56 protein-coding genes and 1 pseudogene (2 of these 57 cut by a window edge) are annotated in these 56,491 nt (G+C 65.8%); 27 read left to right on the top strand and 30 right to left on the bottom strand.

The window, feature by feature from the left end; all coding sequences use genetic code 11:
• The 11 genes from ACFU5V_RS03860 to ACFU5V_RS03910 all read left to right on the top strand — a co-directional run.
• Nucleotides 1–623, top strand: partial view of a maleylacetate reductase gene (locus ACFU5V_RS03860; RefSeq protein ID WP_378696995.1) — the 3' portion only. It extends 454 nt beyond the left edge of the window; only the last 623 of its 1,077 coding nucleotides appear in the window; the start codon falls outside the window, past its left edge; the stop codon is at nt 621–623.
• Between the two features lie 50 nt (nt 624–673).
• The gene (locus ACFU5V_RS03865; protein WP_378696997.1) at nt 674–1,060 is read left to right on the top strand and encodes a nuclear transport factor 2 family protein; all 387 of its coding nucleotides are present in this window, start codon (nt 674–676) and stop codon (nt 1,058–1,060) included.
• 78 nt (nt 1,061–1,138) lie between these two features.
• A complete protein-coding gene (locus tag ACFU5V_RS03870; RefSeq protein ID WP_378696999.1) occupies nt 1,139–1,921 on the top strand; it encodes an SDR family NAD(P)-dependent oxidoreductase in 783 nt (260 codons plus the stop codon).
• Nucleotides 1,922–2,027: 106 nt separating this feature from the next.
• The gene (locus ACFU5V_RS03875; protein ID WP_378697001.1) at nt 2,028–3,581 is read left to right on the top strand and encodes a sugar ABC transporter ATP-binding protein; all 1,554 of its coding nucleotides are present in this window, start codon (nt 2,028–2,030) and stop codon (nt 3,579–3,581) included.
• The gene (locus tag ACFU5V_RS03880) at nt 3,574–4,572 is read left to right on the top strand and encodes an ABC transporter permease (RefSeq protein ID WP_378697003.1); all 999 of its coding nucleotides are present in this window, start codon (nt 3,574–3,576) and stop codon (nt 4,570–4,572) included. The genes ACFU5V_RS03875 and ACFU5V_RS03880 overlap by 8 nt, the downstream gene beginning before the upstream one ends.
• Nucleotides 4,569–5,582: an ABC transporter permease gene (locus ACFU5V_RS03885; protein WP_378697005.1), complete on the top strand. Its 1,014-nt coding sequence runs from the start codon at nt 4,569–4,571 to the stop codon at nt 5,580–5,582. The genes ACFU5V_RS03880 and ACFU5V_RS03885 overlap by 4 nt, the downstream gene beginning before the upstream one ends.
• On the top strand, nt 5,579–6,601 hold the full coding sequence (locus tag ACFU5V_RS03890; RefSeq protein WP_378697007.1) for a sugar ABC transporter substrate-binding protein: 1,023 nt from the start codon (nt 5,579–5,581) through the stop codon (nt 6,599–6,601). Before ACFU5V_RS03885 ends, ACFU5V_RS03890 begins: the two co-directional genes overlap by 4 nt.
• A 25-nt stretch (nt 6,602–6,626) precedes the next feature.
• Complete coding sequence (locus tag ACFU5V_RS03895; protein ID WP_378697009.1) at nt 6,627–7,427, top strand: SDR family NAD(P)-dependent oxidoreductase; 801 nt, start codon at nt 6,627–6,629, stop codon at nt 7,425–7,427.
• Nucleotides 7,428–7,466: 39 nt separating this feature from the next.
• Nucleotides 7,467–7,685, top strand: coding sequence for an SDR family oxidoreductase (locus ACFU5V_RS03900; RefSeq protein WP_378697011.1), 219 nt, complete (start codon nt 7,467–7,469; stop codon nt 7,683–7,685).
• Between the two features lie 278 nt (nt 7,686–7,963).
• Complete coding sequence (locus tag ACFU5V_RS03905; protein ID WP_378697569.1) at nt 7,964–8,785, top strand: sugar phosphate isomerase/epimerase family protein; 822 nt, start codon at nt 7,964–7,966, stop codon at nt 8,783–8,785.
• Nucleotides 8,786–8,891: 106 nt separating this feature from the next.
• Nucleotides 8,892–9,698 (top strand): SDR family NAD(P)-dependent oxidoreductase, encoded by an 807-nt coding sequence (locus tag ACFU5V_RS03910; protein ID WP_378697013.1) that lies wholly within the window; start codon nt 8,892–8,894, stop codon nt 9,696–9,698.
• A gap of 142 nt (nt 9,699–9,840) precedes the next feature.
• Here the strand turns inward: ACFU5V_RS03910 and ACFU5V_RS03915 are convergent, their stop codons facing one another.
• The 6 genes from ACFU5V_RS03915 to ACFU5V_RS03940 all read right to left on the bottom strand — a co-directional run bounded on the left by ACFU5V_RS03915 (nt 9,841) and on the right by ACFU5V_RS03940 (nt 14,997).
• Nucleotides 9,841–10,293 (bottom strand): MarR family winged helix-turn-helix transcriptional regulator, encoded by a 453-nt coding sequence (locus ACFU5V_RS03915; RefSeq protein WP_378697015.1) that lies wholly within the window; start codon nt 10,291–10,293, stop codon nt 9,841–9,843.
• Nucleotides 10,294–10,362: 69 nt separating this feature from the next.
• Entirely contained in the window at nt 10,363–11,421 is a 1,059-nt protein-coding gene (locus ACFU5V_RS03920; RefSeq protein WP_378697017.1) for an alkene reductase, read from the bottom strand.
• A 153-nt stretch (nt 11,422–11,574) separates the two neighbouring features.
• Nucleotides 11,575–12,654, bottom strand: coding sequence for a zinc-binding dehydrogenase (locus tag ACFU5V_RS03925; protein WP_378697019.1), 1,080 nt, complete (start codon nt 12,652–12,654; stop codon nt 11,575–11,577).
• A complete protein-coding gene (locus ACFU5V_RS03930; RefSeq protein ID WP_378697020.1) occupies nt 12,651–13,721 on the bottom strand; it encodes a maleylacetate reductase in 1,071 nt (356 codons plus the stop codon). The genes ACFU5V_RS03925 and ACFU5V_RS03930 overlap by 4 nt, the downstream gene beginning before the upstream one ends.
• Nucleotides 13,721–14,602, bottom strand: a complete 882-nt coding sequence (locus ACFU5V_RS03935; protein ID WP_378697022.1) for a dioxygenase — start codon at nt 14,600–14,602, stop codon at nt 13,721–13,723. Before ACFU5V_RS03935 ends, ACFU5V_RS03930 begins: the two co-directional genes overlap by 1 nt.
• Nucleotides 14,599–14,997 (bottom strand): nuclear transport factor 2 family protein, encoded by a 399-nt coding sequence (locus ACFU5V_RS03940; RefSeq protein ID WP_378697024.1) that lies wholly within the window; start codon nt 14,995–14,997, stop codon nt 14,599–14,601. Before ACFU5V_RS03940 ends, ACFU5V_RS03935 begins: the two co-directional genes overlap by 4 nt.
• A gap of 863 nt (nt 14,998–15,860) precedes the next feature.
• Here ACFU5V_RS03940 and ACFU5V_RS03945 point away from each other — a divergent pair.
• The 6 genes from ACFU5V_RS03945 (at nt 15,861) to ACFU5V_RS03970 (ending at nt 21,344) form a co-directional block, all read left to right on the top strand.
• Complete coding sequence (locus ACFU5V_RS03945) at nt 15,861–16,862, top strand: sugar ABC transporter substrate-binding protein (protein WP_378697026.1); 1,002 nt, start codon at nt 15,861–15,863, stop codon at nt 16,860–16,862.
• Entirely contained in the window at nt 16,859–18,427 is a 1,569-nt protein-coding gene (locus tag ACFU5V_RS03950) for a sugar ABC transporter ATP-binding protein (RefSeq protein ID WP_378697028.1), read from the top strand. The genes ACFU5V_RS03945 and ACFU5V_RS03950 overlap by 4 nt, the downstream gene beginning before the upstream one ends.
• Nucleotides 18,424–19,476 (top strand): ABC transporter permease, encoded by a 1,053-nt coding sequence (locus tag ACFU5V_RS03955; RefSeq protein ID WP_378697030.1) that lies wholly within the window; start codon nt 18,424–18,426, stop codon nt 19,474–19,476. The genes ACFU5V_RS03950 and ACFU5V_RS03955 overlap by 4 nt, the downstream gene beginning before the upstream one ends.
• Nucleotides 19,477–19,510: 34 nt before the next feature.
• A complete protein-coding gene (locus ACFU5V_RS03960; protein ID WP_218271209.1) occupies nt 19,511–19,918 on the top strand; it encodes a cupin domain-containing protein in 408 nt (135 codons plus the stop codon).
• A 16-nt stretch (nt 19,919–19,934) separates the two neighbouring features.
• The gene (locus tag ACFU5V_RS03965; RefSeq protein WP_378697032.1) at nt 19,935–20,252 is read left to right on the top strand and encodes a hypothetical protein; all 318 of its coding nucleotides are present in this window, start codon (nt 19,935–19,937) and stop codon (nt 20,250–20,252) included.
• Nucleotides 20,253–20,558: 306 nt separating this feature from the next.
• Complete coding sequence (locus ACFU5V_RS03970) at nt 20,559–21,344, top strand: acetoin reductase (protein WP_378697034.1); 786 nt, start codon at nt 20,559–20,561, stop codon at nt 21,342–21,344.
• 198 nt (nt 21,345–21,542) lie between these two features.
• Here ACFU5V_RS03970 and ACFU5V_RS03975 read toward each other — a convergent pair whose 3' ends face one another.
• Nucleotides 21,543–22,568: a LacI family DNA-binding transcriptional regulator gene (locus ACFU5V_RS03975; RefSeq protein WP_378697036.1), complete on the bottom strand. Its 1,026-nt coding sequence runs from the start codon at nt 22,566–22,568 to the stop codon at nt 21,543–21,545.
• Between the two features lie 304 nt (nt 22,569–22,872).
• Nucleotides 22,873–23,571: a GntR family transcriptional regulator gene (locus ACFU5V_RS03980; RefSeq protein ID WP_378697038.1), complete on the bottom strand. Its 699-nt coding sequence runs from the start codon at nt 23,569–23,571 to the stop codon at nt 22,873–22,875.
• Between the two features lie 87 nt (nt 23,572–23,658).
• On the opposite strand from ACFU5V_RS03980, the gene ACFU5V_RS03985 reads away from it, so the two are divergent.
• Nucleotides 23,659–25,071, top strand: a complete 1,413-nt coding sequence (locus ACFU5V_RS03985) for a CitMHS family transporter (protein ID WP_378697040.1) — start codon at nt 23,659–23,661, stop codon at nt 25,069–25,071.
• A gap of 14 nt (nt 25,072–25,085) precedes the next feature.
• Nucleotides 25,086–25,490: a universal stress protein gene (locus tag ACFU5V_RS03990; RefSeq protein WP_378697042.1), complete on the top strand. Its 405-nt coding sequence runs from the start codon at nt 25,086–25,088 to the stop codon at nt 25,488–25,490.
• Nucleotides 25,491–25,737: 247 nt separating this feature from the next.
• On the opposite strand, the gene ACFU5V_RS03995 is transcribed toward ACFU5V_RS03990, so the two are convergent.
• The 7 genes and pseudogenes from ACFU5V_RS03995 to ACFU5V_RS04025 form a co-directional block, all read right to left on the bottom strand.
• Entirely contained in the window at nt 25,738–25,929 is a 192-nt protein-coding gene (locus ACFU5V_RS03995; RefSeq protein WP_378697044.1) for a hypothetical protein, read from the bottom strand.
• Between the two features lie 100 nt (nt 25,930–26,029).
• Nucleotides 26,030–26,970, bottom strand: a pseudogene (locus tag ACFU5V_RS04000) (lactonase family protein).
• Nucleotides 26,910–27,074: a hypothetical protein gene (locus ACFU5V_RS04005; RefSeq protein ID WP_378697046.1), complete on the bottom strand. Its 165-nt coding sequence runs from the start codon at nt 27,072–27,074 to the stop codon at nt 26,910–26,912. The pseudogene ACFU5V_RS04000 and the gene ACFU5V_RS04005 overlap by 61 nt, the downstream one beginning before the upstream one ends.
• Nucleotides 27,071–27,388 (bottom strand): antibiotic biosynthesis monooxygenase family protein, encoded by a 318-nt coding sequence (locus ACFU5V_RS04010; RefSeq protein WP_378697048.1) that lies wholly within the window; start codon nt 27,386–27,388, stop codon nt 27,071–27,073. The genes ACFU5V_RS04005 and ACFU5V_RS04010 overlap by 4 nt, the downstream gene beginning before the upstream one ends.
• A gap of 36 nt (nt 27,389–27,424) precedes the next feature.
• Nucleotides 27,425–27,889 (bottom strand): cupin domain-containing protein, encoded by a 465-nt coding sequence (locus ACFU5V_RS04015; protein WP_378697050.1) that lies wholly within the window; start codon nt 27,887–27,889, stop codon nt 27,425–27,427.
• Nucleotides 27,890–27,934: 45 nt separating this feature from the next.
• Entirely contained in the window at nt 27,935–29,353 is a 1,419-nt protein-coding gene (locus ACFU5V_RS04020) for an NAD-dependent succinate-semialdehyde dehydrogenase (RefSeq protein ID WP_378697052.1), read from the bottom strand.
• A gap of 42 nt (nt 29,354–29,395) precedes the next feature.
• A complete protein-coding gene (locus tag ACFU5V_RS04025) occupies nt 29,396–29,716 on the bottom strand; it encodes a putative quinol monooxygenase (RefSeq protein WP_378697054.1) in 321 nt (106 codons plus the stop codon).
• Between the two features lie 85 nt (nt 29,717–29,801).
• Between ACFU5V_RS04025 and ACFU5V_RS04030 the strand changes: the two genes are divergently transcribed.
• Entirely contained in the window at nt 29,802–30,854 is a 1,053-nt protein-coding gene (locus tag ACFU5V_RS04030; RefSeq protein ID WP_378697056.1) for an Ldh family oxidoreductase, read from the top strand.
• A 51-nt stretch (nt 30,855–30,905) separates the two neighbouring features.
• Here ACFU5V_RS04030 and ACFU5V_RS04035 read toward each other — a convergent pair whose 3' ends face one another.
• Genes ACFU5V_RS04035 through ACFU5V_RS04050 form a run of 4 tightly spaced genes read right to left on the bottom strand, consistent with a single transcriptional unit; the run spans nt 30,906 to nt 35,572 of the window.
• The gene (locus ACFU5V_RS04035; protein WP_378697058.1) at nt 30,906–32,036 is read right to left on the bottom strand and encodes an amidohydrolase family protein; all 1,131 of its coding nucleotides are present in this window, start codon (nt 32,034–32,036) and stop codon (nt 30,906–30,908) included.
• A 53-nt stretch (nt 32,037–32,089) separates the two neighbouring features.
• A complete protein-coding gene (locus ACFU5V_RS04040; RefSeq protein ID WP_378697060.1) occupies nt 32,090–33,106 on the bottom strand; it encodes a VOC family protein in 1,017 nt (338 codons plus the stop codon).
• Nucleotides 33,107–33,131: 25 nt separating this feature from the next.
• Nucleotides 33,132–33,971: an alpha/beta fold hydrolase gene (locus tag ACFU5V_RS04045; protein WP_378697571.1), complete on the bottom strand. Its 840-nt coding sequence runs from the start codon at nt 33,969–33,971 to the stop codon at nt 33,132–33,134.
• An 11-nt stretch (nt 33,972–33,982) separates the two neighbouring features.
• Complete coding sequence (locus tag ACFU5V_RS04050) at nt 33,983–35,572, bottom strand: bifunctional 3-(3-hydroxy-phenyl)propionate/3-hydroxycinnamic acid hydroxylase (protein WP_378697062.1); 1,590 nt, start codon at nt 35,570–35,572, stop codon at nt 33,983–33,985.
• A 139-nt stretch (nt 35,573–35,711) separates the two neighbouring features.
• Here ACFU5V_RS04050 and ACFU5V_RS04055 point away from each other — a divergent pair, with 139 nt between their 5' ends.
• The 5 genes from ACFU5V_RS04055 to ACFU5V_RS04075 all read left to right on the top strand — a co-directional run bounded on the left by ACFU5V_RS04055 (nt 35,712) and on the right by ACFU5V_RS04075 (nt 39,971).
• Nucleotides 35,712–36,341 carry a TetR/AcrR family transcriptional regulator gene (locus ACFU5V_RS04055; RefSeq protein WP_378697064.1) on the top strand — a complete coding sequence of 210 codons (630 nt, stop codon included), beginning with the start codon at nt 35,712–35,714 and terminating at the stop codon, nt 36,339–36,341.
• Between the two features lie 118 nt (nt 36,342–36,459).
• A complete protein-coding gene (locus ACFU5V_RS04060) occupies nt 36,460–37,410 on the top strand; it encodes an amidohydrolase family protein (protein ID WP_378697066.1) in 951 nt (316 codons plus the stop codon).
• Between the two features lie 801 nt (nt 37,411–38,211).
• Nucleotides 38,212–38,808 (top strand): short chain dehydrogenase, encoded by a 597-nt coding sequence (locus ACFU5V_RS04065; RefSeq protein WP_378697068.1) that lies wholly within the window; start codon nt 38,212–38,214, stop codon nt 38,806–38,808.
• The gene (locus ACFU5V_RS04070) at nt 38,795–39,229 is read left to right on the top strand and encodes a WhiB family transcriptional regulator (protein ID WP_378697069.1); all 435 of its coding nucleotides are present in this window, start codon (nt 38,795–38,797) and stop codon (nt 39,227–39,229) included. Before ACFU5V_RS04065 ends, ACFU5V_RS04070 begins: the two co-directional genes overlap by 14 nt.
• Nucleotides 39,230–39,314: 85 nt before the next feature.
• Nucleotides 39,315–39,971: a GntR family transcriptional regulator gene (locus tag ACFU5V_RS04075; protein WP_378697070.1), complete on the top strand. Its 657-nt coding sequence runs from the start codon at nt 39,315–39,317 to the stop codon at nt 39,969–39,971.
• Nucleotides 39,972–40,003: 32 nt separating this feature from the next.
• Here the strand turns inward: ACFU5V_RS04075 and ACFU5V_RS04080 are convergent, their stop codons facing one another.
• Nucleotides 40,004–40,699 carry a response regulator transcription factor gene (locus tag ACFU5V_RS04080; RefSeq protein WP_378697072.1) on the bottom strand — a complete coding sequence of 232 codons (696 nt, stop codon included), beginning with the start codon at nt 40,697–40,699 and terminating at the stop codon, nt 40,004–40,006.
• A gap of 301 nt (nt 40,700–41,000) precedes the next feature.
• Between ACFU5V_RS04080 and ACFU5V_RS04085 the strand changes: the two genes are divergently transcribed.
• Complete coding sequence (locus ACFU5V_RS04085; protein ID WP_378697074.1) at nt 41,001–41,879, top strand: dihydrodipicolinate synthase family protein; 879 nt, start codon at nt 41,001–41,003, stop codon at nt 41,877–41,879.
• 297 nt (nt 41,880–42,176) lie between these two features.
• Here the strand turns inward: ACFU5V_RS04085 and ACFU5V_RS04090 are convergent, their stop codons facing one another.
• The 8 genes from ACFU5V_RS04090 to ACFU5V_RS04125 all read right to left on the bottom strand — a co-directional run bounded on the left by ACFU5V_RS04090 (nt 42,177) and on the right by ACFU5V_RS04125 (nt 52,303).
• Nucleotides 42,177–43,712: an APC family permease gene (locus ACFU5V_RS04090; RefSeq protein WP_378697076.1), complete on the bottom strand. Its 1,536-nt coding sequence runs from the start codon at nt 43,710–43,712 to the stop codon at nt 42,177–42,179.
• Between the two features lie 242 nt (nt 43,713–43,954).
• Nucleotides 43,955–45,001 (bottom strand): proline racemase family protein, encoded by a 1,047-nt coding sequence (locus ACFU5V_RS04095; RefSeq protein WP_378697078.1) that lies wholly within the window; start codon nt 44,999–45,001, stop codon nt 43,955–43,957.
• A gap of 75 nt (nt 45,002–45,076) precedes the next feature.
• On the bottom strand, nt 45,077–46,573 hold the full coding sequence (locus ACFU5V_RS04100) for a gamma-aminobutyraldehyde dehydrogenase (RefSeq protein ID WP_378697080.1): 1,497 nt from the start codon (nt 46,571–46,573) through the stop codon (nt 45,077–45,079).
• Between the two features lie 62 nt (nt 46,574–46,635).
• Nucleotides 46,636–48,117 (bottom strand): aldehyde dehydrogenase family protein, encoded by a 1,482-nt coding sequence (locus tag ACFU5V_RS04105; RefSeq protein ID WP_378697082.1) that lies wholly within the window; start codon nt 48,115–48,117, stop codon nt 46,636–46,638.
• A gap of 46 nt (nt 48,118–48,163) precedes the next feature.
• Entirely contained in the window at nt 48,164–48,589 is a 426-nt protein-coding gene (locus ACFU5V_RS04110; RefSeq protein ID WP_378697084.1) for a hypothetical protein, read from the bottom strand.
• A complete protein-coding gene (locus ACFU5V_RS04115) occupies nt 48,586–50,226 on the bottom strand; it encodes a GMC family oxidoreductase (RefSeq protein WP_378697086.1) in 1,641 nt (546 codons plus the stop codon). Before ACFU5V_RS04115 ends, ACFU5V_RS04110 begins: the two co-directional genes overlap by 4 nt.
• Before the next feature lie 212 nt (nt 50,227–50,438).
• Nucleotides 50,439–51,143: a FadR/GntR family transcriptional regulator gene (locus ACFU5V_RS04120; RefSeq protein WP_378697088.1), complete on the bottom strand. Its 705-nt coding sequence runs from the start codon at nt 51,141–51,143 to the stop codon at nt 50,439–50,441.
• A gap of 374 nt (nt 51,144–51,517) precedes the next feature.
• The gene (locus ACFU5V_RS04125; protein WP_378697090.1) at nt 51,518–52,303 is read right to left on the bottom strand and encodes an SDR family NAD(P)-dependent oxidoreductase; all 786 of its coding nucleotides are present in this window, start codon (nt 52,301–52,303) and stop codon (nt 51,518–51,520) included.
• A 639-nt stretch (nt 52,304–52,942) separates the two neighbouring features.
• Here ACFU5V_RS04125 and ACFU5V_RS04130 point away from each other — a divergent pair.
• Entirely contained in the window at nt 52,943–53,980 is a 1,038-nt protein-coding gene (locus tag ACFU5V_RS04130) for a hypothetical protein (protein ID WP_378697092.1), read from the top strand.
• Nucleotides 53,981–54,912: 932 nt separating this feature from the next.
• Here ACFU5V_RS04130 and ACFU5V_RS04135 read toward each other — a convergent pair.
• Together ACFU5V_RS04135 and ACFU5V_RS04140 are read right to left on the bottom strand one after the other, a co-directional pair.
• A complete protein-coding gene (locus ACFU5V_RS04135) occupies nt 54,913–55,086 on the bottom strand; it encodes a PAS domain-containing protein (RefSeq protein WP_378697573.1) in 174 nt (57 codons plus the stop codon).
• Nucleotides 55,087–55,370: 284 nt separating this feature from the next.
• A protein-coding gene (locus tag ACFU5V_RS04140; RefSeq protein WP_378697094.1) for a Fic family protein crosses the window boundary here: on the bottom strand, nt 55,371–56,491 show its 3' portion. 79 nt of this gene lie beyond the right edge of the window; the window shows 1,121 of its 1,200 coding nt (coding positions 80–1,200); the start codon falls outside the window, past its right edge; its stop codon occupies nt 55,371–55,373.

A 56,491-nucleotide genomic window follows, 5' to 3' on the forward strand; every position in this document is an offset into this window, starting at 1 on the left:
TGATCTACGATCCGCAGCTGACCACCACGCTGCCGGCAGAGCTCTCCGCGGCTAGCGGGCTCAATGCGGTCGCACACGCCGTCGAGGCGCTCTACGCCCCGGACGACTCGCCGATCATCTCGCTGATGGCCGAAGAAGGGATACGCGCCTTCGCCGATTCGCTGGCCGCGGTGGTCGCCGACGGCGACGATCTGGACGCCCGCTCGAAGGCCCTGTACGGCGCCTGGCTGTGCGGGGCCTGCCTGGGGGCGACCACGATGTCGCTGCACCACAAGCTCTGCCACGTGCTCGGCGGATCCCTCGACCTGCCGCACGCCCAGACCCACGCCATCGTGCTGCCGTACGTACTGGCCTACAACGAAACCCACACCCCCGCCGCGCGGGCCGCACTCCAGCGTGCGCTCGGCACCGACGCGGATCCGTCCGTGGCGTTGTGGGAACTCGCCCAGGAATTGAAGATCCCGCACTCACTCGAAGAGCTGGGTGTGCGCGAGGCGCAGCTCCCCGCCGTCGTCGACGAGGTCCTGTCCAACCCGTATTCCAATCCCACTCCGGTCACCGAGGACGGACTGCGCCATCTCCTGCGCGGTGCACTGCGCGGCGATCGGCCCACCCACCGATGACCCGGCACGACGTCCACCCCCGCCCACCCGTGAACAGCACAGGAGCCGACGTGACAGCACTCCACGACGCCACGACTACCATCCGGGACCTCGAGAACGCCCGATATCGGGCGATCATTGACCAGGATCTGACCCGGTTCGCCGAGCTCAGTCACCCCGACCTGGCTTACTCGCATTCCTCGGGCGAGACCGACAGCCTCGAGTCCTACCTCGACAAGGTGCGGTCCGGGTTCTACGTCTATCACGACATCGACCACCCCATCGACTTCATCCGCATCGTCGACGACGTCGCGCTCGTCGTCGGTGAGATGAATGCCGAGATCACCGCCGGCGGGCGCGAGAAGAAGCTACGCAACCGGTGCCTGGCGGTATGGAAGTACACCGACGAGGGGTGGCGCTTCCTGGCCTACCAGCCCACCCCCGTGCCCGCCGCGTAAGTCCCTCACTCGAACTCCTCGCCCCGAGTACCTGGCTCACCGAGGAATTCCCACCTAAACACCAGATTGGATTCTCCAATGTCCACCCTCGAAAACAAGATCGCCATCGTCACCGGTGCCAGCCGCGGACTCGGTGAGGGCATCGCCGTCGAACTCGCCCGGCGCGGCGCCACCGTCGTCTGCGCCGACCTGCACAGCGCCGAGGAGACCGCCGCGAAGCTGCAGTCCGCCGGCAGCCCGAAGAGTAGCTCCGCCAAAGTCGACGTCTCCAGCGCGGCATCGGTGGACGAGTTGGTCGGTTCCACCGTCGAGACGCACGGGCGCCTGGACATCATGGTCAACAACGCCGGCATTTACACCTACGGTGCAATCGCGGACGTCAGCGACGAAGACTTCCGCCGCACTATCGACGTCAACATCGGCGGCGTCTTCAACGGCTCCCGTGCCGCCGCACGGGTGATGAAGGAGCAAAAGTCGGGGCGGATCATCAATACCGCCTCCCAGCTCGGCAAACTCGCCCGCCCCAACGAGGGGGTCTACTCCGCGTCGAAGGCGGCCGTCATCTTGATGACGCAGGCGCTCGGGCTGGAGCTGGCGCCCTACAACATCACTGTCAACGCCATCTGCCCCGGCTGCATGCACACCGAGATGATGGAGAAGTCGTTCGCGGAAATCGCTCAGAGCGAGGGAATTACGCTCGAGCAGAAGATGCAGGACTACCTCGACGCCCGGATCCCCACCGGACGTTTCGGCACTCTCGAGGACATGGGCCGGATGGTCGCCTGGCTCGCATCCGACGACGCCTCGTTCACCACCGGTTCCGCTCTCAACCTCACCGGCGGCGAGCAGGTCTTCTTCTAGACCTCGACCCCTTCGACGCGGACGCCGCGGTGGTAACCGATCGGCTACCGCCGCCTTCCCCTCACCCGTAGTACCACGTTTCCCCAGCCTGTATCAGGAGACCCCCGTGACCTCTCAGATCTCCGTCCCGTCACCCGCTGCCATCGAGGCGACCGGGGTCAGCAAGCAATTCGGTGGTGTGCACGCGCTCGAGGACGTGAGCATCCGCATCGACGCCGGTACCTGCCACGCCATCGTCGGCGCGAACGGCGCCGGCAAGTCCACGCTGATGAAGGTGCTCGCCGGCCTCTACCTCCCCAACGAGGGTCGGGTGCTCGTCTCCGGGCAGCCGCTGTCCGGGGGAACCGTAGCGGCCAAGGCCGCCGGCATCGCGCTGGTCCATCAGGAACTGAGCCTGTGCCCGGACCTGACCGTCGCCGAGAACATCTGCGTCGGTACCACTCCCACCAAACGCGGGCTCGTCGACCGCGCAGCCATGCGCTCGATCGCCGCCGCACTGTGCGCGCGGCTCGGTGTGAACATCGACCCCGACACCCTCGTCGGTCAACTGCCGGCGACCCTGCAGCAGTTCGTCGAGATCGCCAAGGCGTTGCGCCTGGACCCGCAGATCCTCATCCTCGACGAGCCCACCGCCTCCCTGACACCCCAGGAAACCGACCAGCTGCTCGACCTGCTGAAGTCTCTGCGCGACCAGGGCGTGACCATCGTGTACATCTCGCACCGGCTGCGGGAAATCTTCGAGCTGTGCAGCCGCGCCACCGTGCTCCGCGACGGCCGCCTGGTCGAACACCTCGACCTCGGCGAGACCACCTCGGATCGACTGGTGGAAAGCATGGTCGGGCAGAAGCTGCTCGACCAGGAACAGCACGAGCGGGAAGAGAAGGCGGACTCATTCGGTGAGGTTGTCCTTTCCGTCGACAACCTCTGGGCGCCAGGAGTATTCGGCACCAGCCTGCACGTTCGTGCGGGCGAGGTACTCGGTCTCGGTGGCCTGATGGGCTCGGGCCGCAGCGAACTGGTCCGGGCCATCCTCGGCCTCGAACCCCGCTCCCGCGGATCGGTCACCCTCAGCTACGACGGCAAGCGCCGCACCATCGGTTCCTACCGCTCCGCGGTCCGGTCCGGCGTCGCCTTCGTCCCGGAAGACCGCCGCACCGAAGGGGTGCTGCTGGCCCGTTCGGTGCGCGAAAACCTGGCGCTGCCCTCGCTGAACGCGCTGAGCCGGTTCGGGCAGATCCGCACCAAGGCGCTGAAGAAGATGGCCACCGGCCTCGCCGACGAGGTCAACCTGCGCCCCGCCAACACCTCCGCCACCGTGAAACTGCTCAGTGGCGGCAACCAGCAGAAGGTGGCCTTCGGCCGGTGGCTGCCGACCAACCCGCGACTGTTCGTCCTGGACGAGCCGACCGCCGGCGTCGACGTCGGCGCCAAGGCCGAGATACACGAATTGGTCCGCAACCTGACCGCGCAGGGCACCGCCGTCATCGTCGTCTCCTCCGACCTCGAGGAGCTGCTGTCGTTGTCGGACCGGATCGCGGTCCTACGCGACGGCACGATCACCGGCGAACTGTCCGCCGTCGAGGCCGACCAACAGGCCATCGTCCGGCTCGGCACCCATCACGACACCACGCACCAACGCAAGGAAACCGCACATGTCTGACACCCAGATCGCCCCGGCGGGGCGGGTCGCACCGTACGTGCCGCCCCTGCGGCGCAAATTCGACGAGAACCCCACCGTCATCGTCGTCACCGGTGCGCTGATCGCGCTACTGCTGTTCGCGGCCGTCGGGCTCGACGGCTTCTGGTCCGCACAGAACCTCGGCACACTGCTGCGTAACAGCGCGTTCCTCGGATTCGTCGCACTCGGGATGACGTTCGTGGTCGTCTCGGGCCTGATCATCGACCTGTCCGTGGTGCCGCAGATCGCCCTCGCCGCCATCGTCGTGATCGCGTTGAGCCCGCACGGCATCGCCGTGGCCGCACCGGCCGCGATCCTGGCGTGCCTGGTGTTCGCGATCATCAACGGTATCGGCGCCGGCCTGATGCGCGGCAATGGAGTCATCGTCACCCTGGCCACCGCCACCGCCGGGATGGGCGTGCTCAACTACCTCACCGGCGGCGCCCAGTACTCGGGGAACACCTCGCTGCTGTCGTGGATCGGCAACGCCTCCGTCGCCGGTATTCCGGTGGTGTTCCTGATCTTCGCCGTCGTGGCCGTCCTCGCCCACAATCTGCTCTCCTCCACCAACTTCGGGTACTCGCTGCGGGCCACCGGCACCAACCGCGGTGCCGCCCGGATCGCCGGCCTGAACACCACCCGCACCCTCACCCTCACCTTCGCCGTCTCCTCGCTCGGGGCCGCTGCGGCGGGCATGGCGCTGGCCGGCTACAGCTCGAGTGCCGTCTCGACGATGTCCGCCGGCTACGACTTCAACGCCCTCGCCGCCGTCGTCATCGGTGGTACCAGCCTCTTCGGCGGCCGCGGCTCGATCCTGGGCACCGTCCTCGGTGTCGCGTTCGTCCAGGTGCTGCTCAGTGTGCTGTCCCTGGTCGGGTTGCCGTTCCAATGGCAACAGTTCGTGCAGGGATTCATCATCGTCGCGACCCTCGCGGCGGACGCCGTCCTGCGCCGACGTGGAGGTCTCCGGTGAACGGTCACACTCTTCTGACCCAGCTCAAGAGCTGGACCGCATTCCGGGCGGTGATCCTGCTGGCCCTGGTCGTCGTGGTGCTGCTCGCGGTCCAGCCGACCGCACTCGGCTCCTACGGCATCGCCCTGTCCCGCATCGTCGACGTATGGCTGGTGGCGATCGCACTGGTCCCGGTTCTGGTCCTCGGCGAGATCGACCTCAGCGTCGGATCGACCATGGCCGTCACCGCCGCCGTCGCCGCCCAGGTCTCCGGCAACCTCGCCGTCTCGATTCCGCTCGCGCTGATCACCGGTGCGGTGGTGGGGCTGATCAACGGTCTCCTGGTCGTCAAGGTCGGCATCAACTCCTTCATCACCACCCTCGGCATGCTGATCACCCTGCAAGGTCTTGCCCTGGCGATCACCGACGGCGCCCCGGTGCCGCTGCAGGACTCCACCCGGGCCCTGGAATTCAGCGTCCCGCTGATCGGGCAGATCACCCCGGACATCGTCATCGCCGTCGCCGCGACCGCAGCCCTGTGGTTCTTCATGACCAAGATGCGTACCGGCCGTGAGCTCTACATCATCGGCGGCAACGCCGAAGCCGCGGCGTCGGGCGGCATCTCGATCGACACCCGCAAGATCCTCGCCTTCACCATCTGCAGCGGCGTCGCCGGCCTCGCCGGTGTCGTCGACACCCTCAACCTCGTCGCCGCCTCACCCACCCTGGGCTCGACGGTGATGCTGCTGGCGATCGCGGCCGCCGTCGTCGGTGGCGCCAGCCTCTCCGGCGGCCGCGCCAGCGTGATCGGCGCCGTCATCGGGGCGATCGCACTCGGCGGCATCAGCATCGGCCTGCAGATGAGCGGGCTGGACTCGAGCGTCGAGAGCATCGCCATCGGCGCGATCCTGTTCGCCGCGATCGTCTTGACCAAGGAGGGGGTGCGGGCCCTGCGCCTGCCGTCGCTGCTCGGTCCCCTCACCGGCGCATCCTCGGACCCCACAGCCGTCGCAGCAGGAAAGGCACGATGATGGCGCACAAGAGTTCTCTGTTCCGCCGAGCAGCACTCGCGATCACCGTCTGCGCGGCCACCGTGCTGGCCGGCACCGGATGCGGGGCCCCCGGCGCGGCGACCGACAACGAGGACTGGCCCACGATCGCCTTCCTCGTCCCGATGGACCGCAACCACGAATACGGCCGCAACTACGTCTCGTCCCTGCGGAAGGCAGCCGAAGAACACCACGTCAACGCGTTCGTGATGAACTCGAACTACGACGCCTCGGTGCAGGCGTCGCAGATGAAGATCGCGATCGCCAAGAAGGTCGACGGGATCGTCATCTGGCCCGCGCTGTACGGCGCCGAACAGCCCATGCTCATCCAGGCCCAGCGCGCGGGGATCCCGGTCGACATCAGCAACTCCCAGCCCCCCGAGAACCTCGACACCAGCCTGTACCACGCGTTCACCGGACCGAACGACCAGCGCATCGGCGAACTGCAGGGCAAGGAACTCGCGAAGCTGCTCGGCGGCAAGGGAACCTACGTCTACATCGGCGGCACCCCCGGCAACGCGGCCGCGATCAACCGTCAGATCGGGCTCGAACGCGAGATGGCCAACCACCCCGACATCAAGCTCCTCGGCTCTCAGCCGGGAAACTTCGACAAGAACCAGGCGCAAACCGCCGCCAGCGCACTGATCAGCCGGTTCGGCAACCAGATCGATGCCCTCGTCACCCCGGACGACATCATGGCCTCCGGCGCCGCGCAGGCCCTCGACGCCGCCGGGATGGCCGGACAGGTCAAACTCCTCGGCCACAACTACGCCCCGGTCGCCCGGACCCTGCTCGAGAACGGATCCATGTCGACCACGCTGTTCCAGTCACCGTGCTGGGACTCCACCCACGCCCTGACCACCATGATGGACGTCCTCGCCGGCAAGGACGTGCCGCCGGTCAGCTACATGCCGCTGCCGGTGGTCACCAAGGACAACCTCGACGAGTTCACCCCCAACGGCTGCCTGCCCGCGGGATACTCCGAATCTGCCACCAACTGACACCCCCTACCCGAGAGGAATCACGATGGACACTGCACTGGAGGGCAAGGTCGTCGTCATCACCGGCGCCGGCTCCGGAATCGGAGCCGCGTCCGCACGCGCCTTCGCCTCGGAGAACGCCCGCCTCGCCCTGATCGACCGCGACCGGCACGGCCTCGACATCCTCACCAAGGAACTCGCGCAGGTCACCGAGGTGCACTGCGCCGTTGCCGATCTGAGCACCGAGGCCGGTGTGACCGGCGGCCTCGACGAGGTCCTCGCCCCCTACGACGGCCGGGTGGACGTGTTGTTCAACAACGTCGGCGCCGGCAGCCTGGGAACCTTCGACAGTCTCACCGACACCGACTGGGTCTCCACCCTCGAACTGAACTTCCTCAGCCAGGTCCGCGCCGCCACCCACGTGCTGCCGATCATGCGGGCCGCCGGACGCGGTGTCATCGTCAACAACGCCTCGGACCTGGGCCGCCAGCCGATCGCCGCCGGCCCGGACTACGCCGCGTCCAAGGCCGCCATTCTGTCGTTCACCAGCTCGCTCGCCATCAGTGAGGGGCCGATCGTGCGCGTCAACGCGGTCGCACCCGGCCCCATCCTCTCACCGATGTGGCTGATGGAAGGCGGACTCGCCGACACCTTCGCCGCCGTCCACGGCGTGCACCGCGACGAATCCATCGACGTGGAGATGAAGCACCGCGGACTTCCGTTGCAGCGCATCGGAACTCCGGAGGAAGTGGCCAACGTCGTGGTCTTCCTCGCCTCCGATCTTGCCTCGTACGTCACCGCCTCGGTGTACGGCGTCGACGGCGGATCCTTCCGCGCCATAACCTGACCGCGCCGGCGCCGGCGGCGGAATTGCGCGGCCACGAGCGTGCGACTCGCCGCCGAGGGCTACCGACTCGCCCTGCTGGACTATTCCAATGAAGCGGTCGCCGAGGCGGAGCGCGTCGTCCGCAACGAATTTCCCGACACGGACATACTCGGGGTGCGATGCACCATCGCCGACGCCGTCGCCTTCCTGTCCTCGGATCGCGCCTCCTACATCACCGGTACCGCACTCGATGTCAACGGCGGCGTCCACCTCCGGTGAGCGGCGAACTGTCACCACGGATCCACGACAGCGGGGACAGAGCGGTGGATTTCCGATCGAACGACGGGCCGACGGTGTCCGAGCACGCAGGCACCTGCACCACCCGGTTCTACAGAGAAACACCGCGCACCCGATCCGGTCCCACCCCAGTGAGCCGCAGTCGGCACTGCACGGCCCATCCCGCTCGTAGCAAAGGAAACCCCATGACCCGCAATACCGAACTGTTGGCCTCCTGCTGGACGTCAGCCGGAAATACAGGGCCGTCGATCGGTACGGAAATGAGTCCGGTCCCATTGCGGGAAAGGATCGAGGCCGCCGGCCGAACCGGCTGGTCCGGGTTCGGTCTCTTCCACAAGGACCTCATCGAAGCACGCCAGACGATCGGGTTGTCGACACTGGGCGCGATCCTCCGGGACAACGGGATGAAGCACGTCGAGTTCGAGTTTCTGACGGACTGGTGGGCCGAGGGTGCCGCGCGCGCCGAATCGGACCGCATCCGCACTCACATGTTCGAATGCGCTGGAGAACTGGGTGTGCAGACGATCAAGGTCAGTTCAGATCTCTCACCCACCCCACGCCCGTCCGACCAGTACATCGAGCACTTCGCGCTTCTCGCCCGCGACGCCGAACGCCATGGCGTACGCGTGGCGCTGGAGTTCATGCCCATGGCCCACCCCCGAACCGTTCGCGGGGCGGCAGACATCGTCAGAAAGGCGGGAGAGCGTGCCGGAGGACTCTGCATCGACATCTGGCACGTAAACCGCGCCGGGACGTCCTACGAGGAGATGACCGCCGCGGTCGACCCCGACATGGTGTTCGTCGTCGAGCTCAACGACGCCGCCAGCGCACCAGAGGGAACGCTCTGGGAAGACACCGTCAACAGCAGAAGATACTGCGGCGACGGCGACTTCGACGTGCCGAAGTTCGTCGCAGCAATTCTCTCGACAGGCTATCGAGGCCATTGGGGGGTGGAGATCATTTCGGCCAGCCACCGACGGACCCCCGTCGAGGACGGGCTGCGCCTCGCACACGACGCAGCGATTCGGTCGTTGGACGACGCACACGACCTCACCCGGGTTGGAGGCGCTGCCACACCATGATCACGTAGGGCAGGAGGATGCGGCCTCGACACCAATGACTCGAGCTGCCGAAACTTACGCAACCGCATCGTCGTCAAATGACACCGTGCACCCAGAAAGGCCAAACATGAACACGTTTCCCCCAATCACCACGGTCGGCAAGGCGCGCGTCGACGGCAAGCGCGCCATCGTCACAGGCGGCGCCTCGGGCATAGGCCGCGCAATCGTGGAGACCCTCGTCGCCGAAGGGGCGAGCGTCGCGATCTTCGACGTGTCCGAGCACGACGGAAAAGAACTGGCCGAGCGCCTGACCTCCCGTGAACGTCCCGTCACATTCCACCGCGTCGACGTCACGGTCGAGGACTCCGTTGCCGCCGCGATGGAACAGGTAGCCGCCGAGCACGGAGCGCTCGAGATCCTCGTCAACAACGCCGGCATCTCCGGGCCCGCCGAGCCGACAGATGAGGTCGACTACGCGGCATGGCAGTCGATGATGGCAGTCAACGTCGCCGGCCCGTTCCTGTGCACCAAGCACGCAATCCCATTGCTGCGGAGGGGACGCGGCGGGCGCAGCGTCGTCGACATCTGCTCGATCTACGGTCTCGTCGGCAACGCCGACGCACCGAGTTACCACGCCTCGAAGGGCGCCGTTCGTCTCATGGCGAAGACCGACGCGATGGTGTATGCGCCCGAAGGGATCCGCGTCAACGCAGTGTGCCCGGGCACCATCCTCACGCCGCTCAACATCAAGAAGGGCGAAGAAAGCCCCGAGGGGCTCGAAGCCTACCTCGCCGGTATGCGGGCTCAGCACCCACTGGGCGTTGTCGGCGACCCCATCGACATCGCCCTCGGCGTCCTCTATCTCGCGTCCGACGAGTCCAGGTTCGTCACCGGAACCGAACTCGTGATCGACGGCGGATTCACCGCGCAGTGACCGCCGTGGCCGTCCTCCGGCGATCACGGGGTCGACCCTCCCGGAAAGCGTCACATCGGGCGTGATCGACTAGTCGGCACAAGGCCGCCAGATCGGCATGATCTGGCGGCCTTGGCGTTTCAGTTCCCCGGAGACCCGGGGGTCACGGTGCAGCGTGCAGGCTCTCGAACGCCGAGACCAGCGGGGCGAGTTCCGGTACCGCGGCCGCGGCCTCGAGTGCCTCCCGCAGCGCCGAATCGTAGATCGGACGAGCCTGATCGAGCAGCTCCGACCCTGCCGGTGTCAACTCGGTGTAGATGCCTCTCCGATCCTCGACACACAGGAACCGTGACAACAACCCCCGTGCCTCGAGACGGTTGACCAGCCGGGTGGTGGCACTGGACGAGAGCGCGGTGGCACGCGAGAGTTGCTGCATTCGCATATGCAGCGCACGGTCCTGACGGCTGAGTACATCGAGAACTGTGTGCTCGACTACCGACAGCTCGAGCGGCGATTGCAGCGCATTCTCGAGTCGGGTCTCGACCAGATCGTGAAAGGCCGCGACCGTGCGCCATCCCTGGGCTCGCACTTCTACCGCGTCGTCAGCGAAAGACACATCGACTCCTCTCCGCCGTCACATCGTTCGCACGAGCTGCCGAGCGGCCGCCGTACCGGCCACACCGTGTCAGAGCTGACTCAGCACCGGGTAGTCGGTGTATCCCTCGGCGCCTCCGCCGTAGAACGTGGACGGGTCCGGGGTGTTGAGCGGGGCTCCGGATGCGAGGCGCGCCACCAGATCAGGTGTCGCGATGAAGTCCCGCCCGAAGGCCACGGCATCGGCCACACCGTCAGTGAGCAGACGCTGGCCGTCGTGGTGGGACATTTCTTCGTTGGCGACCACCGGGCCGCCGAATACCTGCTTGATATGGGGGAGCTGGCTGTCGTCGGCCTCGATCTCGCGGATGAACAGGAACCCGACCTGACGTTCGCGCAGTTGCGCGGCCACATAGCCGAAGAGCGCCTTCGGGTTGCTGTCGCCCATGTCGTGTTCCTCACCGCGCGGCCGCAAGTGCACGCCGACGCGGTCCGCGCCCCACACCGAGCTCACGGCGTCGGTGATCTCGAGCAGGAACCGGGCCCGGTTCTCGATGCTTCCGCCGTAGTGATCGGTGCGCACGTTGGTGCTGTCCTGGAGGAACTGGTCGATCAGGTAGCCGTTCGCGGCGTGGATATGGACGCCGTCGAAGCCGGCTTCCTTCGCGTTGAGCGCGCCGCGTCGGAAGTCCTCGACGATCCCCGGGATCTCGTCGGTCTCGAGGGCCCGCGGAAGCGGATAGTCCCGGTGCGGGCGCAGCAGGCGAACCCGGCCGGATGCGGCGATCGCGCTCGGGGCGACCGGGAGATTCCCGTCAAGGTATGTCGGATCGGAGACCCGTCCAACATGCCACAGCTGCAAGAAGATTCGTCCGCCCGCTGCGTGCACCGCGTCGGTCACCGTCCGCCAACCCGCCGTCTGCTCCGGCGACCAGATTCCGGGGGTGTCCGGGTAACCCACACCTTGCGCACTCACACAGGTGGCCTCGCTGATGATCAGTCCGGCGCCGGCGCGTTGCGCGTAGTACTCCGCCATCAGCTCGGTGGGTACCCGTCCCTCCCCGGCCCGGCAGCGCGTCAGCGGGGCCATCACGATGCGGTTCGGCAAAACGATGTTTCCGATGGTCAAGGGGTCGTGCAGCAGCGACATTATGCAGATCTCCTGAAAAGTTGTTTCCGGACATGAGAGCGAAGAGGCATGGGCGTCGAGTCGCGGGTCGGCATCGGTGCCAGGGAACCCGGGCGACGGATAGTTGCATACGCCCGTCAAATGATTGCACAGACTTATATGCGGCGCAAGCAACTATATTTCGCGGGCGGCTGGGGCCAAGGCCGGAGAACGTCCTTCGTGCAGGTCACTATCGGGTGCGAGCATCACTTTGACGTGTGATCGGGTGTCCTGTGCGGCGGCGAGTGCTTCGACACCGGCGGAGAGCGGGAACACCGCGGACACGATGGCCGACAGGTCGAGTCGGCTGTGTCCGACGTAGCGGATGGCGGCAGGCCAGATCGCGGCGGGCGCCCCGACCGATGTCCTCACTGTCAGGTCGCGTTCCTGGATCAGGCCCAGGCGTGCCGGCACCGGGGTGGGTCGGGAGACCCCCATCAGCAGGATGCGCCCGCCCACATCGGCGCCTTCCAGCGCATTCGCCTGGGCGATGGGATTGCCTGATGCTTCGATGACCAGATCGGCATAGGGGCGACCACCGATGTCCGCCAGTTCGGGAATCGTCCCCGAGGTGGGGTCGAGCGCACCGGTTGCCCCCAACTCGAGTGCTCGCTGGCGACGGATGGGGCTGGGGTCGAACACGATCACCTGTGCACCCGAGTGCCGCGATTGCATGAGGGCGTTGAGTCCGATCGCGCCGAGACCGTGGATGTGGACGGTGTCGGCGGCGCTGACCCCACCGATCGTGGTGAGGGCCTGCAGTACGCATGCGAAGGGCTCGATCACGGCGGCGCTGAGCATGCTGGTGGTCGGGGGCACGTGAAAGCACAAGTCGGCGGGAACGGTGAAGACTTCGGCTGCCGCTCCGTCGTGGGTGACACCGAACCAGTCGTTGCCACCGAGGTGACCATGCCCGAGAACCCGATCCCCGGGCCGGAATTCGGTCACCTCGGCGCCGATTGCCTCGACGATGCCCGACCATTCGTGTCCGAGCGAGTGTGGATAGGTGATGCGGAAGGTCTCGGGCATACGGCCGTGCAGAATCTCGGCGTCGGTGCCGCAGATCCCGACGAACGCCAGCCGCACGACGAGATCTCGTGGTCCCATCGATCGGGGTGCGCGGCGATGGACGAACGGTGTGACGGCCCCGTCGAGCATGTCCACGCTGAGCGTCAGCCCGGTCGCCGCCGCGGCGGGCGCAGAAAGCGATGTCATCGGTAGTCGCCGCTCGGGTCGTCGCCCGCGTAGGCCGCCGTGAGCAATCCGCGCAGGTCGGCCTCGGTGACCTCACGTGGATTGCTGTATGGGCTGTCCACCGCTTGACGAACGACTTCGGCGATTCCGTCCTCGGGCATGCCCAGTTCCGACAGTGAAGCCGGAACCCCGAGATCTCTGCCCAGCTTCGCCACGGCAGTGCCCGGATCCGAGGACCCGGTGGCGCGTTGAAGTGCTTCGCGCGCGGCCGGCGCGGCGGTCAGGTTGTAGGCCATGACGTACGGGAGCACGACGGCGTGTGTTTCCGCATGGGGCAGGTTGAACGATCCGCCCAGAATGTGACAGAGCTTGTGATGGAGGCCCATCGTGGTCGCACCCAGAGTTGCCCCGCACAGCCATGCCGCGTAGAGGGCATCGGCGCGGGCGTCGAGATCTGCAGGATCGGTGACCACGGCGGGCAACGCGTCGAGCATTTTGTCGACGCCTTCGGCCGCCATCAGGGAAATGATCGGTGACGCATCCGGTGCGTACAGTCCCTCGACTGCGTGCGCGACGGCATTGAGGCCGCTGGTCACCGAAATGGCCACGGGCAAACCGACAGTCAGTTCCGGATCGTAGATCACCGACCGCGGCAGCACCCGCTCGTCACGTCCGGTGCGCTTGACACCGTCATCGGTGATCCCCCAGATCGGGGTCATCTCCGATCCCGCATACGTCGTCGGCACTGCGATGATCGGCAGATCCGATCGCAGGGCGAGGGCCTTGCCGAGTCCGGTGGTCGACCCGCCACCGGCGCACAGCACGGCGTCGGCTCCGGCGCCGCGGATGAACGCAAGCGCATCATCGATGATCGAGGCCGGCACATGCATCGTGGCGTGCGGATAGACCCCCAGTCCCGCTGCACCGAGAAGCCTGTTGACTCGTTCGCCGAGTTCCCGTTGCTCGGGGGTGGTGATCACCACCGCCTTCGTTGCTCCGATGGCAGTGAGCTCATCGGCCAGTTCGTCGATGGCACCGGCCCCGAAGCGGACGCGCATCGGTTGAGCTTCGTATGCGAAAGAATGCATCAGTGGTTGTCTCCGCCTTCTTTGTGCAATGTGATGTCGATCTGCGCTTCGACGAATGCCCCTGTCACCCCGCACGGGTTGGCGGTGCCGTCCTCGCGTGGGGCGAATTCCCGGACAAGTGAATCCTTGACCGCGAAAACAGCATCCGAGTCGAGGTAGTCGCTGCCTCCGATGAAGATGTGGGTGGTCAATTCCCGGAAACCCGGTGCAGCAACGATGAAGTGGATGTGCGCGGGGCGATACGGGTGCCGGTTGGTCGCATGAAGCAACTCACCTACCGGACCGTCTGTCGGAATCGGGTAGTACGCCGGAACGACGGAGGTGAAGTAGAACTTGCCGTCCTCGTCCGCGGTGAGCAGCCCGCGACCATTGCCCTGTGGCTGCTCGTCCGGTTGTTGCACGTCGTAGAAACCGTGGGTGTCGGCTTGCCAGACGTCGACGACGGCATGTGCAACGGGTTGTCCCTGCTCGTCACGGACGGTGCCGTGCACTACACACAGTTGTCCGTCGCTGACGGGGGAGATGTTCTCGCCGAGCTCTCGTACGGGGGAGTCGACCATGTGGAACGGCCCGAGCACCGTGGAGTCGGTGGCGTCCGGTGTCTCGATGTCGTTGAGGGTTTCCACCAGCATCGACACGCCGAGCACGTCCGAGAGGAGAATGAATTCCTGACGTACCTCGTCGCACTTCTGTCCGGTTCTGGTCAGGAAGTCGATCGCCGCTTCCCACTCCTCGAACGACAGGTCGACCTCGGCCACGAAGTCGTGCAGGTGCCGGGTCAGTCCGCGAAGAATTTCTTGCAGACGCGCATTGGGCGTGTCCTCGAAACTGGCGTAAACCTCCTGGGCGAGGGCGTCCAGGCGTTGCGTGTCGCGAGTCATTTTCCGGCTCCTGCAGTCGCACGGGGGGTGGGTTGATAGGCCAGCAAGAGCCAGCGCCCGTCCTGACGAACCCACACCGCAATGCACGAGTTGTCGATGCTCTTCTCGCGGCCACCCACCGTCAGGTGTGCTCGCATGTGGCCCACGACCACGGCGGTGTCACCGGTGACGAGGACGTCCGAGACCGGGTGGTCGATCGAGTGATACCGCAGAGCACCCGTAGCCAATTTGGTGAGGTACTCGTCCAGCGTGTCCCGTCGACCATCGGAGTGGGCGTAGGTCAGTGCGGGGTGTGCAAGGCGGCGAAGTGTGTCCGTATCGCCGGCCACCGCTGCCTGGTACCTGATGTTCTCATTGGCCACGAGGTCGTCGCGATCTGCGAAGGTGGTGGTCATCGTGCATTCTCCTGTCGAACGGGTCCCGGCAGCCGACCGGTGTGGTCGAGGGTCTGCGTAAACGAGGTGATGGTGTGGCGGTGCCAACGCTCATGTGCTGCACCTCTCTGCAAGCGCTCGCACAATCTTGGCTTTGCAAGCGCTTGCTGTCAACTACCGCATACTTGCTCGCAGCCGCCGTCAGGCACTGCACCGGCAGTCGGATAAGTCCTCTGGCCAGCATGCATGGGCTTCTCTGATTGGATTCGAATCAATCTCGCCGCAGGGTGATGTGGTCTCTGGGGTCGCCCCTCACGACGCCGGAAAGGTATCCGAGTTGCGGATTTCGTCTTCTTGGACCAGCGCAAATCCATGCGATCGCTTGCTGAAAAGTGGTCGAGACATCGCTTCAATCAGCGAAGTGTGTCGGGCCAAGTACGTTATTTGCGCTGTTCAGATCCATTTTCTTCCGCATCTGTCGATGCGCCGGTTGACAGCAAGCGCTCGCATGGGGCACTCTTAGGCGAGCGCTTGCAAGTGATCTGTAGCACTTAGCGCGAAATGGAGAAGGGTATGTCACAGGCCAGTGTGTGGACGAAGACGTTCAGCGAAAACAGTGCGGCACCGCGGTGCGAACTGACTGATCGTCTGGAGAACCGAGGCCGCAGCGGACAGCGTTTTCGCCCTACTCGGTCACGACTTCTGCGATCAACGACATGCGTATCGACTCAGCCAGGCAGCTCAGAGCGGACCCGAGAGCCGCGTCTGCCCGTCGAGACAACGGACTGCACCGGCTCATGACCCCTATCCGCACACCAATTCTGCGGATACATCCAGATTCACCTTCCACTAGGAGATCCCCCATGGCAATTCGCCACGTCACTGTGGGTGCTGCGCTCGCCCTCACGGGTGTGCTCGCGCTGACTGGTTGTGGGAGAGGCGGTGACAACGGCGGCACCTCTGTTGGTTTCTCCGCCGGGTTCCTCGACTCTCCTTTCAACTCCGGCCTGGTCAAGGCCGTCGAGTCTCAGGCGAACGCGGACGGCAGCGGCCTTTCGATGCTGCCCGCCACCGACGCGCAGAGCGATCCGGGCAAGCAGATCACTGATATCAACACGCTGCTCACCCAGGGCGTGCAGGGACTGGTGATGTTCCCGTCCGACAGTGATGCGATTGTTCCCGCGATCGAGGCGGCCAACGCCAAGAACGCCCCTGTCATCACGGTCGACATCGCCGGCAACGGCGGTGACATCTACATGAACATCCGCGCCGACAACGTTGCGATGGGGCGCAGCGTGTGCGAGCAGCTCGGCGCGATCACCGGTGGGAAGGGCCGAGTACTGGAGATTCACGGAGACCTCGGTACCTCGTCTGGGTTCGACAGGAATCAGGGATTCAACGAGTGCATGTCCTCGCGGTTCCCGGGAGTCGAGGTCGTTTCCCGCGATGCGAAGTGGAAGACCGACCAGGCTGTCGATGTCGCGCAAACCACGTTGTCCACCCAGGATTTCGACGGGGTGTTCTTGGCAAGTGATTCCGTGATGTACAACGGCGTCAAGAACGTCATGTCCGACATGGGCAAGCTGCAACCGGTGGGAACGGCCGGCCATGTTCCGTTGGTGACAATCGACGGTACGAAGGAGGCCCTGCAGGGAGTCCGCGACGGCTACGTCGACGCGGTCGTTTCACAGCCTGTTGATCTGTACGGAAAGTATGCAGTCCAGTACCTCAGGGACGCGCTGGCCGGCAAGCAGTACCAGCCCGGTCCGACCGATCACGCCAGCACCATCGTCGAGTACAAGGGCAATCTGGCCGACATGCTCCCCGCTCCGGTGGTGACCACGGCCAACGTCGATGACTCCTCACTGTGGGGGAACCAGTCATGAGTGCGGCCGTATCAACCGATTACGCGATCGAAGCCACGAACATCACCAAGACCTTCGGGTCGACCCGGGCGCTGCGCGGTGCGTCGCTGCAGGTTCGGCGCGGCGAATGCCACGCATTGTTGGGCCGCAACGGCGCCGGCAAATCCACGTTGATCGCAGTGCTGACCGGTTTGGTGCACGCGGATACGGGGACGCTGACCTTCGGTGGGCTCCAGAACGAGACCGCGGGTGATGCCGTTGCGTGCGTGTACCAGAAGAGCACCCTGGTTCCCGACCTGACCGTGGCGGAGAACATCACCATGGGAGCCCAGCCGAAGACACACTTGGGATTCGTCGACTGGAAGACCATCAACACCGTCGCCCGGGACCTCCTGAGGCGATGGGGCAACCCGCAGCTCGCCGAGAAACTCGTCTGCGACCTCGAGCCGATCGAGAAGAAGATCGTCGAGATCTGCCGCGCACTCTCTCGTGGCCCTCGGATTCTGCTCCTCGACGAGCCCACCGCGGGACTCGACGGTGCAGGAGCGACCGAGCTCTTCCGGCAGATCGAAACCCTCAAGAGCGATGGCGTGACCGTGCTGTACGTCTCCCATCACCTCGAAGAGATCTTCGCCATCTGCGACAGCGTCACCGTTCTTCGAGACGGGACCGATGTCATGTCATGCCCGATGAGTGATCTCACGATGAACTCACTCATCGCGTCCATGACCGGCAGCACCGGCGACGATGCCGCAGCACCCTCGAAGGACAGGGCACGGGCGAACGGCCATACGACGGGCTCGAAGTCCGGTGCCGCACTACTCGAGATCGAAGACCTGCACATCGACAATCGAGTCCACGGCTTCGACCTCTCGGTACGCCCGGGGGAGTGCGTGGGGTTGACCGGACTCGATGGAGCCGGCCATGTCCACATCGGGCGGGCGATAGCAGGGCACATTCGCCCCGATCGAGGCCGGATCCTCCAACGCGGAAAGGCACTGAAAAGTGTTCCCGCGCAAGCGATCGACGCTGGAATCGGCTTCGTGCCCGAGGACCGCCACATCGACGGCTACGTGCCCGAACTGTCGGTCGAGGAGAACGCCACGCTGACGATCCTTCACAGGATCAAGAAGCGGACCGGGTTCGTCGATACCGACAAACGTCGCGGGATCTATCGGAAACTGTCCGACGAATGGACGATTGTGGCCAGTTCACCCAGCCAGCCGGCAGAACAGCTTTCGGGTGGAAATCAGCAAAAGGTCGTCCTCGCCCGTGCGCTGGCATCCGAACCGCACACGCTGGTCATCATCAACCCCACAGCTGGGGTCGACGTCGCAGCCAAGCAGTCGATTTACGACACCCTCACCGAGCTGACCCGCGAAGGGAAAGCGCTGATCGTCGTCAGCGGCGACGACGACGATCTCGATATCTGCGACAGAGTTTTCGCCCTGCGCAAAGGCCGGGTAGTTCGTGAGTTCATCGGGGGCTTTTCCGAGGACGATCTGGTCGCCGCCGTCCAAGGCGCGGACGCGCCCTCACTCACCAACGAGTTTTCCTCTCCAGATGAAACTAGGAGTTCGTCATGACCACCAGCGTTGAAGGCGCGAAAGCCCGGCCGGCAACTCATCCGGAACCACCCCAGCCGACTGCATGGGCAAAGATCCGCAACAGCAGTGCGCTGCGCGAGCTGTCCCTCCTACCGGCGATATTGGTAGTCATGGTGCTGGGCTTCATCTTGTCGCCGCAGTTCTTGACGGTGAACAACCTGCTCAACAACGTGTTGGTCAACTCCGCCGTCCTCGGCGTGGTCGTGGTGGCCGAGAGCATCATTTTGATCTCGGGTTACTTCGACCTCTCACTGGAATCGATCGTCGGATTCATCCCGATGATCGCCGCGTGGCTCAGTGTTCCGTCGGCTCTGGGAGGCCTCGGTATCGAACTGCCCGCCGTTGCCACGATCGCCATCGGATTCGTAATAGCGGGACTGATCGGACTGCTCAACGGGTATCTGGTGGCAAAGCTGAAGCTCAACGCCTTCATGGTGACGCTGGCAATGCTGATCTTCCTGCGAGGCATCACCATGGGTGTCTCGGCCGGCCAAACGCTCAGTGGCTTGCCCACGCCGCTGCTGTGGCTCGGACGCACCAGCGTCCTGGGCATTTCCGTACAGGTCTGGCTGTTCGTTCTGATCTTCGCGCTCGCGTGGCTGATCATGCGCAACCACCCCATCGGACGCCGACTGTACGCAATGGGCGGCAACGAGGCTGCTGCGGAAGCCGCCGGCATCCGTACCACCCGCATGACGATCGCGGTGTTCGTCACCGGAGCCCTCATCGCAGCCTTCGCAGGCTTCATGCTCACCGGACGGATCGCTTCGGCGACATCCAATCAGGGTGACGGCCTGATCTTCACCGTCTTCGCCGCAGCCGTGATCGGCGGCATCAGCCTCAACGGCGGCAAAGGATCGATGATCGGCGCCTTCCTCGGTGTGATCATCCTGGGCATGGTCGACAACATCCTCACCCTCTCCCGTGTTCCGAGCTACTGGGTGCAAGCGACGTACGGATTCATCATCCTCGCGGCCCTCGTGGTCAACCGATTCGCCAGCCAACGAGAACACCGGCGATCGGTGTAGAACCCCCTGCCAGAAAACGAAGAAAGGAAATCTAGTGACAAGTCCTCTGGTCATTTCGAACACCGGGTCCCCGAGCGAGCTGCACGGCCTGCACGGCGGCCGGGGAGTCGACAAGTGGAAGAGGTTCGTAACCGGACTGATGCTCCACGCCGACTGGGATTCCTTCGAACACAACCGTGTCGAGGTCGGCGGACTCATCGGTGAACACATTCACACTCGCACCGAGGAAATCTACTTCATCGTCAGCGGTCGCGGATTGATGAAGCTGGACGACGAGACCCGCGAAGTAGGGCCGGGCGACCTCATCATGACCCCACTCAACGGCCGCCACTCGATCGAGAACATCGGCGAGGACGAACTCGAATTCATTGTCGTCGAAGCGCTTCCGCCGTCAATTGTCGAGCGCCTGCCCGGCTACCGTCCGAGTGAAGTCGTCAACTGAGCGAAAGGCTGAAACCATGACAGGGTCAACAACCACCAACAAGAAGTTCGTAAACCTCTACCGCGAACCGAGCAACATCAGCGAAGTCATGGCCGGCCCGTGGGTAGACATCCGAGTGGATTCCATTGCCACCGGAGACACCCTCGAACTGGCATCCGACACCGTGGAACACGCTGGGTTCGTCATCGACGGCACCGCCACCCTCACCAACGGTGACGGGAAGGTATTCGAGCTGGAACGACAGAGCGCATTCGCCATTCCCAAGACCGGACGTGTGTCCATCGCAGCCTCATCCGATGTGTCCTTGCTGCACATCGAGATGAACGTCGACTAGCCCGCAGTCATGATTCGCACCGGGACGTCGACACGCCTCCCGGGGAACGAGGGGTGCGATCACCATACGGTGATGGCACCCCTCCGGCCGTTAGGCGGCACAGCGCACCGCGCTTCGGACAAAGCGGCCAGACAGCAGAGACCTGCTCGCCTGAGAAGGACCTACCTCGATACACCCGTGACCCGGCGGACTACGGCTGAACATCAAGTAACTCACGAATCCCGCGGTCACGAACAGCAAGCACTACCTCGAGTATTTCACCAGCAAGTACCGACTGAAACCACTGAAAAGTAGAGGAGAAGCACAATGAGCGAAGTGCTGACGGGCAAAGTCGCCATCATCACCGGAGCCGGACAGGGCATCGGTGAGGCCATCGCCCTGAGACTTGCACAGGACGGCGCTTCGATCGGCATCATCGATCTGGACACGAGCAAAGCCGAGTCGGTCGCGGACAAGATCCGCGCCTTCGGAGTCGGTGCTCGCACCGCGACCTGCGACGTCAGCGATCGTGATCAGCTGCATGCGGCTGTGGCGGAGATCGAGACCGCCCTGGGCGGCTTCGACATCATGATCAACAACGCCGGCATCGCTCAGGTCCTTCCGCTGCTCGAAGTCAGACCCGACGACCTCGAACGGATTACGCGAATCAACATCGGCGGGGTGCTCTGGGGGATTCAGGCGGCGGCAGCAAGTTTCATCGAGCGCGGTATCCGCGGGAAGATTATCAACGCATGTTCGATCGCGGCCTTCCTCGGGCAGCCGGTATTCGGGGTCTATTCCTCGACGAAATTTGCCGTGCGCGCCCTGACCCAGGCAGCTGCCCAGGAATATGCGCAATACGGAATCACCGTCAACGGCTACAGCCCGGGCACGGTCGGGACCGATATGTGGGACGAGATCGACCGTATCTTGGCCGACCGCAACGGTGTCGCGGTCGGTGAGTCCTTCCGCAACCAAGCCCATGCTGCTGCACTGGGCCGCCCGTCCACGCCGGACGACGTTGCTGGTCTCGTCGCATTCCTTGCAGGACCCGATTCGGACTACATGACGGGTCAGTCGCCCCTGGTCGATGGTGGCATGTTGTTCAACTGAACCATCGAGGACCGGGTCGGGACCGAACGTACTCGGTGGACACGACGTCAGATCTTCGAAGGGACGCGGCGTTTCGGACGTCGCTCCCTTCGAAGATCGCGTACCTCACGCCACTCACCTGCCCCGAGATGATGCCTTGCTGATGTGCGCGTGACACAGCACGAGTACACATGCAGTGAAGGGGTCGAGTCCGAACGACTACTGCACCGAGGACATGCCTCCAGGTGCGACGGTGCCGGTAGTCTCGCGAACAACGAGATGCACCGGAAGTTCGACGGACCGGGGTACGTAGGAATCCGGCTTGTCGAGCAGATCCATCATCATCTTGGCGGCCTCGACGCCCATTTCGTAGTGATTGACGGCCACTGTGGTCAATGCCGGTGCGACCAGCTCCGCCGCCGGGACATCGCTGTATCCGACGACGCTGATATCCTGCGGACACTTACACCCCCGTGCGCGCATCTCCTGCATGACACCGAAAGTGACCATATCGTTGAACCCGACGATAGCCGTCGCATTGGTGTTGTCGAGTAGGTGAGCAGCGGCTTTCCTGCCTTGCGCGGTATCGATGTGATCGATGGTCACGATCAAATTCTGATCGATGTCGAGCCCATTCTCCATCATCGCGTTGCGGTATCCACGCAAACGTGCGAGGGCAGTGCTGACCTGCGGTGGACCAGCGACGAGGGCGATCCGTCTGTGGCCCAGTTCGAGTAGATGATCGATGATCTGCGTCATGCCCATCGCATCGTTGCTGATCACTTGACCGACTTGCGGGTCGCCCGAACTGCGAAGCAAATTCACGACTGGAGCGACTCGCGAAAAACGATGAGGGTCGTCCGTGTCGCCCAGCGTCGAGGTGGTCACGATGAGGCCGTCCACTCGGCGCTCTTCCAGTGTGTGCAGATGTCGCCGCTCACGTTCGATGTCGTTGTCGGTGTTGACGATCAGGGCGGTATATCCAGCGGCGCTGGTTGCATCATCGATTCCGCGGATCATGTGCGCAAAGAGCGGGACCGCCAGGTCTCCAATGACGACACCGATCGTCGAACTTCGAGCGCTGGCCAAGCTGCGCGCCATGGTGTTGGGCCGGTAGTCGAGTTCCTCGACGGCGCGCATGACGCGTTCGAGCGTTTCTCGGCTCACTTTGTTCTGGGTCCGCACGTTCAGAGCCCTCGAAACGGTGGCAGGGTGCACGTTTGCCAATTTCGCGACGTCGTCCAATCGCGCCCGCATAGACTCCGCCTTCCGCTGAGGATCGCCCAGGAGACTTCCCTGACGTAGTCGCAGTATACCGAAATGTAAGCGCTTGCACAAATTCGAGCAAGGTGCGGCAGTCTCGCCGCGCACCCGGCTAAAATGTGTTACCTCAGGCCATTGGTGGACATCTGACGCCTAATGCGCCTTGATGAGGCCTCAAACCCGCCGATTGCGAGGGCTGTGAATGCGATCGCTTGCATTTGCCGGCATGGCATAAGTCGATGGTGCCATCGGCTAGCGAGTGGCCGCGGGTCCGCATCATCTCAGCTCAGGCAGTGATCAACTGGACGGGCACGCCTGATCCGACGGGATTGATTACGGCATCGAGGATTGTCCGCTGGGTTTCGGCGAGGTGACCAGTGCATGCGTTGGCCGCGGCGTCACCGTCGCCGGCGAGGATTGCCCGGCACATGGTCCGGTGCTCGGCGAGGGAGGTGTCGAGGCGCTGGGGGCGTGAGTGCGCGATGATGCGCAGTCGGGCGCTGTGGGGGCGTAACTCGGCGATGGAGCGGGCGAGGTGCTCGTTGCGGGTGTGCGCGATGACGGCCTGGTCGAATGCCTCGGCGAGCTCGTAGAACCGGTCCCGTCGCTGGTCGGACGGCGCCTGGTCCGCGAGAGGGTCGAGTCCGTCGAGGATCTCCGTGAAGGCCTGTCGTGCCGCGGGAACCGAGTCGATGGTGTCGGCGACCATCCGTACCGCTGCCGCTTCGAGCAACATCCGCAGCTCGAACAGGTCCCGCACCCCCTGAATGGAGATCGGCGCGACGCGGACCCCCTGCCGGTCGACGAGCGAGACCAGCCCTTCGGCCTCGAGTTGCACCAGCGCGCGACGCACCGGAGTGCGTGAAGCGGAGAAGCGCTCGCCGATGCTGATCACGCTGAGGGACTCTCCGGGACGCAAGGTCCCGTCGAGGATGCTCTCTCTGAGCTGCGCGTATACCTGCTCGCTCTTGCTGTCGGCCGCCATGTGTGCATCATAACGAACAACATGGGACTCGCCATGGCGCTCCATACGGTATACAGTGATGTACACCACTACAACGGAGGAAGTCCGATGCTTGTCATACTCGGCTTCTCGATGATCGCGGTATTCATGTACCTGATCATGAGCAAGCGCATCACTCCGGTCGCGGCCCTTATCGTCGTACCGACCGTGTTCGCCCTTTTCGCCGGTGCGGGAATGGGTTTCAGTGACATGATCATGGAGGCGCTGCTCAAGCTCGCCCCCACGGCCGCGTTGCTGTTCTTCGCGATCACCTTCTTCGGGATCATGATCGACGTCGGGTTGTTCGACCCGCTGATCCGGCTGATCCTCAAGTTCGTTCGCAACGACCCGATGAAACTGGTCGTCGGTACGGCCTTGCTGACGTCGATCGTGTCACTGGACGGGGATGGCTCCACCACGTTCATCATCGTGACCTCGGCGTTCCTGCCGATCTATCTCAAACTGCGGATGAGCCCGGTTGTGCTGACCGTGGTCGCGGCGACCGCGAACGGCGTGCTGAACACCGTGCCGTGGGGCGGGTCGACCGCCCGGGCGGCGGCCGCGCTGAATGTCTCGCCGATCGAGATCTTCGTCCCGATGATTCCGTCGATCGCGGCTGGCCTTGTGGCGGTGCTGGTGCTCGCGTACTTCCTCGGTCGCAGCGAACGCAAGCGGGTCGGTCTGCTCACCCTCGACTCCGAATCGGTGGAGGAAGCGGCCCTGGTGGGTTCCTCCGGTGGCGCGGGCAAGACCCCAGGCTCCGACAACGCCGCGAGTGGACCGGCACGCCCGGCCACTGGTGGCGACGACGTCTCCGACTTCGCGGAACTGCCCGAGATCGGTGATCACCTCGAGAGGCCGAAGGCCCGCCCTAAGCTGGTGTGGATCAACTTCGCGTTGACCGCCGCGGTGATGACGCTGCTCGTGCTCGGCACTCTCGCGCCGCCGGTGATCCTGATGCTCGGCGTCGGTATCGCGTTGATCATCGATTTTCCCCGGGTGTCGGAGCAGGCCGATCAGCTCAAGTCGCACGCGTCGAGCGTGGTGTCGGTGGTGGCGCTGGTCTTCGCCGCGTCGGTGCTCACCGGGGTGCTGTCGGGAACCGGAATGGTCGAGGCCATGGCCCAGTGGCTCGTCGAGATCATCCCGACCAGTTTCGGCCCGCACCTGGCCATCGTCGCCGGCCTGTTGAGCCTGCCGCTGACGTTCTTCATGAGCAACGACGCCTTCTTCTTCGGTGTTCTCCCGGTGCTCAACGAGACGGCCTCGCACTATGGCATCGCCCCCGAGGAGATGGCCCGCGCCGCGATCATCGGACAGCCCCTGCACACCTCCAGCCCCCTGGTCGCCTCGTTCCTGCTGCTGGTGGGCCTGGCCAAGGTGGAACTCGGTGACCACCAGAAGAAGGCGATCTGGCGCGCTTCCCTGGTCGGTTTGGTCATGCTCGTCGTCGGCATCCTCTTCGCCGCATATCCCGGATAGGACGGAATCCCGCCATGAACTTCGTCGTCTTGCTCACCGATCGCCCGGAAAGCCACAGTGCCCTGGACTGGACGCTCGACACCGCCGGAAAGTTCGCCGACGACCCCGCGGCGGTGACGGTGCACATCGTGATGGCCGGCGGTGCAGATTCACCGGCCAGTCCCAACTACACCTCCCCGGCACTCGCCGCGCAGGCGCGCCAGCGGCTGCAGGATGCCGGCGTGAAGTACGAACTGCACTCCGCCGAAAGCGATCTCGCGGACCAGGTCGTCACCCTGGCCACCGATACCGGCGCCGACCTCGTCGCACTCGGATTGCGCCGTCGATCGGCGGCAATGAAGCTGCTGCTCGGCAGCCACACCCAGCGCATCCTGCTCGACGCGCCCTGCCCGGTGGTGGGCGTCAAGGAACCCGCCTAGCCGACATCCAATTCCCCGGCCACGGTGGGTGAGAACGCATCACGCGATCTCACCCACCGTGGCCGTCTGCGCGCCGGCATCGGATAAGCACTCAGGGTCCCCGCGAACGCCGACCGTCGGGAAGCGTGGCACGGAGACCGAGAAGGGAAGCGTGCCGCCCGCACCAGGAGGTGGTGCGGACGGCACGCTGCGGGGAAGGTCCGGCGCGCGGGTGAATGTCGGTTCGGGCCGCGCGGCGGACTGGTATTCAGGCGTCGGTGGCGTAGGCGGTCACGAGCTGTCGGATACCCAGGGCACGGACAAGTTTCGGTCGGTCGCTGCCGTCGGTGACGTGCGCGCCGTCCGCACCGAGACGGGCGATGACGGTCTCGGCCCAGTCGATGTCGTGCTCGGTCTTGGCCGGCATCGCCCCGCCGCTCGACGTCGCGCCCGCGATCACGCAGGATCGGCGGCGGCCGCGAGCGGCCAGGTTCGCGCGAGCGCGATGCGGGAGGGATCGGGGGTAGGCATGTGTGCTCGCGAGTCCTTTCGGTAGGTGCTCACGGAACGTCGACGAAAGTGATGCACGACGGCGTGCCGGTGGCGATCGGCTCCCCGCGACGGTCCAGTTGCCCCGTCACGGGATCGAGGGCGAACAGAACGATTTTGTCGCCCTTCTGGTTCGCCACATACAAGGTCCCGCCCGCGGGATCGAGGGTCATGAATCGCGGCTGGTGCCCCTCGGTGCCGGTCAGGGCCGGAGGCATCAGGGATCCGACCGGGGTGATGCCGAACGAGGCGACCGAATCGTGCCCCCGGTTCGAGACGTGGACGAATCGGCCGTCGCGGCTGATCACGATCGCCGCGGCGGTGGATTCTCCCTCGAAGCCGGCCGGCAACGTCGACACGGACGCGCCGGCGGTGACGGCGGCGGTCTGCTGGTCGTAGTGGTAGACGGTGACCTGCGAGGACAGCTCGTCGACCAGGTAGAACGCCGGCAGATATGGGTGATAGGCCAGATGCCGCGGTCCGGTACCCGGCAGCGTGAGCACTGGATCGCCGAGCGCCGACAGCGTCCCGGCCGCCACGTCGTAGCCGAGTCGGTGCAGCCGGTCGGGTCGAACAGCACCTGATGCGGTTGGGGCCCCTTGTGGTCTTCCGGCAGCGGCCCGGGCGTGCCGGTCAGCTGCACCAGTTGCGATCGCTCGCCGAGGGTGCCGTCGGCGGCGCGGGGAAAGACCGCGATCGACCCGGTGGCGTAGTTGGCGACGACCAGCCGTGTCTCGTCGGGGGAGAGGGCCAGGTGCACTCCGTTGGTGCCGCCGGTGTCGACGGTGCCGAGTTCGGTGAGATGCCCTGTGCCGCAGTCGATCCGGAAGGAGGTGACGCGGTTGCCGTCGCCTTCGACCGAATGGAGGGTGGTCGCGGCCCGATCGGTGATCAGACGTAGGCGAACATCGCCCGCTCCGGGCCCCCGTCGCCACTCGATCCGAGCGGCCACGCCCCCGCCGCGCCCATACCCGCGCCGACGGCGACCGCCGCCACGGCCACCGCCCCGCCTCCGGCGGCCAGGAACGACCGCCGACTCAACCGCACGCTGGTCACCGAACCGGCTCCGCGGTGAATCCGACGTCGAGACGATCGGTGTGTTCGACGACCGGGGGTAGCGCGAAGTGCTCACCGACCAGACCGCGCCATCGGGCGAAGTCGTCGGATTCGCGGAACCGGACGGTGTGGTCTTCGAGGGTGTTCCAGTCGACGATCAGGTAGTACCGCTGCGGGTGCTCGGTACTGTGCTGGACCTGCATGCCGCGGCACCCGTGCGCGCGGGCGAACAGGGGAACCGCCTCGGTGAGTGCGGCTTCGAAGGCCTTGTTGTGGTCCTCGTGTATGTCGAGGCGGGCGATCTCCCACACCATGATCGGGGGTCCTTTCGCGGAGCCGGATGGGGGCGGTCAGGCGAGGTTGGTGCCGTGTTCCTCGTCGATGCGGGTGGTCGCACCGGTGGCGACGATGGTCCGGTTCGCGTCCACGGAGGCGTAGGTCCAGAAGATGTGCAGCTCGTCCGTGTCGGAGGCGTTGCGGAAGAAGTGCGGGATCCCGGCGGGGATGAACGAGTTGTCGCCGACGGTGACGGGGTGCTCGGCGCCGTCGATGTGTGCGACCGCGGAGCCGCGGATGATGAGCACGGACTCGTCGCAGTTGTGGAAGTGCTCGGGGATCGCGGCGCCGGGACCGAACATGGTGATGCCGTTGAGGAAGTCCTTGCCACCGACCTGCTGGGAGACCAGCGGGATGGTGCGGGCGCCGCCGCCGCGCTGGCGTGGGGTGATCTCGGAGGAGCGCAGCACGGCGGCGTTGCGTCCGTCTCGCAGCTGAGCGGAGACGGCCAAGGCGGTGGGGTCGGCGGTGGTGGTCATGAGAAGCAAAACTCCTTGATTACTAGGGTGTTTGGGAACTGTGGGCTATTCGGAGACCGGGGCCTGGGCACCGGGTTCGTTCATCGCCCACCAGGTGCGGATATTGACGAATTCGCGGATTCCGGGAGCGGCGAGTTCGCGGCCGTAGCCGGAGCGTTTGGTGCCCCCGAATGGCATCCGGGCGTCGGAGGCCACGACGGAGTTGATGAAGCACGCCCCGGACTCGATGCGCCGGCCGACGGCGATGGCAGCCTCGAGGTCGGTGCCCCAGACGCTGGCGCCGAGCCCGAACGGGGTGTCGTTGGCCACCCGTACCGCCTCGTCGGGCCCGTCGACGGTGATGATCGTGGCGACCGGCCCGAAGGTCTCCTCGGCGTAGACCGACATGCCCGGCTGGACGTCGGCCAGAACGGTGGGGGCGTAGAAGAACCCGTCGGTGCCCTCGAGCGGGTGCCCGCCGTGCAGGACGGTGGCCCCGGCGGCGACCGCGGACTGAACCTGCCGGTCGATGCCCTCGAGCAGATCCCTGCGGGCCATCGGCCCGACATCGGTGCCATCGGTTTCCGGGTCGCCGACCTGCAGCCGACCGACGTTCTCGACGAACAGGCGGGTGAACTCCTCGGCAACGGCGGCGTCGACGATGAACCGTTTCGGGGAGATGCAGCTCTGCCCGTTGTTGAGGAACCGTCCCCGCGCGGCGAGCGCGGCCACACGGGGAAGGTCGGCGTCGGCGAGAATCACGAACGGATCGGATCCGCCGAGCTCGAGGACCGACTTCTTGATCTCCCGGCCGGCGATGGAGCCGACCGCGCTGCCCGCGCGTTCACTGCCCGTGATGGTCACCGCCCCGATCCGCGGGTCGGCGATCAGTCTCTCGGTGACGGCGGGCACGTCGGGTTCGGCGATCAGCACGGTGGTGAACAACCCGGCGGGGAGACCCGCCGCGAGCAGAATGTCCTGACAGGCCAGGGCGCTCCCGGTGGTGTTGGGCGAGTGCTTGAGCAGGGCGGCGTTGCCGGCCATCAGGGCGGGCGCGGCGAACCGGAACACCTGCCAGAGCGGGAAATTCCACGGCATGATCGCCAGCACGATCCCGACCGGCTCGTAGGAGACCCAGCTGCGATCGGCGGAGGTGGCGTAGTCCTCGTCGGCGAGGAAGGTGGCGGCGTTGTCGGCGTAGAACTCGAGGCCGATCGCGCACTTGTCGACCTCGGCGCGGGACTCGGCCAATGGTTTGCCCATCTCCCGGGTCACCAGCCGGGCCAGCTCCTCTGACCGCTCCCGCAGGACGGTGGCCGCGGACCGCAGGATTTCGCCACGGGTCTTGAACTCCTCGGTCGCCCACTGCTTCTGCGCGGTCGCTGCGGCGTCGACGAGGGCATCGATGCGCTCCGGTGACATCGCCTCGTACGTGTCCAGCGGTTGCCCGGTGGCGGGGTTGATGGTGGTGATGGTGGCAGTCATGAACGGGTCCTTCGAACGACGGGACGGGTGGAAGCGGCGGGCTCAGGCATGCGCGGTCGCATCGGATTCACTGACGAGCACCTCGGCGAAGGTGTTGACTTGGCTGCCGGGGACCAGGCATTCGTCCGCGCCGGCCCGCCAGTCGGCGAAGTGCGGGGCCGTCTTGTGTTCGGCGAACGCCTCGGTGTCCCGGTAGAGCTCGTAGAAGAAGAAGTGGTTGGGCTCCTCGGCATGCTCGACGACATCGAAGCGCAGGCACCCCGGTTCGTCCCGCACCGACCGCGCCGCATTGTCGGCGATCACCTCCAGGAACCTCTCCCGCTTTTCGGGCTTGACCTGCACCGACACGATCAGACTGAGCATGGTTCTCCTTTGAACTCTTTCCTGAATCCCCTTAGGTATGTCATAGTGTATACCGAATCGTATCGAATAGGAACGGGGAACTGACATGAACGACGTCCGCGTGAAGCCCGAGGCTCTGACCGCCTTCGGCTGCGAGGTACTGGAGAAGATCGGCGTGCCTGGCGACGACGCGGCCCTGGTTCTCGACAGCCTGGTGCAGGCCGACCTGTGGGGACACCAGTCCCACGGTGTTCTCCGCCTGCCCTGGTACGCGGCCCGCCTGCAGACTGGCGCGATGACCACGGTGACCAGCCCGGAAACCCTGGTCGACGGCGGCGCTCTGCTACTGCTCGACGGCCGCGCCGGCATCGGGCAGGTCCTCACCGAAACGGCTCGCCGCGAGGCCGTTGCCCGTGCCCGCGAGCACGGCGTCGGTGTGGTCGGAGTACGCAACTCCAACCACTTCGGCACCGCGATGTACTACACCCGGCGCGCCGCCCAGGACGGGTGCGTGTCGATTCTGACCACCAACGCCAGCCCGGCGATGGCGCCGTGGGGCGGCCGCGAAAAGGTCCTCGGCACCAACCCGTGGTCGATCGCCGCCCCGGCCCCCTCCGGCTCGGGCGTCGTGGCCGTCGACATCGCCAACACCGCCGTCGCCCGCGGCAAGATCTACCTCGCCCGCAACCGCGCCGAGGAGATTCCGTCAACCTGGGCCATGGATTCGGCCGGGCGCGTCACCACCGACCCGGCCGCCGCCATCGACGGTGTCATTCTCCCCATGGCCGGACACAAGGGTTACGCCATCACGTTCATGATGGACATCCTCTCCGGCGCCCTCACCGGAAGCCGCACGGGATCCCGCGTCCGCGGACCATACGAGGCCGACAAGGTCAGCGGTGCAGGACATCTGTTCATCGCCATCGACGTCGCCGCCATGGGCACGACCACCGCCTACCTCGACTCGGTCGGCGAACTCATCGACGAGGTCAAGAACACCGCCCTCGCCGAGGGCGCCGAGGAGATCTTCTATCCCGGCGAACTCGAAGACCGCGCCGAGCACCGCAACCTCGACGCCGGCGGCGTCGTACTGCCCGACCAGACCCGCACGGACCTCGAAACCCTCGGCGCCCAGGTCGGGATCACCGCGGACTTCTGATTCACGCGCGATACCGATAGCGGATCGGCCTTGCCATCGGGTGCGAGCGCATCAATCCAAGACCGACGCGAGCCGGGGGAGTTCGCGTAGTGCGTTCTCGCGCTCGATCAGGACACGATCGCCGGCACTGAACGTCTCGCTGAGTTCGGGTTGTGGGTCCCCAGAACCTGTGAGGGTGGTCGCGCTGAACGGCCAGTCGCTGCCGAAGACGATGCGTTCTTTCTGCCCGACCGCGAGGACGCTGCGCATTGCGGAGGGGGCCGGGCTCAGTGCGGTGTCGTAATAGAAGTTGTTGATGTGTTTGGCGACGTCGAGGATCGACGGCTTGGGTGTTCCGGCGGGCCAGATATCGCCGAGGGGAGTTTGTGACGCGATCCCGATCCGGTGGGCGAGGAATGGAAGAGTGCCACCGGCGTGAGCTAGCTGGAATCGGATACTCGGGTAGCGGGCGAGGGTGCCGCCGGCGATGAGGAGCGTCGCCGCGCGAGTGGTGTCGAAAGTAAATTCTTCGAGGAAGTCAGGCAGGGGAAGTTCAGGTTTCGCGTCGGCGGGAATTGCCGCGGGGTGGACGAACACATATGCCGAACGGGCATTGAGGGCGAGCATCAATGGTTCGAATCGGGGATCGCCGAGGTAGGCTCCGTCGTAGGCCGAGAGTAAGACAACGCCGTCGAGGTGGAGGGTGTCGAGCGCGTACTCGAGTTCCCGGAGCGCGGTGGGGATGTCGTGCATCGGTAGAACGGCGAGGCCGCCGAATCGGGTGGGATACTGCGTGAACAGATCGGCGGCGTAGGTGTTGCAGTAGCGCGCCATCTCTGCCGCTTCTGTGCCGGAGAGGAATTCGACCCCGGGGTCCGACACCGACAGTGCCTGCGCCTGGATTCCGTAGCGGTCCATGAAGTCTATTGCCGATTCGGGGGACCAGTCGGGGGTGGGGTATCCACCGATGGTGAAGTGTCCATGCGCCAGGAGTGATGCGCGATACTCGGGAGGAAGGAAGTGCGCGTGCATGTCGATGCGGTAGGTCCCGGTGGGTGCCGCTTCTCGGCGGTGCGCGGCGGGCCCGGCCGCTGCAACGGCGGGGGGAGCGATGGCGGCAGCCGCGCTTGCGGCGGCAACACCACCGAGGAGCTTGCGGCGGCTCAGCAGTGTTCCATTGGTCTTAGGCGGTTGATCTGTCACAGTTTCCTTCTCGAATGTGTGTGGCCTCGGCCGGTGGTGGGTGACCGGTTTGTTCAGTCGTCTTGGATGCCGGTGCCGCTGAGGGCCGGGACGGTGTCCTCGCGTCGGACCACGGACCTGGCGCCGAGCTTGAATTGGGCGAGTTTGTCGATGATCGTCTGACCGACAGGTGTGTGCCCCCAGATGCTGATGCCTTGGTGGGTGGTGGGTTCCCAGGTGTCTTCATCGATGGTGATCGGGTTCCAGCCGACCTCCCATTCGAAACCGGAGGGAGTCATGGCGTAGTAGGACAGCTCGCGGTCGTTGGTGTGCTGCCCGACGCCGAGGGCCATGTCGAAGCCCAGTTCTTTCACGCGCAGATAGGAATTGGTCATGTCGTCGAGTTCGGCGACCTGGATGTTGAGGTGCTGCACGCGGGTGCGGATCGGGTTGACGGGCAGCTTCTGCACGGCGGCGACCGCCACGGAATGGTGGCGTTCGTTGACCCGGAGAAACCGGATCTTGAGCTTCACGCCACTGATGGTCTCGTCGATGTAGTCGGTGAGGCGAGCGTCGAAGACGGTGTCGTAGTAGCCGCGAACCTGGTGCGGCTTCTTCGAGGTGAGCGCGACGTGGCCCATGCCGGCGTCGCCGGTGACGAATCCGGTGGTGTGCATGTGGAGGGGCATCGGCCCGGTGTGGGCCTTGGTGTAGATCTCCTGGGTCAGCCCGTTGGGCCCGGGGAACCGCAGCAGCCGTTCGACACCGCGCAGAGCGGCTTCTTCCTCGGTGCCCCAGGTGACGGGAACCCCGTGCCCGGTCACCCGCGCCACGATCCGATCGAAGGAGGTGTGGTCGTCGAGGTGCCAGCCCAGTGCGGTGACGTCCTCGGCGGGACCACGCCTGAGCAGGAAGCGGCATTCGTTCTCGTCGAGCCGGAAACGCATCGCGTCGGAGGTGAGGTCGTCGAGGTGCATTCCGATCGCGTCCCTGCCGAAACGCCGCCAGTCGGCGAACTTCTCGGTCTCGACGACGATGTAGCCGAGGTGAACGTTTCCGAACACGGACGGTGACGTCACAGAGTGAGGCATGGTCGACTCCTCGTCGAGGGGATGGTCAGGCACCCAGGAAGCGGCGGGTGATTTCGTTGAACAGGTCGGCGCGTTCCCACTGCACCCAGTGCCCGGTCTCGGAGGTCACCACCAGTTCGCAGTGCGGCATCGTCTCGACGAGCATCCGACCGCCACTGGGTTTGTTGACCTTGTCCCGGGCGCCCCAGACGACCAGGGTGGGTGTCTGCAGTGTGGACAGCCGCTTGTCGCGGGTGAAGTCCATCCGCCACAGGGTCCGCAGCGCGTGGGGGCCGGACGGGCGGCGCAGAGGTGGGTCGGCGACGACGTCCGGGTCGATGCTCGACTCGTAGCGGGTGTCGATCATCTCCTCGGGGACGGCGCTGCCGTCGAACACCAGGTACTCGCGGATGAACGTCGCGAGCTTGTCGCGGGACGGGCCGGATCCGCCGTAGTAGGACAGCAGGTTCTGCAAACCCGGGGTGGGGAGTCCGCGGGTGGTGCCGACGCCGCCGGGACCCATCAGCACCATGCGGTGGACGCGCTCCGGGGTGTCGAGTGCCAGGCGCAGTGCGCAGGCGCCGCCGTAGGAGTTGCCGACGAGATGCGCCCGCTCGATGCCGAGCCGGTCGAGGAGCCCGCGGATCGAGTCTGCGAGGTATCCGAACGGATCGTTCTGGTCGATGCCTTTGGTGGAGCGACCGTAGCCGGGCAGGTCCGGAACGACGACCCGGAAATGCTTCGCGAGTTCGTCGATGTTGCGGGAGTAGTTCGATACTCCCGACGCTCCGGGGCCACCGCCGTGCAGCAGGAGAACGGTAGGGCCCTCACCGGCTTCGGCGACGAAGATGTCCTTGCCGTTCACCTGGTAGGTGGTGGTCGTCATGGATTCGGTGTTCACGGGGCAGTCCTCGGGTTGATGGATGGGCCTGGTCGGGAGCTGACGGTGAGTCCGGCGGGCGGCGGCGGCAGCGGGTCGCGGGGGACTTCGGCCGCGTAGACGAAGGCGTCGGGCCGCAGCGCCAGGGCGGTGACGCCCTTCTCCCGCATCCAGGCGATGAGAAGTCCGTCGGTGTCGACCACCGCGTTCGGTCCGGGCGGCGCGCCTGCCGGTTTCACCTCTATGAGGGGAACGCCCACCGTGCGCCACGGGCGCCACTCTCGGGCCGGACCGACGTGCACGATCGCCCACTGCCCACCGATCACGTCGTCGAGGCGTTCCCGGTTGCCTTCCTCGTCGAGAACCCACGGCTGCGGAATCTGCCACCCGACCGCCGTGTTCGCCGAGTTCGCGATGAAACCCGCGGGGTAGCGCGCGTCGGGAATCCAACGGCTGTCGCGCAGCCAGTCGGGGAAGCGGGGAACCTTCATCGCGGCGCGAAAGAAGTGATTGCGCAGCGCCGCAACGGCGGGCCGGCGTTCGGTGATGAGCCGGCCGGTCTTGACCGCCCGATTGGTCACTTCCCGCACATGCGGCATGCGCTCGGTCTGATAGGAGTCGAGGACCGATTCGGGCAGCGAACCGGACAGCACGGCACCGAGTTTCCAGCAGAGGTTCGCTGCGTCGCGCACCCCGGCCGACATGCCCTGCCCGATCCACGGCGGCATGGCGTGGGCGGCGTCGCCGGCGAGAAACACGCGGCCGACTCGCCACCGGTCGGCGAAGCGCACGTGGTGGCTGTAGACGACGGCGCGCAGGATCTTCACGTCGTTGCTCGTGATGCCCTGGTTGTGGAGTATCCGCCAGATCGCGGCGTCGGTGACCAGTTCCTTCTCGTCCTCGCCGTCGCGGACGGGGAACTCCCAGCGGTGGTGGCCGAGGGGTGTCGGGCAGTCGACGGTCGGTCGGGCGGGGTTGCAGTGGAAGCGGAGTCGGTCGTGGCCGTCCCATTCGCGGATCACTTCGGTGTCGATGACCACCCACCGCTCGCCGTATGTCTTGCCCTCGTAACCGATGCCGAGCTGGGTACGGGTCGGACTCGAACCACCGTCCGCGGCGATCACATATGACGCGCGGACGCGCTTGAACACATCCTGTCGAAGGTCGGCGAGCATCAATTCGACGTCCGTGCCGGTCTGGAGAACGCGCAGACACTCGTGCTCGAGGAGTATCTCCACGTTGGGGAAGCGATCGACCCCGTCACGCAAGACTTGTTCGACCGCAGGCTGGTAGATGAATTGCTGCGGCGGATGCCCCGACCCGCGTGAAATCGGCTTCAACTCGGCGAACGACGTGCCGTCCGCGTCGACGAAGGCAACCGGTTTGTCCGCGAGCATGTCCGCGGTGAGGCGATCCGCCAGACCGACGTGCTGCCAGATCCGCAACACTTCCTCGTCGGTGGAGATGGCGCGAGCACGGGAATAGATGTCCGAGTCCCGTTCGACGACAAGCACTCTGAGGCCCATATGGCCGAGGATGTTGGCGGCCGTCACGCCGGTGGGGCCGTAGCCGATGACGGCGACGTCATAGGTCGGTTGGTCGGTCACGTCGAGACCTCTCGTGGGGTCGATGGTGGCTGAAGGGCCGGAAGGGCCGGAGCCGAGCGTGGGGTTGTTCCCGTAGTGATCACTACAGTAAGGTGGAAGTAGGAGAGAGTCAACACACCGCGAACCCGAGGAGGAGATCGTGACCGACGAGACGAAGCCCCGCCGTCGCCGCGCCAACGGTGAGGAATCACGCCTGAAAATCCTCGACGCGGCCGTGGAAGTGGCCACCGAACGCGGCTACGACGGCACCAGCATTGCGCTGGTCAGCAAGAAGAGCGGACTGCCCGCGAGTTCGATCTACTGGCATTTCAAGGACAAAGACGAACTGATCGCCGCAGTCATCGAGCGCAGCTTCGGAACCTGGCTCACCGCGTGGTCCGTGCCGGACGGAGACAGCCCGCGCGAGCGACTCTCGGCCCTGGCGTCGCAGGTCGCCAAGGCGCTGCTGGACTCACCGGACTTTCTACGACTCGGTCTGATGCTCACCCTCGAGCACAGACCCGTCGAAGCGAAAGCCCGGACAGTGTTCCTCGCGGTGCGGGAGGACGCACAGCGCCACATCGCCCAGACGATACGTGAGTTCGCCCCTGACCTGGCAGAGCATTCGATTCAGCTGCTGACCACGTATTCGATGGCCGCGGCGGACGGGCTGTTCATAGCCAAGGAAATCGGCGGCGACAGCATCGACCTTCTCGAATTGTTCGAACTGCACGCGCACCTCCTGTACGACGCGGCGGTTCGCCTGACCGCATCGGAAGGAACCGCCTGAGCCTCGCCGGCGCCTACGCCGTTGAGCAGGTCAACTTTGCTCGAAGCCCCACCGAAAGGCGAAAACGACCACGCTCGGGTTCGCCACGCATCACACGCCACGACCGACTAGGACCACCATGATTCCCCAACGTATCGACGTGCACCAGCACATTGTTCCTCCCGACTACCGCAAGTGGCTCAACTCCCACAACGTCGGCCGCGCCGGTGGTATCGATTTGCCGCACTGGACCATTGACGGTGCGCTCGAGGTCGCTGAGCAGTTCGGGATCACTCGCTCCGTCCTGTCCGTCTCGACCCCGGGCGTGCACCTCGGAGACGACGCCGAGGCACGCACCATGTCCCGAGTGGTCAACGACTACACGGCTGAGGTCGTACAGGCGCACCCGGACCGGTTCGGCTTCTTCGCCACACTGACACTGCCCGACGTGGAGGGGGCGATCGTCGAGGCCGAGCACGCGCTTTCCACCCTGCATGCCGACGGAGTGATCCTGCTCGCCAATTCTTGCGGCCAGTACCTGGGCGATCCCGCATTCGATCCGCTGATGGAAATACTCGACCTGCACCACGCGATCGTGCTCGTCCACCCCGGTGAACTCCCGGGACCGTCGGTCGACGGCATCCCGTCCTTCGCGATGGACTTCCTGCTCGACACCACCCGCGCCGCGTTCAACCTCGTCAAGAACAACGTCCTTCGCCGCTACCCGAATCTACGGTTCATCCTCTCGCACGCCGGTGGTTTCCTTCCTTACGCATCCCATCGGATTTCACTGGCAATGGTCGCCACCGGCGCTCGCGATCCGTTGGAGGCACTGCGCGACTTCGCCGACTTCTACTACGACACGGCTCTGTCCGGCAGTCCCGCCGCCCTGCCCAGCCTGCTCGCCTTCGCACAACCGGGCCGTGTGCTGTACGGCAGCGACTGGCCGTTCGCGCCTGCGATGGCCGGCGCCTACTTCAATAGTCTGCTCGACAGCAACGAAACCCTCGACCAGGGCACCCGAGACGCGATCAACAGCACCAACGCCGAAGCTCTGTTTGCGCACACTGAACCCGCTGGTGTTCGCTGAGAGACCATCGAGATGTCGTCGGATCTGGTTGGCGCGTGGGTCTGATCGACCATTCAGGGTGAGTCGTCTCCCAACGCGGCTACCGGCCCTCTCGAGTGTTCCCGCTCCGGCGGTCCTAGTGGCAACGCCGCGACAGCCCGGTTACCCGAGAAACCCCACCCCCCACAGCTGGTCCTACACCGTTTCGGGTTGGTTGGTCAGTGCCAGGAGGTTCACCACTGCACTATCGGGTAGAGAAACGGGAACCAGACGTACAAGCTTTTGCCGAGTCCGATCGTCGGGCACCATCTCTCGGGTCGCCCCCGACCTGTGTCGATTATCGGACGTCACCCTGCGCGCGCGGGCGTCTTTTCGCGCATTCCGCCGCCGGTCAGTTCCGCACCGATATCACCTCGAGCAAGCGATCGGCGATCGCGACGCACCCCCGCCGTTCGGGTGGTCACGGAGACGTCCTGCGGTGTCGCCGCGCGGTCCCGGCAATCAGCAGCGGGAGGGGGACGGCCGCAGCAAGAGCGATGGATGCCGCACGGGGAGTGAAGATGTCCGCGGCGCGGCTGTGCGAACAACCTTCCCGAGGAGCGCCGATAAGAATTCGCTGGATGGCGCCGCCGGTTCGTTCGGGTGTCTGCTGTAAGAAGCGTGCGCGGTAGGAGCACGTCCGCCGAGAATCTCGCGCAGGTGAAAGATCTGCCGTAACGAGGCTGCTGGGGAGGCCTGCAGTCTCCCGCGGTGTGCGAACGCTTGAAAAAGGTAAGTTTGATGTACCATTAATGGTAAGCAAACTGCGATTCGGGAGATGGCATGCGGATTCTCGTGGCGGGCGGTACCGGCAAGGTCGGTGCGGCTGTGGTGGAAGCGCTGAGGGGTAGGCACGACGTGCTGGTGGCCTCTCGGGCGAGTGAGTATCGGGTGGATGTCGGTGACGGATCATCGATTGATCGCCTGTTCGGGCAGGTCGGCACCGTCGACGCGGTAATCAGTGTGTTGGGATCGACGCCGTTTCCACAGTTCGAAGACCTGACGACGGACCACTTCCGGGCCGGTATCGCGAACAAGTTGCTCGGGCAGATCGACCTGGTGCTCCGCGGTCTCCCGTTCGTCGCCGACGGCGGATCGTTCACGCTGGTATCGGGCATTCTCGCCCGCGAGCCCATCCGTTCCGGCGCCGTGGCATCAACCGTCAACGGAGGGCTCGAGTCCTTTGTGCGCGCGGCAGCGACGGAATTGCCGCGGGGCATCCGCATCAACGCGGTCAGCCCGACGGTGGTCACAGAAGCCCTCGACGTATACGGCGATTTCTTTCCCGGATTCGCGCCTGTACCGGCTGCCGATGTGGCCCGGGCGTTCGTGAAGTCGGTGGAAGGTGTTCACACGGGGCGGATCTATGAACTCGACTGAGCTGCGGGCCCGCCGCGTGGCGCCGTATCGGCAACGGTCGGACGGACCGCGTGTGGGTGCGGGGCATGGCGGGGCGGGACGGGCCGGTGGCCAATCGATCTACCGGCACCCGCCGGTAACGGTGTCCGGCGAAGCGGATCTGGGCAACGCCCAGTGGCAGCAGTTCTCGGCGTGCCGCGGTTCGAATACCGAGTTGTTCTTCCCGCAAGACGGTGAAGCGCAACATGTTCGGGTGAGGCGTGAACAATCCGCGAAGCAGCTGTGTGATGCCTGCCCGGTGGCGCGTCACTGCGCAGACTACGCATTGGTGACCAAGGAGCGGCACGGCATCTGGGGTGGTATGACCGCTCAGGAACGGCGAAACCATGAGCGCCGCGGGCGTTTCGCGGTGGCACGGAATTCTCGGTCGGTCTCGCACTGATCGGCCGGTCGGGGCATTGTTGTATCCAGGGCATCGGTAACGAGGAGGATGTATGCCGGAACACCGTGACGCTGCTCTCCTGCCGGTGGCCACCACCACACGTCGCGACGGTGTGATCGCGCAGATCAAACGCGCCATCGTGCTCGGTTCGCTGCAGCCCGGGGAGAAGCTCACCGAGGCGCGACTCTCCTCCGAATTGAACGTGAGTCGTCCGACCGTCCGGGAGGCGCTGAGTCAGCTGGCCCAGGAGGGCCTGCTCGTCCAGGAGCCCTATCGGGGTTTGCGGGTGGCCTCGCTCGACGATGCGGCACTGCTCGATATCGCGGAAACGCGGATGGCGCTCGACATGCAGGCAGTGTCGGCGATCTTGGCCGACGCGTCCGGGCGTCGGATGGAACTCGTGCTGCAGGCGTGGCGCGACTTCGAAGCCCGCGCATTCGATCCCGATCCGCTCGTCTATCACGAGGCCCACCTGGCGTTTCACCGGAGTATCTGGGCGGCGTCGGAAAATTTCCTGCTGATGCGGCTGTGGCCGGTCACGGAAGCGCACATCACCATTGCGCTGCTGCACGACCAGTACACGCGCGCCGATCCCACGCGCGCCCACGCGGTGCATGCCGCGTTGATCGAGGCTTTCGAGACCCGTGACCTGGAGCAGATTCGCGCCGCCTTCACGGTGCACACGATCGGCAGTGCGCGCGAACTGGTCGCTCTGCTGGCCGCGCGTCGCGCCGCGACCTGACTGCCTCGATGTCGCGCCCGGGGATGGCCGGATCATGCCCGAAAGACGTACCCGATCCCCCGGACAGTGTGGATCATTCGTGCGGCCCCGGTGGCCTCCAGCTTGCCGCGCAACGAACTGATGCACACGTTCAGCACGTTCGACCGTGCTGCCATCGACGCCGGCACCGCCCAGATGGTGCGGAGGAGGTCTTCGCGGGACACGACGCGCCCGGCCTTGTTGGCGAGGACGACCAGGACATCGAATTCCTGTCGGCTCACCTCGACCCAGTGGCCGTGGGAGTACACCGTTCTCCCGATCAGGCTGATGGTCATCGCGGGAAAGACGAGGTCCTCGATCGGTGTCCAGCGCACACGACGGAGGACGGCACGGAACCGTGCTGCGAGTTCGGGCACGGTGCAGGGCATCACCACGTGATCGTCGGCGCCGGCATCGAGGATGGCGATGCGGTCGGCGCTGGACGCCGTGCTGCTGATGACACAGATTCCGGCACCGATTCCGTCGAGTCGCTGCCGTTGCACCATGGACGTGATCTCGTCCCCCTCGCGTTGAAAATAGGCGATCAGATCGGGGCGCAGCGCGTCGAGCCTGCCAGGTGTCAGGTCGCGGCGGTCGGTGCAGGACACTCGAAGACCGTGGGCGCCGAGCTTGCTCAGCAGGGTCGGCGACCCGAGGCCCACCAGCAGGACCGAGGGTTGTGTGAGCTCATCTGACGCGAGGCAGGTCACGGATCCGATCCTCTTCGGGAAGCGCCAACGGCGATGACATCTGCAACGGCATGCTGCAACACATCTCGCGAAGAAGGTCTCGGCACAGCACCGCCCAGGAAGGTGAGAAAGGCTCACCTGCGGTCACGTTCATCTCTACGAACTCCGGATTGCTCGGGGGCGCCGGTGGCTGCCCTGGGGACGGTCTCGTTCGTCGGGGACACTTCCCGGCTTCATCGTGACCTCGATTACATCCCACGCTTGCCGTTTTTGGCAAGTTTCACTTACCATTAATGGGTCACTTGCTCCCCAGGAGGTATCCATGTCAGAAGATCTCGAGGGCGTCTACTCGGCGGTCGCCACTCCGTTCACCCAGGATCAGCAGCTCGACGAGGCCGGTCTGCGCCGGTTGGTCGACCGCACCATCGAATCCGGGATTCACGGGCTCGTTCCGCTGGGGTCGACGGGCGAATTCTTCGCCCTGAGCCGCGGCGAACGCGAATGCGCGCTGGAGGTGGTGCTCGAGCAGACCGCAGGGCGGGTGCCGGTGGTACCGCACACCGGGGCGACCAGCACCGCCGAGGCGCTCGCGCTGTCCCGGCACGCGGAGAAGGCGGGTGCGACCGCGCTGATGCTGGTGGCGCCGTACTACGAGCCGTTCAGCATCGACGAGGTCAAGAGCTACTACAAGGACGTCGCCGGATCGGTGTCGATCCCCGTGATGGCCTACAACCTGCCGGCGGCGACGGGGGTGAACCTGACCCCGCAGATCCTCGGCGAGCTGATCGACGAGGTGCCCAACGTCAAATACGTCAAGGACACCAGCGGTGACTTCACCGCCGCGGCGCAGCTCATCCACGAGTTCGGCGAGAAGGTCTCGGTGTTCGTGGGCTGGGACACTCTCTTCTACGCGGCCCTGCTCGAGGGTGCCGCCGGTTCGGTCATCGGTGCGGCGAACGTGGTGCCGCGTCAGCTGGTCGATGTGTACGACGCCATCGCGGCGAGCGACCTCGCGCTGGCCCGCACGCTGTGGGCCAAGCTGTTCCCGGTGATGAGCACCCTCGTCAGCGGTGGATACACCGCGGCCGTCAAGGCCGGGATGGAGCTGGTCGGTCACCCCGCCGGCCCGCAGCGGGCGCCCGGTGCCGCACTGACCGGCCCGCGCCTCCGCGAGCTCGAAAAGGCCCTCGCGGCACTGTAACGGGGACGCACCGTCCCGCCGATATCGACGATCGCCGGCTCCGACACGGGGCCGGCGATCATCGTTGTGGGCGGGCTTTTTTCGACTCGGGGAGTCGCATCGGCCACACCGGAACCGGCAGATGACGGGCGGTCCTGGGCCGGGGTTCCCTCGGGGTGTGGCGGATGCAGCGCCGGTCTGTTCTCCTGTGTTCACCACGGCGGTGCGCACTGATGCACGGCAGAACGGCGGGGGACGAAGTCGTGACTTCGTCTCCCGCCGTTCGGATTTCGGCCTACTGGGCGTAGCGGTACGGTCTCATGCGCGGCCGGCGCGGAGCCGTTCGGCGACCTCGATGGCGTCACCTTCGGGTGCGGTGGAGTCGGCGCCCGGCTTTGCGATCACCAGGTAGAGGAACCCGGCGACGGTGATGATGGAGAACCCGATCAGCGCGATCCAGCGGTCGACGAACGGTAGGCTCTCGTCGCCGCTGGGCCGGGCCAGGATGATCATGGCGACGATGCCGTAGACCAGGGCGGCGATGTTGACGGCGAGGCCCAATTTGCCCAGGGTCCAAGGTCCGCCGGGCTTCCAGCCCTTGAATCGCATCCGCAGCGCGGCCAGGACCACCATCTGGAAGGCGAAGTAGGCGGCGATGACCTGGAATGCGGCGATCCGGAACAGGGAGTCGGGGAAGAAGTACACGAAGACGGTGAGCAGCACCGGTGCAACGTTGATGCCCAGCAGGGCGTTGACCGGGATGTGGCTCGAGGAAGTGCGGGCGAAGAAGTGGCTGCCGGGGAACATGTCGTCGCGGGCGAACGAGTACACCAGGCGGCTGACGGCGGTCTGCTGGCCCATCACACCGGCCAGGAACGAGGTCAGTGCGATGACGAGGAACGCCTTGGATCCGACCGTGCCGAGGCTGCCCTGCAGGATCGTCGGGATGGGGTTGGCGTCCTCCCCGGCCACGACGGCCGCCAGATCCGGGCAGGCGAGGACGAATCCGGAGAAGGCGAGCAGGGCGGCGCCACCGCCGACGAGAACCGTCAACGCCATCGCGCGAGGAATGGCGCGGGCCGGGTTGGGGGTCTCCTCGGCGACCTCGCCGCAGGCCTCGAAGCCGTAGAACATGTACAGGCCCACCAGTGATGCTCCGATGAAGGCGTAGATGTAACTCTGCCCGCCACCGGCGCCCATGGTGTCGAAGAAGACCGAAAAGGGCTGCTTGCGCTGGAAGATGAGCAGGTACAGGCCGATCGCGACGACGCCGATGAGTTCGGCGGTCAGGCCGACGACGGAGATCCGGGCGAGGGTCTTGGTGCCGGTGAGGTTGAACAGCAGGCAGACGGTCAGCACCGACAGGGTGATGATCAGTTTCTGCAGCCCGGTGGCCGAGACCGACGGCTCGTCCGCGGTGCCGAACAGCAGACTTGCGATGAAGTCGGAGCTGAACATGGCGGTGGTGGTGATGCCGATGGTGATGGCACAGATGTAGACCCACGACATCAGCCAGGCGTACTGGCCGTTCCAGAGCCGGCGCGCCCATTGATACAGGCCGCCCGCGAGCGGGAACTGGGAGACGACCTCACCGAAGACCAGGGCGACCAGCAGTTGGCCGAAGCCGACGATGAAGATCCAGAACACCGCCGGCGGTCCGGCAGTGGAGATTCCCAGCGCGAAGATCGAGACCACGCCGACCATCGGGGACAAGTAGATGAAGCCGAGGGCGAAGTTCGCCCACAGGTTCATCTTGCGCTCGAATTTCGGTTCGTAACCGAGGGCGCGGAGATGCTCGTCATCTCCATGGGGGGCGACTTCGCGGCTGTTACCCGTATCGCGCGTCTCTAGCATGTTTCCTCCGGGGATGGGGACCGACCGAGTGAATCGAAGATCGACGCAGTGTGCGGATCGACTTCAACTCGACCTCTCAGTGATGCATGTCACTGTGCCATTAAGGTTAATTCAACTAGCCATTTTTGGCAATACGTCACGGATAATGTTGTGTGACCGGGGTGGGGCTGCGAGAGAACGAGACTGCACGCCCCCACATGTGGGGGCGTGCAGTCTCGTTCGGTGTTCTGTGTTGTGTTTGTTCAGAGCGCAGTGAGCCAGGTGTCGCCCAGGGTGTATCCGTTCGGGAAGGGATCGCTGGGGTCGAGTCCGAGCTGGGTGGTACCGGTGATCCAGGCCCGTCCGGCGACGCTGGGGACGACCGCGTCGTACCCGCCGATGGTGGTCACGGACTCCACGCGGGAGTCGAACTTGGTGCCGATCAGCGATTCGTGGACGAACCGTTCGCCGACGGCGAGGTCGCCGCGGGCGTGCAGGACCGCCACTCGTGCCGAGGTGCCGGTGCCGCACGGGGATCGGTCGATCCGGCCGGGGGAGACGACGACGGCGTTCTTCGACGTCAGATACTCGCCGCTCTCGTCGGTCTGCCGGGACAGCGGCCCGGTGAAGACCGTCTGGGTGATGCCGGGGATCTCCGGGTTTTCGGGATGCTTGACCTCGTACTGTTCGGCGCCGGCCTTCTTGATGCGCTGGCCGAGTTCGCACAGTGCGCGAGCCTCGGAGGGCACCAGGTCGAAACCTGCTTCGGCGGCGTCGACGACGACGTAGGTCATTCCGCCGTAGGCGATGTCGACGGTGAGCTTGCCCAGATCGGGGACGTCGAGGGGCACCTGGGTGTGGTAGACGAAGGCCGGCTGGTTGGTGAGCCGAACGTTTTCGACCTTGCCGTCCTTGCATTCGCACTGCACCTTGATCAGGCCGGCGGGGGACTCGAGGACCACCTCGGTGACCGGCTCGGTCATCGGCAGCATCCCCGTCTCGAGCAGCACGGTCGCCACGCACATGGTGTTCGACCCGGACATCGCCGGGTATTCCGTCGACTCGAGGATGACGTAGCCGAGGGGGGCGTCGGGGTGGTTGGAGGGCAGGATGATGTTGGCGTTCTGCACCGCCGCACCGCGGGGCTCGAACAGGATCAGCTGGCGGATCTGATCGAGGTTCTCCTCGAGGTAGACGCGCTTGTCGAACATCGTCTGGCCGGGAACGTCGCCGATGCCCCCGACGATGACGTTCCCGACCTCGCCTTCGGCGTGGCAGTTGACCACATTGAGTACGCGGCTGAATCGCATTGTTCGCTCTCTTCTTTCGGCGCTACCGACGCGCGCTGAGGTTGTCTTTCGGATACCCGCGACGGGCGGACGGACTTACCGGTCACCGAAGATCGTCCGGTGCCAGTCCTTGCGGGCGACGCCGGTGATATCCGACATCACATGCTTGATGTTGGTGTACTCGTCGAGCGAGTACGTCGACATGTCCTTGCCGTAGCCGGACTGTTTGTATCCGCCGTGCGGCATCTCGCTGATGATCGGGATGTGGTCGTTGACCCACACACACCCGGCGGCGATGTCGCGGGTGGCGCGTTGCGCCCGGTACAGATCCCGGGTCCACGCCGACGCCGCCAGACCGAACGGGGTGTCGTTGGCCAGCGCGATGCCCTCGTCGTCGTGATCGAAGGGGAGCACGACCAGGACGGGGCCGAAGATCTCCTGCTGCACGATCTCGCTGTCCTGTCCGGCGCCGACGACCAGGGTGGGCTCGTAATAGAAGCCGTCGGCGAGGTCGCCACCCGGGATGGTCCCGCCCCGTACGACCGTGGCCCCGCCGGCGCGGGCGCGGTCGACGAACCCGGCGACGTGCTCCTGCTGACGGCGCGAGACCAGCGGGCCCTGATCGGTGGACGGATCGGTGGTGGGGCCGAGCCGGACGGTGTCCATCACGGCAGCGACGCCGTCGACGAACCGGTCGAACAGCGGGCGCTGGACGTAGGCGCGGGTCGCGGCGGTGCAGTCCTGACCGGTGTTGATCAGCGACGCGGCCACCGCCCCCTGAATGGCAGCCTCGAGGTCGGCGTCGTCGAAGACGACGAACGGGGCCTTGCCGCCCAGTTCCAGGTGCAGCCGCTTGCCGGCCGCGGCGGCGGCGATGCTGTGTCCGACCGGGGTGGAGCCGGTGAACGAGACCATGCTGACGTCGCGGTGGGTCACCAGTGCGTGGCCGGCGGTGGTGCCCTTGCCGGTGATCACGTTGATCACCCCGTCCGGCATTCCGGCGCGGGTGGCGGTCTCGGCGAACAGCAACGAGGTCAGCGGGGTGATCTCGGCGGGTTTGAGGACGATGGTGTTGCCGGCGGCGATCGCGGGCAGGATCTTCCACGCGGCCATCTGCAGCGGGTAGTTCCACGGCGCGATCGAACCGACGACGCCGATCGGCTCGCGGCGGATGGTCGAGGTGTGATCGCCCGAGTACTCGCCCGAGGCCTTGCCCTCGAGGTTGCGCGCCGCGCCGGCGAAGAAGGCGACGTTGTCGATGCTGCCCGGCACGTCGAACTCGGTGGTCAGCTTGATGGGCTTACCGGCCTGCGCCGACTCCACGGTCGCGAGCTGATCGGCGATCGTCTCGAGTTCGCGGGCCCACCGGGTCATCACCTCGGAGCGGTGGGCGGGGGTGGCGCCGGCCCAGTCCGGTAGGGCGCCGGCGGCGGCGGTGACGGCGTCGTCGACGTCCTCGGTCGATGCCAGGGGGCCGGTGACGACGGTCCGACCGGTGGACGGGTCGAGCACGTCGAACGTGTCGGCGGACTTGCCGTCACGGTAGCGGCCACCGATGTACTGCGCGGGGCGGTCCCAGATATGTTGCGCCACAGTGATTCCTTCGTTTCTTCCGGACAGGGGAGGGTGGTCGGGTCGGGGTCGCGGCGGGCAGGTCAGCGGTTGTCCACCATGACGTGCTTGAGGCGGGTGTACTCGAGCAGCCCGGCCTCGGCGTTCTCGGTGCCGATGCCCGAGGCCCCGAATCCGCTGACGGGCAGGTCCGCGGCGAAGACCAGGTGGTTGTTGACCCACACGGTGCCGAAGTTGAGAGCGTTCTGGACGCGGGTGGCGATACCGACGTTGCTGGTGAACACCGACGACGCCAGTCCGTACCGGGTGCCGTTGGCCAGCGCGATCGCCTGCTCTTCGGTCTCGAAGGTCTGCACGGTGAACACCGGTCCGAAGATCTCCTCCTGGACCAGTTCTTCGTCGTCGGCGACACCGACGACGATCGTCGGCGGGAAGAAGAACCCGTCACCCTCACAGTTCTCGCCGCCGGCGACCACGCGGGCGCCGGAGGTGCGGGCCTCGATCTTGGCGAGCACCCGGTCGCGCTGCTGGGCCGAGTTCAGCGGCCCGATGGTGGTGGTGGGGTCGAGGACGTCGCCGAGCTTTTCGCGGCTGCATCGCGCCTTCAATCCGTCGACGAATGCATCCAGCAGGGACGCGTGCACGATGACCCGGCTTGCGGACATGCACTCCTGGCCGGTGTTGTACAGCCCGCCGATCGCGATCGCGTCGAGCGCGGATTCGAGGTCGGCGTCGCCGAACACGATTACCGGGGAGTTGCCGCCGAGCTCCATGACGGCCTTCTTGACGCCGTCGGCGGCCGCGATGCCGACCTTGCGGCCGGTCTCGATGGATCCGGTGAACGAGACCACGTCGACCTTCGGGTGCCGGGCCAGGGCGTCACCGGCGACGGCGCCGGTGCCGAAGACCACGTTGAACACCCCGTCCGGGAGCACCCGGGCGACGATCTCGGCGAGCCACGCGGTCGAGTACGGAGTGGTCTCGGCGGGCTTGAGGACGTAGGTGTTGCCGGTGGCGAGGGCCGGGAACACCTTGGCGACCGCCTGCAGCAGCGGGTAGTTCCACGGCGTGATGCCGGCGGCGACGCCGACCGGTTCGCGGCGCATGATCGAGGAGACACCCTCGAGGTAGTCACCACTGGAGGGGGCCGGCAGGGTGCGGGCGGCGCCGGCGAAGAACCGCATCGCGTCGATCACCCCGGGCAGTTCCTCGTCCCGGACCGCGGTGATCGGCTTGCCTGCATCGACCGCCTCGATGATCGAGATCTCTTCGAGCAGTTCCTCGGTCAGGGTGGCGATGTCGAGCAGGAACTTCGAGCGGGCCGCGGGGGTGAGGGCCGCCCACCCGGGCTGCGCGGTGCGGGCGGCGGCCACCGCGGCGTCGACGTCGGCAGCGGACGAGGCCGGGACCGTGCCGATTTCGCGGCCGGTGGACGGGTCGAGCACCGCGATGGTGTCGGGCGAGCCCGACGGGGTCCAGCGGCCGTCGATGAAGTTGCCGGTCACTCGTCCGGCGAGCTTGTGCAGCACCGAACGCTGGTCGGATCCGATCGTGGAGAGGGTCATGGGTGAGGTCCTTTTCTTTTCGGGCAGGTCTAGGGGGGTGACGGGGCTATCGAGGTGTCGGCCGGTAGGAGCCGGGGTAGTTCATCGCTGCCTCGAAGACCTCGTCGGAGAGTTCCTCGGCGGCCTCCTCCAGGCGCGGCGGGGTGCGGTGCTGACCGGGGTAGCCGATCAGCTCTCGGACCGCGGGCATGAGGTAGTAGGCGCCGCTGACCGCGGTCGCCAGCACCTCGAACCGCGCCCGGTCGCTCTCGTGCAGGTCGACGACGGCCGGTTCGAGGTCGGGGACCGTCTCCAGTTGTGCCAGCTCCGTCTGCAGCGCACCGACCAGGTCCGAGCGTGCGGTCAGGGCCCGTTCGAGCCAGAGTCCGTCGGGGTCGGCGTCGCGGAGGCCGGGCCGGGTCGCGGTGGCGGGGATGAGGACGTCGGCGACGCGCCAGAGCGTCTGCCGTTCCTGCTCGCTCAGGTGTGTCATTCGGAAATCTCCTGCCAGCGTGCGTTGTTCGTCAGGTGTTCGGCGGCACGCAGCGCCAGTGCCGTGATGGTTGCGGTCGGGTTGACCGCCCCCGAGGTGGGCATCACGCTGCCGTCGACGATCGCCAGGTTCGGCACGTCGTGCGCGATGTTCCACTCGTTGACCACCGACGTGGCGGGATCGGTGCCCATCGTGGCCGTGCCCAGCAGGTGCCCGGGCTGCTCCGGCCACAGGTCGGTGGCCACCGTGCGGACCGCTCCGGCGGCCTCGTGCGCCTCGACGGCGCGTGCGAGGTTGAATTGCAGGAGCTTCTTGGTGTTCTCCGACAACCGGTAGCGCACACGCGGAGCGGGGATGCCGTTCGAGTCGGTGAGCGTCGGGTCGAGATCGACGTGGTTGCTCTCCTCCGGCATGTCCTGCGAGTTGATGCCCCACTGCAGGCCCCGGCCGAGCGTTTCGTCCATACGGTCGTGCACCGCCGGCCCCCACTTCTCGGCGAACGGACGCCGGTCGTGCAGTGACAGTGCGCGCAGCGGCCCGCCGATGGGCATGACCTGCCACTTCGCGCCGCCGACGAAGCCGCGGGAGGCGTCGGTCTCGTAGAACTCGAGCGAGTGAATGGCCTGCCCGGCCGGCCCCAGCCAGCTGTCGAGCGGCTCGTCATAGATGCCGGTGACCTCGGCGTTCGGGTGCAGCATCAGCCTCTTGCCGACGAGCCCGGACGAGTTCGCCAGCCCGTTCGAGGCGCCGCCGTGCGCGGAGAGCAGCAACAGTCGTGGGGTGCCGATACCGTTCGCGGCGACGACGACCAGGCGGGCCTTCTGCCGGTGCTCGCGGCCGGCGGCGTCGACGTAGACGGCGCCGTCCGCGCGACCCTTGGCGTCGACGGTGATCGTGGAGACCCGGGCGCCGGTGATCAACCGGGCACCGTGCCGGATGGCGGTCGGCCAGTGGGTGAGATCGAAGGACGACTTCGCACCCTCCGGGCAACCGGTCTCGCAGGTGCCCCATCGGGCACAGCGCGCGAACTCACCATGCTTCTGCGAGGCAATCGCGTTGGGGGAGGGCCACCAGTGCCAGCCCAGCTTGTTCATCCCGCGGGCCGCGATCCGCCCGATCTTGCCGATCGGATGCGGCGGCAGCGGCGGCACCATGCCGTCGGGGTACATCGGGTCACCCTCGAGGCCGGCGAGGCCGACGGCGGCGTCCATCCGGTCGTAGTACGGGGCGAGGTCCTCATAGGTGATCGGCCAGTCGTCGGCGACACCGTTGAGGGTCTTGACCCGAAAGTCGGAGGGCAGCAGGCGCATCCAGTGCGCGCTGTAGATCAGCGTGCTGCCCCCGACACCCGCGAACATCACCGGCGAGACGTCCGACTCGGACACGTTCGTCGGATAGTCCTCGGCGTTGCCGCGCACGTTCGGTTCGGGATACCACTGCTTCTGCGCCAGCAACTCCCACTCCGGCTTGACGGCAGGAAACTCGCCGCTGTTGACCCAGCGGCCCTGCTCCAGGCAGACCACCGAGAACCCGTGCCGGGCCATGTGCTCGGCCACGACACCGCCGGATGGGCCGGCGCCGATGATCAGGACATCCGCCCGATCCGAAGGTGTAGGTGTCCCATCGCCGATTGTCATCGGGATATCTCCTCCCGGCCACGCGGGCCTTGGGTCGTACCGGAGCGGCAACCGCAGGTCGCGCATTCGCTCGTCAGTTCACTCACGCGGCGCCGAGACGCCGATCACACCTAAGAGGATAATTAACTTGGCCATTTTTGGCAAGATAAATGCAACTGAGGCGGATGATCGTCAGATCATCCGCCTCAGGAATGGGGTAAAGGGGGAGTGGGTCAGTGGACGCCGGCGGTGAGGAAGGCCGGCAGTTGCCGGTGCGGGGTTCGCTGGAGAACGTCCGCGACGATGCTCTCGAAATGGCCGAGATGCCGGTACATCTCCTGTTCGATCTCTACAGGGTCGCCCCGCTTGAGCGCCGCCAGCGTCGCTTCGTGCAACTCCACCCCGCATTCGTAGTCTTCCGGGGTGCGCAGCATCATGTCGTGGACGGGGGCGAGCTCCTTTTCCAGTCCCTTCATCATCGCCTCGAGGGACGGGTTGCCCGCGGCGCGCCAGATGGTCCGGTGGAACAGCAGCTCGGCCTGAGCTGCCCGTGCGAGGTTGTCCTTGTGGGCGCGCAGTAGATCGATCGAGTGCTGCATCAGCTGGTAGTGCTCGTCCGTGGCGCGCACGGCGGCCAGCTGCGCCACGCGCGGCTCGAGGGTCTTGCGCGCCTCCAGGATGCGGAAGATCTCGTCCGCCTGGAGCGGGTCGGTCTCCGGCAAATTCTCGAGTCCCTCGGGAATCCAGATCGAGATCACCTCGGGGTTGCCGTGCCGACCCGGGCGGCTGCGGAGGATGCCCGCCTCGACGAGCTTGGAGATCGCGCTGCTGACCGTCGGACGCGAGACGTCCATCTGTGCGGCGAGCACCCGCTCCCCGGGCAGGACATCGCCTTCGCGCAGCTCGCCGGACTTGATGCGGTCGATGATCTGGTGCATGACGTCACCGCCCGCGCTTCGGCTCCGTACCGGCCTGAAGTCCCTCACCTTTGCCTCCTCGTACGTTGCCGTGCCTGCTCCATTCCATGGTAAGACATCTGCCAAATATGGCCAGTCATTGTGTCCGATCAGGAAGCGGGCCGGTTCTCCGTCCGGCTCTCGCGGTCCAGGGCGGAAACCCGCCGTATCGGTACGTCAGCGCGGAGGGACCGGCCACGATCGTCGACGCAACGACACGCGAGGACGTCCGCCCGATCGCGCGCCGATATCTCGGGCCCGACGAGGCCGAGGCCTACCTTGCAGAGTCGTGCAACGACAAGGCCGTACTGCTCCGAATGAGCCCGACTACCCGGCACACCCCTGTATGCCGCGGGTCAGTTCGTGTACAGCGCCGCGCCGAGTCCGCCGTCGACGACGATGGCCGCGCCGTTGACGAACGACGCGTCGTCCGAGACGAGGAACCGCACCACATTTGCGACTTCCGCGGGTTCGGCGATCCGCTCCACCGGATAGGCGGAGGCAACTTCCTGCCGTGCCAGCTCAGGGTCGGCATGGGCAGCAAAGTACTGCTGGACCATCGGGGTATTCATGTCACCGGGAAGCACTGCGTTGGCGCGGATTCCGGCGCGCGCCAGTTGGCGTGTGACGGCGATGCTGCGAGTGAGTCCGAGAACCGCATGCTTGCTGGCGGTATATGCGGTCAGCATCGGGTCTGCGCTCACCGACAGGACGGAGGCGATGTTGACGATGCTTCCTCCGCGCCCGTGTCGCAGCATCGCGGCTGCGGCATGTTTGCACACCCAGAAGGGGCCGCGCACGTTCGTCAGGTCGATGGCGTCCCAGTCTTCGTTCGTGGTCTCCAGAAAGTTCCGTTCGATCTGACGTCCGGCATTGTTGACCACGAAGTCGAGCGTTCCGAAGCTGGTCTCCACCTGTGTGAGGGCGTCGACCACGCTCGGTTCGTCCGTGACATCGGCCTGTAAGGTGACGACGGTCCCGTGCAGACCCCGGGCCATCTGCGCGGTTTCCTGCAAGGTGTCGGCGTTGCGGCTCAGGGCGATGACGTTGGCGCCGTGGGCGGCCAGCGCCAGCACTGTTGCCCGGCCGAGACCACCGGAAGCGCCGGTGACGAGTCCGGATTTAGCTGTGCAAGAGAGCATGTGGCTCCTCGAAAAGGATGAGATCGCGAACGACGGTCCCGTTGCGAGATTTCCCCAGGGTTTCGACACCGGGCACTCGTGGGGTTCCGCGAATGACTCGGTTCGGGATCGCTGACTGGGATGGGAGATTGGTTGTTGCCCGAGAACCTACCGTGGCAAGCGGCCGGTGGTCCAGGTTTGCGCAACCTACTTATGTCCCGCTCATCTGCCGTTACGGAAGTGCCCACACTTGATCGTGCGAAGATTCGAAGCTGACGTGACCGTCTCGGCGGCAGTCTCGGCGGCCGGTGTGGTGCCTGCCGGAACTGCAAGGATGTGTCGAGCGGTGCTGAAGAATTCGCAGCGCATCGTCGTGGTGGGCTTCCGCGTGCCTGTGCACGAGCAAGTTCCGAGCCAGTAACGGTCGGCGCCGGTTACAGTCCATCGCGGAGCGAAGGGGTGGTGTGTGCGGTGACATCTGGGACGAGTCGATACCCCGTGTTGTTGGCGTTCGGCGCGTCCTATTCGGTAGGTGCGCAGATGGCTAGTGTGTCGGCGGTTCTGCCGTTTCTGCTGGCTCAGAAAGGCCTCTACTGGGCTGCTGGCTTGCTGTATCCCATATTCAGTATCGGATTCATTGCCGGAAATGTGTTATCACCGATGGTTGTCGCGCGGTCGCGGCGCCGGCAGAACATGGTCATCGCGGCGGCCGCCGCGACTATCGCCGTTCTGACCTCGTGTATCGCAGCGGCGGACCTGCGTGGTGTTCTCGTCGCCCCGGTCTTCTTGTTGGCCTCGGCGGTGATCGGTTGTGCGATGGGAATGGCGAACAATGCCTACGCCGAGATCATTTCGCGCATGCTCGACCGACCACGACGTAACCACCTCCTGCTTACCCAAGAAGCGGTCGGTGCGATATTGACGGTCGTGGCGACGCTGATGATCCTTCCCCTGGTGTCCGCGCGGGACCCGGCCGACAGTCGCATCGACGTGCTGTGGTTGGGTGCGGCCGCCATGGTGGCGGCGTGCGCGGCAGCGACACTCGTCGGGCCGACGACGTCGGGAGCACTGCGGCCGCCCCAACGGTTCGTCGACGACTATCGCGAAGGCGTCACCGTGGTGCGGACCCGCAGCTGGTACCGATTGTTCCTGGCGACCCAGATCGTGTTCGTGCCGATCAGTTTGAGCATGACGTTCTTCTCCCTGCGGGCGGCGATGTCTCACGGCGACAAGGCCGGCAGCCTGCACATACTCGTGATCAGCTCGGCCGGGGGCCTGTTTGTTGGTGCGGTGTTGTGGCGTCGTGTCTTCACCCGGCGCGGAGTGCGCGGCATGCTCGTGCTGAGCGGCGCGATCAACGGCGTCGCTGCCCTCGTGTGCCTTGCCAATGAAGCATTCCCGGGCGGAGAGCAACTGTGGATTCACGGCGTGGTGTTCTTCCTCGCCACGCTGGCGAACGCAGCGATCGGCGCTGCCACCGTGTCGTGGATGAGTGCTTTCGCGACCGAAGAGCGCCGTGCCGTACTGATCAGCTTCGCCGCGGCGGTCGCTGCGGTGGTGTCCACCGTGTTGGGAGCGGTGCTCGGCACGATGGTCCAAGCCACCCTCGCTCCTTGGCCGGTGATGATCGTGTTCGCGCTGGCCGTCCTCGCCACCACGGTCGCCCTCCGCGCACCCGATCGGCCCCCGACACCGTAGCGGTGCACACCGGTGCCCCGAGAGCGGGTCGACGTCATGAATCGCGTTCCGGCCGGATTCGGGGTTCGTCTGCGGCAGTCGAGCGTTGGGTCGGGGTGCGACTTGGTGGGCGTGTTCCCGAATTCGTCGGCGTCGTCGACATCGTCCGCGTCGGAGTGCCCTGTGGCGGTGTCCGCGAGTGGGTTCGATGGTTGCGTCGACCTCGACGACACCTGATGCGGCGAACCCGAACTCGGTGGCGAACTGTCGCGCGGCGGCGGTAAGCGAGGCGCGGGGAGAGGTGAGTTTGGGATGTGTCAAGGGCGTCAGGTCGTGCGGTGCGGGCGTCGGGTGGGTGGTAGCGGCGTGGGTTCGGGGGTTTCCGGTCGGTCAGTGTTGGCGGAACCGTGCGGCGGTGCAGGGGTTGATGGCGCCGAGGGTGGTCAGGGCCCAGGGCCCAGGGCCCAGGGGCCCAGGGCCCAGAGGCCGCGGGCGGCGGTGGTCGCATCAGGTGGCTTCGGCGGTCTGGGTGGGCACAAGCAGCCGGGCGAGGTGGGGTCCGTGTAGCGCTGGATGAGGTGCGGTAACGGTGGGCAACCCCTACGAGTGGCGCAGAGGATCCATGGGGGCGCAGCGACTCGCCAGTTTCTCGGCGCGGAGCATCGGGAACAGCGACGCAGTCATTGTCCGTGGTGCCTCGCCCGTTTGAACCGTCGTCGATTCGATTCGTATCGATCCCGCGGTGGTTCGGGTGGTGTGTGTTTGTCGGTGCCGTCCTGTTGCAGCGTTCGCAACGTGGCCGTGACGACATTGCAAAAGTACTCAGATGCAATATCTTTCGAACTTGCTCAGCGTTGACGTAGCGTGGTTGCCGGAGCGGATGTACCGCGGCCCAAGGGCAACGAGATTCGACAAGGCCAGTGTCAGCGGCGACAGCATCGACACGTCCAGGTTCAGGCACAGTGCGCCGATGTACTCGCCCTGGCGTGGATCACGGTGGGGTAGTCGGGATCGGCGATTCGTCGCAGGCCGAGCTCGGTGACCGAGTCGCCCACCTTCCGGCCGGAGAGATTGTTCGCGATCGTCCGGATCGCATGCTCGGGTGTGGGCGAGATGTTGTAGATGATGTCCGAGCACGTGAAGGCCGGCTCCGCCTACCCCTCTGGAACCGCCACGCTGACCTGGATGCCTTCCCTTCGCCACCGGGTCTCGGGTCGATCACGTCGATGGCGGGCTCGGCTCGGTCACCGGCGAATGCCGGCACCGGGAGACTGCGTGCGAGCGGATCGGCGAGGGTGGACTTGGCCGGTATCGGACAGACCTGCCGGGACGGCCGGGGGCGCGTATTGGATCGGCGCAGTCGTGTGGCGGTGTCCCGATTCCCACAGTCGGGAGTGCGGACCTACCACATTCATCCTCGGCGGCGTTTGGCGCGGGCGGCGAATTCGTCGAGGACCTGGATGACGTCCTTGGCTTGCCAGATTCGGTTGCGTCGTCCGTCGGTGATCTGGGTGAGTATTCCGGTGTCGACCAGGCGGTCGATCGCGATTTGCGCGTTGGCGCCGGTGACCCCCAGCGTGGAGGTGACGAGTTTGCTCTCGACGACCGGTTGGCGAAGGAGGAGGTCGGCGAGGCGGTGTACCGCTGCGTCTCGTCGCGCCGTCACCCGGGTGCGCCAGTCGGCTCGAACCGTTTCCAGGTCCCGGACGAGGGTGCGGCCGTTGGCGATGGCGGCGAACGATGCTTCCGCGATCGACCGCATGATCGGCTCGAGGTTGCCCGACCGGTACTCGTCGAGGGCTCGGAAATAGGTGGCGGTGTCGTGCAGGAAGCCTGCGGACACCGGTACGGCGACGCTGCGGGTGAGCTGTCCGCCGCGCAGCATCGCCTGGATCAGGGCGCGGCCGACGCGCCCGTTGCCGTCGGGGAACGGGTGGATGGTTTCGAACTGTGCGTGGGCGACCGCTATCTGGGCGACCACGGGTACGTCGACCCGGTCGGCGAAGGCGGTCAGGTCGTCGATCAGTTCGGGAACGCGGTCGTGGTGTGGGGGGACGAATTGCGCGGTGTGTGGTCCGAGGTTTCCGCCGCCGATCCAGACCTGCTGTTGCCGCCATCGGCCGGCGATGTTCGGATCGCCGTGTTCGAGCAGTGCTCGGTGCATCTGCAGGATCGCGTCGGCGTCGATGCGGTCGGACAACTCCAATGCGGCCTGCATGGCGCGGACGTTTCCGACGATCAGGCGGGCGTTGCGGGAGGCGTGCTCGCCGAGTTCGGCCAGCGCGATCTGGCGTGCTCCGCTGGTGAGGTTCTCGATCTCTGAACTCGATGCGCTCTCGGTGCGCAGCAGAATGGATGCGAACGGGGCGGTGATGTGGCCGACCTCGGCGTCGAAGCGGGTGAGTTCGGTCGCCGCTTCCTCCGTCAGCGCCTGCAGTTCGCTGTTCAGCGAGAGGGTCCGGTTCGCGATGAATGGCGGTACCGCGGCGCGGTAGGGGCCGGTGGTGAGGCGACGTTCGCGTCGAGATCCGT

It is taken from the genome of Rhodococcus sp. NPDC057529, from assembly GCF_042802055.1.
Classification (GTDB): Bacteria; Actinomycetota; Actinomycetes; order Mycobacteriales; family Mycobacteriaceae; genus Rhodococcus_F.

What these genes read in the sequence shown, in the direction of transcription:
- ACFU5V_RS03890 (WP_378697007.1), top strand. Translation starts at nt 5,579, where the DNA reads ATGATGGCGCACAAGAGTTCTCTGTTCCGCCGAGCAGCACTCGCGATC.
- ACFU5V_RS03910 (WP_378697013.1), top strand. Translation starts at nt 8,892, where the DNA reads ATGAACACGTTTCCCCCAATCACCACGGTCGGCAAGGCGCGCGTCGAC.
- ACFU5V_RS03905 (WP_378697569.1), top strand. Translation starts at nt 7,964, where the DNA reads ATGAGTCCGGTCCCATTGCGGGAAAGGATCGAGGCCGCCGGCCGAACC.
- ACFU5V_RS04130 (WP_378697092.1), top strand. Translation starts at nt 52,943, where the DNA reads ATGGTTGTCGCGCGGTCGCGGCGCCGGCAGAACATGGTCATCGCGGCG.
- ACFU5V_RS04125 (WP_378697090.1), bottom strand. Translation starts at nt 52,303, where the DNA reads ATGCTCTCTTGCACAGCTAAATCCGGACTCGTCACCGGCGCTTCCGGT.
- ACFU5V_RS04065 (WP_378697068.1), top strand. Translation starts at nt 38,212, where the DNA reads ATGCGGATTCTCGTGGCGGGCGGTACCGGCAAGGTCGGTGCGGCTGTG.
- ACFU5V_RS04015 (WP_378697050.1), bottom strand. Translation starts at nt 27,889, where the DNA reads ATGACCACCACCGCCGACCCCACCGCCTTGGCCGTCTCCGCTCAGCTG.
- ACFU5V_RS04095 (WP_378697078.1), bottom strand. Translation starts at nt 45,001, where the DNA reads ATGCGATTCAGCCGCGTACTCAATGTGGTCAACTGCCACGCCGAAGGC.
- ACFU5V_RS03955 (WP_378697030.1), top strand. Translation starts at nt 18,424, where the DNA reads ATGACCACCAGCGTTGAAGGCGCGAAAGCCCGGCCGGCAACTCATCCG.
- ACFU5V_RS03980 (WP_378697038.1), bottom strand. Translation starts at nt 23,571, where the DNA reads ATGGCGGCCGACAGCAAGAGCGAGCAGGTATACGCGCAGCTCAGAGAG.
- ACFU5V_RS04090 (WP_378697076.1), bottom strand. Translation starts at nt 43,712, where the DNA reads ATGCTAGAGACGCGCGATACGGGTAACAGCCGCGAAGTCGCCCCCCAT.
- ACFU5V_RS04060 (WP_378697066.1), top strand. Translation starts at nt 36,460, where the DNA reads ATGATTCCCCAACGTATCGACGTGCACCAGCACATTGTTCCTCCCGAC.
- ACFU5V_RS03930 (WP_378697020.1), bottom strand. Translation starts at nt 13,721, where the DNA reads ATGCATTCTTTCGCATACGAAGCTCAACCGATGCGCGTCCGCTTCGGG.
- ACFU5V_RS04120 (WP_378697088.1), bottom strand. Translation starts at nt 51,143, where the DNA reads ATGCACCAGATCATCGACCGCATCAAGTCCGGCGAGCTGCGCGAAGGC.
- ACFU5V_RS04045 (WP_378697571.1), bottom strand. Translation starts at nt 33,971, where the DNA reads ATGACGACCACCACCTACCAGGTGAACGGCAAGGACATCTTCGTCGCC.
- ACFU5V_RS04010 (WP_378697048.1), bottom strand. Translation starts at nt 27,388, where the DNA reads ATGGTGTGGGAGATCGCCCGCCTCGACATACACGAGGACCACAACAAG.
- ACFU5V_RS03870 (WP_378696999.1), top strand. Translation starts at nt 1,139, where the DNA reads ATGTCCACCCTCGAAAACAAGATCGCCATCGTCACCGGTGCCAGCCGC.
- ACFU5V_RS03925 (WP_378697019.1), bottom strand. Translation starts at nt 12,654, where the DNA reads ATGACATCGCTTTCTGCGCCCGCCGCGGCGGCGACCGGGCTGACGCTC.
- ACFU5V_RS03895 (WP_378697009.1), top strand. Translation starts at nt 6,627, where the DNA reads ATGGACACTGCACTGGAGGGCAAGGTCGTCGTCATCACCGGCGCCGGC.
- ACFU5V_RS04115 (WP_378697086.1), bottom strand. Translation starts at nt 50,226, where the DNA reads ATGACAATCGGCGATGGGACACCTACACCTTCGGATCGGGCGGATGTC.
- ACFU5V_RS04040 (WP_378697060.1), bottom strand. Translation starts at nt 33,106, where the DNA reads ATGCCTCACTCTGTGACGTCACCGTCCGTGTTCGGAAACGTTCACCTC.
- ACFU5V_RS04030 (WP_378697056.1), top strand. Translation starts at nt 29,802, where the DNA reads ATGAACGACGTCCGCGTGAAGCCCGAGGCTCTGACCGCCTTCGGCTGC.
- ACFU5V_RS03940 (WP_378697024.1), bottom strand. Translation starts at nt 14,997, where the DNA reads ATGACCACCACCTTCGCAGATCGCGACGACCTCGTGGCCAATGAGAAC.
- ACFU5V_RS03950 (WP_378697028.1), top strand. Translation starts at nt 16,859, where the DNA reads ATGAGTGCGGCCGTATCAACCGATTACGCGATCGAAGCCACGAACATC.
- ACFU5V_RS03880 (WP_378697003.1), top strand. Translation starts at nt 3,574, where the DNA reads ATGTCTGACACCCAGATCGCCCCGGCGGGGCGGGTCGCACCGTACGTG.
- ACFU5V_RS03935 (WP_378697022.1), bottom strand. Translation starts at nt 14,602, where the DNA reads ATGACTCGCGACACGCAACGCCTGGACGCCCTCGCCCAGGAGGTTTAC.
- ACFU5V_RS04025 (WP_378697054.1), bottom strand. Translation starts at nt 29,716, where the DNA reads ATGCTCAGTCTGATCGTGTCGGTGCAGGTCAAGCCCGAAAAGCGGGAG.
- ACFU5V_RS04105 (WP_378697082.1), bottom strand. Translation starts at nt 48,117, where the DNA reads ATGACCCTCTCCACGATCGGATCCGACCAGCGTTCGGTGCTGCACAAG.
- ACFU5V_RS04085 (WP_378697074.1), top strand. Translation starts at nt 41,001, where the DNA reads ATGTCAGAAGATCTCGAGGGCGTCTACTCGGCGGTCGCCACTCCGTTC.
- ACFU5V_RS03965 (WP_378697032.1), top strand. Translation starts at nt 19,935, where the DNA reads ATGACAGGGTCAACAACCACCAACAAGAAGTTCGTAAACCTCTACCGC.
- ACFU5V_RS04070 (WP_378697069.1), top strand. Translation starts at nt 38,795, where the DNA reads ATGAACTCGACTGAGCTGCGGGCCCGCCGCGTGGCGCCGTATCGGCAA.
- ACFU5V_RS04020 (WP_378697052.1), bottom strand. Translation starts at nt 29,353, where the DNA reads ATGACTGCCACCATCACCACCATCAACCCCGCCACCGGGCAACCGCTG.
- ACFU5V_RS03990 (WP_378697042.1), top strand. Translation starts at nt 25,086, where the DNA reads ATGAACTTCGTCGTCTTGCTCACCGATCGCCCGGAAAGCCACAGTGCC.
- ACFU5V_RS04110 (WP_378697084.1), bottom strand. Translation starts at nt 48,589, where the DNA reads ATGACACACCTGAGCGAGCAGGAACGGCAGACGCTCTGGCGCGTCGCC.
- ACFU5V_RS03920 (WP_378697017.1), bottom strand. Translation starts at nt 11,421, where the DNA reads ATGTCGCTGCTGCACGACCCCTTGACCATCGGAAACATCGTTTTGCCG.
- ACFU5V_RS03970 (WP_378697034.1), top strand. Translation starts at nt 20,559, where the DNA reads ATGAGCGAAGTGCTGACGGGCAAAGTCGCCATCATCACCGGAGCCGGA.
- ACFU5V_RS03985 (WP_378697040.1), top strand. Translation starts at nt 23,659, where the DNA reads ATGCTTGTCATACTCGGCTTCTCGATGATCGCGGTATTCATGTACCTG.